We start from the raw sequence: 56,583 nt of genomic DNA on the forward strand, positions 1-56,583 counted from the left end.
CCGCTGCGGACCACGATCCTCGGTCTCCTGCACGAGCGCGCCGCGACCGTGACGGAGCTGGCCACCGCGGTCAAGCGCCCCAAAGGCACGGTGGCGCATCACGTCAACGTCCTGGCCGAGGCCGGGCTGCTGCGCGTGGTGCGGACCCGGCGAGTGCGGGCGATCGATGAGCGCTACTACGGCCGCACGGCCCGGATGTTCTATGTCGGCGTCGGCCGGTCTCCCGGCAGCGGCCCGCTCCCACTGGACTTCAACGACTTCGAGGTCGCGGCCGAGGAGTCCGCCGCCGCCTATCAGGCTCACCAGTTGTGGGCGTTCATCCGGCACGCCCGGATCTCGCCGGAGCGGGCCGCGGAGTTCTGGCACCGGATCAAGGACCTGGTCCAGGAGTTCGATCAGGTTCCCCGGTCCGGCGAGACGACCTACGGATTCGCCGTCGGCCTGTATCCCATGACCGGCTACCCGAGTCTTCCGGCCGAGAAGAGCTGACGCATGCGGTCTGGCGGCGTCAGCCGGAGACGCGCAGGACGGCGGCGCCGGTGACGCGGTCGGCCGCGAGGTCGGTCAGGGCCCGGTCGGCGTCGGCGAAGTCGTACGGGGCCGTGGTCACGCTCAGGGGCTCGCGGGTGGCCAGCTTGAGGAACGCGCGGCCGTCCTCGCGGGTGTTGGCGGTGACGCTGCGCAGCGTGCGCTCGTAGAACAGGTGCTCCTCGTAGTTCAGCGAGGGGATGTCGGTGAGGTGGATGCCGGCCACGGCGAGGGTGCCGCCCTTGTCGAGCGCCTTGAGGGCCACCGGAACCAGGTCTCCGACCGGCGCGAACAGGATCGCGGCGTCCAGCGGCTCGGGCGGGGGGTCGTACGCCTCGCCGGCCGAGGCCGCTCCGAGCTCCAGCGCCAGCCGCCGGGCCTGCCGTGAGCGGGTCAGCACGTGCACCGCCGCGCCCTGCGCGATCGCCACCTGGGCGACGAGGTGGGCGGAGGCGCCGAAGCCGTAGACGCCGAGGCGCCCGCCCGGCGGCAGGCCGGCGCGGGCGAGGGCGCGGTAGCCGATGATGCCGGCGCACAGCAGGGGGGCGAGCTGCTCGGCGGGCATGTCGCCGGGCAGCTCGTAGACGTAGTCCTCCAGCGCGGTGACGTACTCGGCGTACCCGCCGTTGACGTCCCAGCCGGTGTAGGCGGCGTTCGGGCACAGGTTCTCCGAGCCGCGCAGGCAGTAGCGGCACTCGCCGCAGGTGGAGTGCAGCCAGGCGACGCCGACCCGGGCGCCGATCGGGACGCGTTCGGCGCCGGCGCCCTGGGCGACGACCCGGCCGACGACCTCGTGGCCCGGCACCGTGTCCGGCCGCTTCGGCGGGAGGTCGCCTTCTGCGAGGTGCAGGTCGGTGCGGCAGACGGCGCAGACCTCGACCTTGACCAGCACCTCGCCCGGAGCCGGCGCGGGGACGGGCAGCCGCACGCGTTCGAGCGGCTCGCCGTGCATGGGCCCGGGGCGGCGCACCACCCAGGCGGTCATCGTCTCGGCCATGCCTCCATGGTCACACGCCGTCCCCGCTCTGACGGGCGCGGGCCGTTCCGGTCTCCGGCCTGGCGGGCGCGGGCGGGCCGGGCCCCGCGGTCGTCCTTCGCCTGGTGCTCTGGTCTGCGGGTTTAAAACTCTCACACGAGGAAGCGAGGTACCAAGGACCACATCAGCCAGAGGGGGAAGGCCACCGATGGACGCCATCGTGCTTCTGAAGGACGACCACAAGACCGTCGAGAAGCTGTTCAAGCAGTTCGAGAAGGCGGGAGAGAAGGCATACCAGGAGAAGCGGAAGATCGTCGAGCAGGTCGTCCACGAGCTCACCGCGCACGCCTACATCGAAGAGACGATCTTCTACCCGGTGGCCCGCCAGGACGTCCCCGACACCGAGGATCACGTCCTCGAGAGCGTCGAGGAGCACCACGTCGTGGTGTGGATGCTGTCGGAGCTCAAGAACCTCGACCCGCAGGACGAGCGGTACGACGCCAAGATGACCGTCCTGATGGAGAACGTCCGCCACCACGTCGAGGAGGAGGAGCAGGAGTGGTTCCCGAAGGTGCGGGAGGCCCTGGGCCGCAAGAAGCTCCAGGAGCTCGCCGAGCAGATGGAGAAGGCCAAGGCCGACGCCCCGGACAACCCGCTCGACCTGATCAGCGCCCGGCAGTAGCGTGAAGCGGCTCGGATCGCCCGCGAGCGGTCCGGGCGCCCGCGAGCGGCTTCGAGCACGCGGCTCCGGGGGGACGCCGATGGCCGCCGGCGACGCGGCGGCCTCGGCCGTGTCCCACCTGGTTCGGTGTCGTCAGTGCCGCTGGAACGGGGTGATGCCCCAGCGGTGGGCGACGCTCTCGCCGGGGGCGAGGCGGATGAGGTCCTCGCCGGTGCCGAAGGCGTTGGGCGGACAGCTCATCGGCTCCACGGCGAGGCCGCCGCGCCGGTGGTCCCCGGCCAGGGTGTCGCCGGTGAAGAGCTGGAGCCACTCGACGCCCTCGCCTCCCCACAGCTCCACGCCCCGCGTGCCGTCCGCGGTGGCGAGCCGCACCCGGACCAGCCCGTCGGCGTCGCGGCCGAGCCCGGTGAACGCGGTGTCCAAGGAGACCTCGCCGATCGGGCGTGCGGCGCGGAAGTCGTACTGGGTGCCCTCCACAGGGCGCCTGCCGACCGGGATCTTGCGCTCGTTCACGGCGACCCACTCGGCGGCGGGCACCTGGAGCACGGTCTCGTCGAGCGGCTCGCCGACGGTGAGGTACGGGTGGGCGCCGAAACCGTACGGCGCGACGTTGTCCCCGCGGTTCCGCGCCGCGATCTCGACCGTGAGGCCGGAGCCGTCCAGGGTGTAGGAGACCGACAGGTCGAGAATGTGCGGGTAGCCGGTCTGCGGGAACAGCCGCAGGCCAAGGACGATCGACCCCTGGTCGCGCGAGACGACACGCCAGGGCAGGGTGCGGGTGAAGCCGTGCGCCGCGTTGCCCCACTTGGGCTCGGTCAGCGCGAGCTGCCGCTCTTGGCCGTCGAAGGTGTAGCGCCCGTCCTCGACGCGGTTGGGCCAGGGGAGTAGGGGCACCCCTGCCGACCCGGGAGGGGTCTCGTGCTCGGAGTAGCCGGTGATGAGCGCGCGGCCGTCGTGCGTGAGGCCGCGCAGCCCCGCCCCGACCTCGGTGACGACGGCACGGAAGCCGTCGGCCTCGATGGTGTGCTGCTCTCCGGTGGGCGCGATGGTCGTCACCCGCCAATTCAACACCATCCTCCCCACCAGCGGCCGGTGGCCCCGGTACGGCGGCCGGCGCCGTCCGCCGCCACCGCGGCGCCTTCATCGCGCCATCGCGCCGCCGTCGTCGCGGCGCCTTCATCGCGCCATCGCGCCGCCGTCGTCGCGGCGCCTCCATGGCCGCCACCAGGCGGTCTGTCGCCGCCATCCCGGCGCTATCGCTGCGGGCGCCTTCTCTAGGGGGATGCTGCGCTGTTAGTGAGGGGGCTCGATGGGGTCTTGTAGCGAGAGATGCGGTGTTTGTCTTGAATCAGGCATCTCGGTGCGGCGACCGGCCTTCCAGCACCACAGGGCCGGCCCCACACCGGCCGTCCGAGGGCGCACAGTCCCGGCACTGCGGGGTGTGGAAGGACACGGCATGGACGCGATCAGCGTGCGGGAGGCGACAGGCGGCACGACCCCGGAGGTCCGCGACGAAGGGGCCAAACTGCTGCGGTTGCACGGTTCTCTGGCGGACCTGGGCCTACGGGCCGAGCTGCGGGAGCACATGCCCGCGCTGCTCGTGCACCGCCCCGACGTGGGGCTGCCGCTGTGGGTCTTCGTCGGGTACGGCGGCGCCTACTTCTCCTGGCAGTCCGCCGAGAAGCGCCACCCGGTCTGCGACGTCCCGGGCGCCGCGCTGGCCCTGGCCGACTACATCACCGGCAGGATCTTCTGACCGATCCCGCTCCCGTGCCGCCGGGCGCGGGAGCGGAGCCCCCGGCGAGGGCGGGAGCGTCCTCGCCGGGGCGGAGATCAGAACAGGTCGCGCGAGGGCCTGGGCAGCACGACCTCCTTCGGCCCGCGCCACTGTCCCTCGGCCGGAGCGGGGGCGAAGTCCATGGTCGTCGCCGGCGCGGAGTCCTGGGCCGCCGCGGGCGCGGCCAGCGGCAGCCGGATCCGGCTGCTCGACAGATCGACGGTGACCGTCGCCGAGGACGACTGGTCGGTGATGGTGGCGTCCGCGTCGCTCCCGGCCAGGACGACCGCGAGCCGGTGGCCAGGCTTGACGAGGTGGTCGGCCGGCAGCGTGTCCCAGGTCAGGCGGTACTCCTTGCCGGGCGTCAGGTCCTCCGAGGTGGTGAGGGAGCGGCGGTTGCGGGCGTCGAGCCAGCCGCGGGCCACGATGTCCACCGGCCGGCGCGTGGTGACGGTCTCGGTCCGCCGGTAGCAGGCGTCGTCGTCGGTCGTGCTCTCGCCGTGACAGCTCTCGCCGGTCAGGGTCCTGACGCCGCCGGCGGAGTCGTAGAAGTCCAGCCGCTCGTCCTCGCCGTAGTCGACCACCAGGGCGGTCAGGCTCACCCCCGGCCGGTCCACCTTGGCGCGAATGCCCACCTCCGGGGTGCCGGAGAGCCGCACGGCCCGCTTCAGCGGCGGGGTGAGGAACACCAGCCGGTTCGGTGAGGCGGCCGTCGGGTCGGAGACCATGTGGTCCTCGGTCTGGCCCGGGTCGTCGGTGAAGCTCAGGGTCGTGCCCGCGCGCGCGGGCAGCAGCCCGAGGCTGCCCTGCCCGTCCTGGCCGGGGCGCAGCCACAGCGGCAGGTTCAGCGAGCGGGACGGCCAGTCGGCCTGCTTCACCCACTGTGCGGGCGCCACCTGCAGGTCCACCTTGGGCTGCCGCAGGACGCCGGTGTCGATGCCGTGGAGCCACTGGTCGAACCAGGCGTGCAGCGTGTCGACCCATTCCTCGCGCCGGTAGTCGAACGGGTCGACGTGCCCGTACTGCGACAGCCACAGTTTGCGCGGCACACCGCGCTCGGCGAGGGCCTCCCAGTAGGTGCTGAAGTGGTCGGCCCTGACGTTCGTGTCGCCGAGCCCGTGCACGGCGAACACGCTGGCCCGCACCTTGCTCACGTCGGCCAGGGTGCCCTTGAGATAGTCGCGCTCGGCCCAGAAGGCGTTGTAGTCGCCCGTGGCGTCCTCCTGGCCTTCGTGCAGGCGTTGCCGCATGGAGGCGCACTTGGCCGGCGGGTCGGTGTCGATGTCCTCCGCGAGCCACGGCATGTAGTCCTCGGTGTAGAGCACCCCGTTCATGCGGGTGTAGCGGTACCAGCTGCTGATCGCCGAGATGGGGACGATGGTCGAGAGCCCCCGGACGCCGGTGCCCGCCACCGCGATGGGCAGCGTCCCGTCGTAGGACTTGCCGACCATGCCCACCTTGCCGGTGGCCCAGCTCGCCGTGGCCGGGCTGCCGTCGGGGTTGTAGCCCTTGGCCCGGCCGTTCAGCCAGTCGATCACGGCCTTGCCCGCCGCGATGTCGGCGGCGGCGCCCACGTCCGGGCAGCCGTCGGACTTACTGGTGCCGAGCATGTCCACCAGCAGGACGGCGTACCCGCGCGGCACGAAGTAGTTGTCGTAGAACAGCGGGAACTTGGCCGGCAGGCCGGAGGCGTCGTACCGCTTGCGCTCGGCCTCGTTGCCACGCCCGACGGTGTCGTAGTACGGGCTCTCGTCCATGATGACCGGGACCTTCAGGCCTCGCTCGGTCTCCCTGGGCCGGACGACGTCCACGGCGGCCAGGTCCTTCCTGCCGTCCCCGTCACTGTCGACCGGGGTCTCCACGCTGATGTGCTCGCGGACGGCGTCGGCATAGGAGAAGACGGCCTGGGTCCGGCCGTCGACGACGCTGATGCGGGGCGCGGCCCGGGCGGCGGCCGCGACGCCGCCGGTCGAGGCGGTCAGCGCCAGGGAGATGCCGATGGCGCCGAGCAATCTGGACGATCGCCGCAAGGTGTACCTCCGGGGGGTGCGCGCCGATCATGTTCAGATCACTGTTATCCCAGTTGACAAAATATGTAAATAATGTCTTATGTCTGGATCGATGGCCGGTAGGGGGCGCCGGTAGGCCGCCCGCCGCTGACGGGCCGGGCGCTCATCCTCAGGGGCGGGCTCGGGTCAGGACGGTCGTCCACAGGGGCAGGCCGGGGTCGGGGCGCCCGCGAGGACGGGCTCGGCTGGTCGTCCACAGGGAAGGCCGTTCGACTTCGGAGGGGTGCGGGCGGCTCATAGAATGACGCGATGACCTCCATCGACGATGGCCTCCGAGCATCCGACGCATTGCGGGTCCTCGGCCGCGTGTTCGGCTACGGGTCGTTTCGCGAGGGCCAGCAGGAGATCATCGACCACGTCGTCGACGGCAACGACGCGCTGGTGCTCATGCCGACCGGCGGCGGCAAGTCGCTGTGCTACCAGATTCCCGCGCTCGTGCGGCAGGGCACCGGCATCGTCGTCTCGCCGCTGATCGCCCTCATGCAAGACCAGGTCCACGCCCTGACGGCGCTCGGCGTGCGGGCGGGGTTCCTCAACTCCACCCAAGACCCCGACGAACGCCGGCAGGTCGAAGGCGCCTTTCTCGCAGGCGAGCTCGACCTGCTCTACCTGGCCCCCGAGCGGTTGCGGGTCGACGCCACGCTGCGGCTGCTCGACCGGGGCTCCATCTCGCTGTTCGCCATCGACGAGGCCCACTGCGTCGCCCAGTGGGGGCACGATTTCCGGCCCGACTACCTCGCGCTGTCCATGCTGCACGAGCGCTGGCCCGACGTGCCGCGCATCGCCCTCACCGCGACCGCCACCCCGGCCACCCACGCCGAGATCGCCGCGCGGCTCAACCTGGGCGACGCCCGCCACTTCGTGGCCAGTTTCGACCGGCCGAACATCCAATACCGCATCGTCCCCAAGAGCGACCCCAAGCGGCAGCTCCTCTCGTTCCTGCGCACCGAGCACCCCGGCGACGCCGGCATCGTCTACTGCCTGTCGCGGGCCTCGGTCGACAAGACCGCCGAGTTCCTGGTCGCCAACGGCATCGCCGCCCTGCCCTACCACGCGGGGCTCGACGCGCGCACCCGCGCCGGCAACCAGTCGCGCTTCCTGCGCGAGGACGGCCTGGTCATGGTCGCCACCATCGCGTTCGGCATGGGCATCGACAAGCCGGACGTGCGTTTCGTCGCCCATCTCGACCTGCCCAAGTCCGTTGAGGGCTACTACCAGGAGACCGGCCGCGCCGGGCGCGACGGCCTGCCCTCCACCGCCTGGCTCGCCTACGGCCTGCAGGACGTCGTCCAGCAGCGCAAGATGATCGACACCTCCGAGGGGGACGACGCCCACCGCCGCCGCCTCGCCTCGCATCTCGACGCCATGCTCGCGCTGTGCGAGACGGTGGAGTGCCGCCGCACGCGCCTGCTGGAGTATTTCGGGCAGCAGGGCACCGCCTGCGGCAACTGCGACACCTGCCTGACTCCGCCGGAGTCCTGGGACGGCACCATCGCCGCCCAGAAGCTGCTGTCCACCGTGGTGCGCCTCGCGCGCGAGCGGCGCCAGAAGTTCGGCGCCGGTCAGATCATCGACATCCTCCTCGGGCGCATGACCCCCAAGGTCACCCAGCACGGGCACGACTCGCTCACCGTGTTCGGCATCGGCACCGAGCTGGGCGAGGCCGAGTGGCGCGCGGTGGTGCGCCAGCTGCTGGCCCAGGGGCTCCTGGCGGTCGAGGGCGACTACGGCACCCTCGTGCTGACCGAGGAGAGCGGTGAGGTGCTGGGCCGCCGCCGCCAGGTGCCGATGCGCCGCGATCCCGAGCGCCCCGCCCGTGCCGCCGCCAAGGCGGCCAAGACCGCCAAAGGCGCCCCCTCCGCCGACCTCCCCGAGGAGGCCGTGCCCGTCTTCGAGCGGCTGCGCGCCTGGCGGGCGGCCACCGCGAAAGAACAGGGCGTCCCCGCCTACGTCATCTTCCACGACGCGACGCTGCGCGAGATCGCGACCCTGATGCCGTCCTCCCTGGACGAGCTGGGCAAGGTGAGCGGCGTCGGCGAGAACAAGCTCGCCAAGTACGGCCAGCACATCCTTGACACGCTCGCCGCCTAGACCATCCCCAAGCTCCCTGGGCTCCAGAGACCGCACAGGCGGTGCGTCATCGCTGGAATGACCGCGCCGGCCTGTGCGATCTCTCGCTCTTCCGTCACGGTCTTCACATCGCCTTGGCGGCCGTCACCCAGTCAATGTGATGTAAATCACACTATTGACGTAGGTGGGTTGTCTGATCACTTAAGGTAGCGGTGGACGTGTTCCGGTAGCCCATCAATCTCTTGAATCTCAGACATCACTTTGGACATAAGAGTGCTTGAAGACATCAATTGCATTGATGATCTCAGTGAGTCTCCCGCAGGAATACGGGTCATGACTACGGTTCGTCGTCGTTGACGCAGGTCGGCTCTTGTGCGGAATCCGGCGCGAACTCGTATCGTCATCTGCTAGATGCAAGATCTCCTCGCGGCTGAGGTGTCACGCTGTTTCTCTTCGCGAGCGAGCGAGCGAAAGGACTGATGTGGCAGGTCAACGCCGTAAGAGTCCTAAAGGGTCCGGGCAGCATGCTGCCGTCCCGAGACATCGTCAGTTGCTCCGCTCAGGCACCTGGTTGATCACCGCCTCGGCGGCCGGTGGAGCAGCGACATGGGCCGCGAAGGCACCTGGAATCTTCGCGGCCTTGCTGCGCGTGTCCCTCGGTATCGCCATGTTCTCGGCGGCGATCGTGATCATCGTGGTCGTCGCCGCCTTGTTCGGTGCCGAGCGAAGGGCCTATGGCCGGCTTCTGTACCTGATTCAGACTGTGGCCTCGATCTTCACCGGTCGTGTGCGCCCCAACCTCAAACTGATCGAGGAATTCGACACCCCCGAAGTGAAGATCAGACCGTCTGCCTACGTCGCGGGGAATCCGTACGACGGCATACTTGAGGACCTTCAAAGTGCCCTCACGGAACTCGAAGCGGCCAATCAGAGACACAAGACAGCTCTTACGGCCCTTCAGATGGTCCTCATTCAGGGGGGTGCCACCAAGGAGCACGCCGACATGCTGGCCGAGTTGCTGTCCACCAGCGAGACCCGGCGGGAACCGGCCGAGCCCGAACTTTCCGACCGGGGCGATGCCGAGAGTCCGCACGTGGGCTGACACCCTGCTCTGTGAGCCTGATGTCCTCCCTGTCTGATCGAAACCCCCGCCGCGTTGCGCGGCGGGGGCTCGGCGTGCGGGCCGGGAAGGTTAGGCGATCTTGGTCCAGCTGTGGCCGATGAGGTTCTCCCTCGTCACCTCGTCGAGGTAGTCGCGCACGCTGCCGCCGCCGATGCTCACCGGAGCCCAGTAGTGCCCCGCCCGGAACTTGCCGCGGTAGCTCGTCCTGATCCAGACGTTGAACGACATAGTGATCTTGCTGTGGTTGAGCGAGCGCACCACGCAGTAGATGCTGAAATTGCCGGCCGCGTTCCGCTTCTGCGTGCCGCAGGAGGCGCCGCGCGGCTTTGTTACGAAACGCACCTTGGACACGATGCCACGCGGCAGATCGGTCGCGAGAACGAGCCTTTCGTCATCTATTTCATTCGGATTTGTAACCTTGTAGGTATACCGAACGGGCCATCCCCTTCGTATCGCTTTAGGGTACGACACCGTGACCCGGGACCTGAGCTGCGTGACCGTCTCCGTGGCCGAGGAAGTCGCGGCGGAGGAGGCGGAGGTGGTGGTGGCGGCCTGGGCGCTTTGCGGCGCGAGCAGGGAAAGGCCGGCGGCAAAGGCGATGGGCACGAGAAGTCTGCGCATGAATGGTGCTCCTGGGGGGACGCCGAAACGCTATGCATCGTGTATAACGAGCATAAGTTCCGGAGGTTCCCCGAAGCAGCGCATTTTTTCCCGCTCTATGTTCGGCCTGGTGGAGGCCGCCGAACCGCCGGCAGGCCCGCGGCGGCCGGAGCGCTCACGGGCCGTCGGAGCGCTCACGGGCCGTCGGCCGACGACCGCCCCGCCTCGACCGGCGAGGCGGCGCTCCGCGTCCAGGGCAACGCGGGCAGGCCGTGCCGGGTGCGCAGGAACATCCAGAACACCGGCGAGGCGAGCAGGACGCCGATGAGCACCCAGACGGTGGCCAGGGTGCCGACGCCGAACATCTTCAGCGCCGAGGCGAGCAGGACGAACGCCAGCGCCCGGCGGATCAGCCCGCCGGGGGCGCGGGAGGAGATGCGCGAGCCGATGTACACCCCCGGGATCGACCCTGCCAGCAGCGCGACGGTGACCGAGAGCTTGAAGTCTCCGAAGAGCAGGTGCCCGAGCGCCGCGGACATGACCAGCGGCACGGCCTGCACCAGGTCGGTGCCGACGAGCTGGTTGGCCTTCAGCATCGGGTAGACCGCCAGCAGCGCCACGATGATCAGGGAGCCGGAGCCGACCGAGGTCATGCCGACCACCAGCCCTCCGATGATCCCGATCACGACGGTGGGCAGGGGACGCACCGTGACGGAGGAGGGCAGCGCGGTCGCGGCGGGTTCGCCCGGCTCGGCGGTGCGCCTGCCCGTGGCCGCGGTGCGGCGCTCGGCCCGGTCCCTCATCGCGAGGTAGCCCCGGATGGCGAGGCCGCCCGCCGCGATCAGCAGCGCGACGCCCAGCGCCTTCTGGATCACGTCCTGGACGTCCTTGCCGTCGCCGAGCGCCTTGGCGATCAGCACCCCGCAGAACGCCGCCGGGACCGACCCCGCGCACAGCCAGGCCACCAGCCTGAGGTGGACGGTGCCCCTGCGGAGATGGACCAGGCTGCCGACGGGCTTCATCACCGCCGCCGCCACCAGGTCGCTGGAGACGGCGGCCAGCGGCGGGACGCCGAAGAACGTCACGAGCATGGGCGTCATGAGGGCGCCGCCGCCCATGCCGGTGAGGCCGACGACGATGGCGACGAGGAACGAGCCGATCGCCATGGTGTAGTCGAAATCCACCCGCATACCCTACCAAAACCATCGGAATATGGCCTTATATCCGATGGCAACGCGCCCGGCCCGTCGCGGGGCCGGGCGCGCACTACGGCGCTAGCGGACGCAGCCGGCGAGTTCGGGCCGGTCGGGCGTGGTACTGCTCGCGCCGAAGAACAGCCGGGCGCAGTCGCCGAGGAAGCGCGCGTTCTCCTCGGGGATGTAGTGCCCGGACTCCGGCGCCACGACCGGCCGGACGTCGTCGGCGACCAGGCGGAAGGAGTCGGCGACGCCCGGCCCGAACGAGTACTGCCCGCCCATCGCCAGCACCGGCATGGACAGCCGCCTGCTCGCGTTCGCCTTGTTGTTCTCGGCGTCCGCGGGGAACGCGCGGTAGTACTCGTACCCGGCCGTGCGCCGGGCGGGGTCGGCGTAGGCGGCGTAGTAGACCTCGCGGTCGATGTTCTCCGGGCGGTGGCTGAACTGGAACATCATGCCGAGATAGGTCGGGACGTCGTCGTTGTCCATGATCGTCTCGGGGATGGGCGCGGGCGACATGTTGAAGCGGAAGTGCCAGCTGATCCCGTAGAGCTCCTCCAGGCCGAAGCCGGCCAGCGGCGTCTCAAGGACGGCGAGGCGGGTCACCTCGCCGGGGAAGTCGCGCGCGTACGGGTAGGCGATCAGGGCGCCGAAGTCGTGCCCCACGAGCTGCACCTGGGTGAAACCGAGCCGGTTGACGGCCTGCCGCACCCGCCGCGCGGTGGTCGCCTTGTCGTAGCCGCCGGCCGGGATGCCGGAGGCCCCGAGGCCCGGCAGGTCGATGGCGATGACCGTGTGGTCGCGGGCCAGCTCGGGCATGACCTTGCGCCACATCCACCAGGTCTCCGGCCAGCCGTGCAGGAACACCAGCGCCGGACCCGACCCGCCGCGCACGTAGTGGACGAAGCCGCCGTCGACGGCCACCCGGCCGTGGACGAAGCCCGGCGCGAAGCGGGCCGGGCCCTCGGTCGGCTCGACGGAGCCGCGGTCGGCGCCCGCGGCCGTCGTGAACAGCGCCATGACCAGGACGAGAAGGGAGCCGACCGCGCCCACCCGTAACCTCTTGAGTCCTCGGCGCCGTGCCGGGGTATATGCGGTGCTTTCCTGCGGCGACATGATGATGCCCTTCCATCAGGGGAACCGCGGACCGTTCCATGCGTCTCGAAGGCAGGGGTGGCGCGGGCCGCGGCGGGTCGAATCATCGATCAGCGTACGGCCGCCCCGGCTTCCGTGCCCTGCCCTTGTGGACGGCCGTGCGCGCTGCTCGTTCGAATGGACGGATGAAGCCTTCACGACCGGGACCGCCCTGTCTTCTTCCATCGTGCTCGACCCGCTGGTGAACGCGCCGCAAGGCGCCCTGTGAACCCCGGAAGGCCCGTGCGGCCGGTCAGGCGCCGACGGTGCCGTCGATGCCCTCGCGCAGGAAGTCGGCGTGCCCGTTGTGCCGGGCGTACTCGTGGAGCATGTGCAGCATGACCAGGCGCAGCGAAACGTCCTGGCCCCACCTGACCTGGTGGCCGGTCACCTCCAGCGACGCGGCCTCCTTCTCGATGCGGCGCGCGTGCTCGACCTCGTCCTGCCAGGCGGCGAAGGACTCAGGCCAGCCGGCGGCGCTCGCGTCATAGGCCACCTGGTAGTCGCCCTCGTCGGACCAGACCAGCGGGACGTCCTCGCCGTTGATCACCCGGCGGAACCACGCGCGCTCCACCTCGGCCATGTGCCGCACCAGGCCCATCAGGGACAGCGTGGACGGCGGCATCGAACGGCGGCGCAGCTCCTCCTCCGACAGGCCGTCGCATTTCATGGCGAGGGTCGCGCGCTGGTAGTCGAGGAAACCGCGCAACATCTCGCGCTCTTCCGCGATCACGGGCGGGGGGATCCGTTCGGTGGCCACTCGCGTTCATTCCTTCCGATGTCAGAGCGCGAGAATACGCCGCGACACCGTCCCTCTCCGAACCGGTCCCGGCGTCGGTGGTCATTCGCCGCGCCGGGCGCGGGCGCGGCGTTTGCCCTCGTGCATGGCCTGGACGCGGGCGACCGGGATGGTGTGCCCCTGCTCGACGAGGTCGTCGGGCAGCCGCTGCGGCGGTGGCATCAGCTCGGCCCACGGGTCGCCGTCACCGAGAAGCCCTATCGCGGTGTGGACGGTGAAGTCGGCCGGCGATACCCGCGGCAGGTCCTCCCACGGCACGGGGAACGAGACCGGCACGCCCGGCCGCACGCGCGGGCTGTAGGCCGCCACCACCGTCGCCCCGCCGGCCCGGGTGGAGTCGACGAAGACCTTGCCCTCGCGGTCCTCGCGGATGAACGCCGTCGTGGCCAGCCCGGGGTCGACGCGCTCGGCGCGCGCGGCCAGGGCGCGGGTGGCGGCGGCCAGGTCCTCCATCGCGACGCCCTCGACCACCGGGACGAAGATGTGCAGGCCCTTGGCCCCGCTCGTCTTGACCGCACCGGAAAGCCCGGCGTCGTCCAAGGCCTGCCTGACCAGGTGGGCGGCCCGCACGGCCAGCGGGAACGCGTTCTCCTCCGGCGGGTCCAGGTCGAGGACGAGGTGGGTGGCGTGGTCGCCGCGCACCAGCGCGGGGTGGTACTCCACCGCCCGCTGGTTGGCGAACCACAGCAGCGTCCGGCGGTCGTCGCACAGCGCGTAGGACACCTGCCGGTGCGACGCCTCCGCCCACACCGAGACCGTGCGCACGAAGGACGGGGTGTACTTGGGGACGTTCTTCTGCATGAACGGCGGCTGCCCCGGCCGCACGCGGATCACCGACAGCGGGCGGTCGCGCAGCACCGGAAGGATGCGGTCGCGGACCCCGTCGAGATAGTCGACCAGGTCGCGCTTGGTCGCGTCGGCGCCGTCGAACAGCGGCCGATCGAGGTTGGTCAGCGAGACCCCGTCACGCGTCGTCTCATCGCCGGTCATCCGATCAACGATGCCGCCGCGGGTGCGCCGGGTCAACAAGGACCGCGGCCCGGCGCGCGCATCGCGCGACGGGCGTCGCCTTCGGCGGCGTCACGACTCGTCGCGCGAGGCGAACCACTCCACCCATCGGCGTTGCCAGGGCGTCTCGACGGCCCGGGGGTGGTGGTGCTCGCGCGTCCACGCGACGGCCTCGGCGGGAGACAGCCCCGCGAGCGTGCCGAGACACGCGATGACGGTGCCGGTGCGGCCGACGCCTCCGCCGCAGGCGACCTCCACGGGCGAGCCCGAAAGGGCGTGGGCGTGCAGGCGGATGACGGCACGGGCGGCCGCGTGCCGGTCCACCGGCAGCAGGAAGTCCGGCCAGCGGATCCACTCGTGCGGCCAGAAGAGGGCGTCCTCGTGGCGGCGCCGGAGGCGGGTGGAGCCGAGATACAGGCCATAACCGGGCACCGGCCCGCCGGGGAGCGGGTGGCGCAGGCCGCGTCCGCGAACCCAGACGCCGTCGGGCATTTGGATCGCACCGGAGATCGTGTCCGCCATAAGAAGATTGTCGCGCACCGTCCGCACGCGCATGACCCGGCGGGCTCCGTGGACGCGCCGGACCGGCGGCGGAGGACGTCGCGCGTCAGGTGGCGGGGAGGGGCCCGGCGAGGACGAGGCCGGCGGCGGCCACCTCGCCCGCCTGCTCGATGGAGACCCGGACGGGAAGCTCGCCGCCACCGGCCCCCGCGTCCACCTTGGCGCGGACCACGGCTCCGCCCCACAGGTCCACATACCGGGTGAAGGAGGCGTAGATCTTGACGGGGGCGACCGGCAGCGGGTGGGCGAGCGCGAGCGCGGCCTGCCGCATGGCCTCCATGAGCGCCATGCCGGGAACGTGGTCGAGGCTGTGGTCGAAGAGCACCGGGTGCGCGGGGTCCACGCGCAGCGGCCAGACGCCCTCCCGCCCGCCCGCGCGATCGAGGGGGTCGGCCGGCCCGTCATCGCCCCTGATCGCGGAGAGGTGGGCGAGGGGGCGGTCGCCGCCGTTCGTCAGCGAGAGGAGGACGCGCGATCGGTCGGGGTTCTTTCCGAGGACGACGTCGAGGGGGCGGTCGCGGCCGACCAGGCGCGGGTCGACCGGCTCGGGGAGCGGCGGTTCCTGCGCGGGACGCCCGGCCATGCTCGGCGCGCGGAGCCGGTCATGGGCCGCCCTGGACACGCAGTCGAAGCTGCCTTCGCCCATGCCGACGAGCCGGCCGTCCCGGTAGAAGTCGATGTGTCCCCGCAGCCCGGCGAGATGGCGTCCCCGGTGGCGCACCTGGCTGCGGGTGAAGCGGAGCACCAGGTTGGTGGGGCCGGGGCCGACGGCCAGCTCGGCGAGGTTCACCTCGTAGGACAGGTCCCACAGCAGGAAGATCCGGTCGAGCGGGCAGTCCAGCTCGGCGTGGCTCACCACGAGCCCCGCCTGGCGGATGGTCTCGGCGGCCAGCAGGGGATCGTGGCATCCTCCGGCCGGTCCGTAGAATCCGTGCGCGCGTGGCCACTGGGCCGCGACGATGGACGTCTTCTCGTCGAGAGGGCGCCAACCGGTGATCATCACCTCGGAGACCGCGCTGCGGTGGACCAGCCGCCGCGGGACGGTCTGCTCGAAAAGCGCCGGATCGACGGTCATATCCATCAGATCGGGTGTAGCCATGGGGTACCACCTCTCTAGAGCTGCTGCCTTCGAGGGGCTCGAAGGCGTAGAATACCGACCGGGCGGTTTTTTTAGGAGGAACTAGTTCCGCGATGGCGAAGCAGGCACGTGCACAGGCGACCAGGCAGCGCATCCTCGAAGGCGCGGCCGGGGTGTTCGAGGAACACGGCTACGCGGCGACGACGATGGCCGAGATCCTCCAGCGCTGCGGGGTGACCAAAGGGGCGCTGTACTTCCATTTCGCCTCCAAGGAGGAACTGGCCAGGGCGATCCTCGCCGCCGACGAAACCCTCTTGAGCTCGCTGGTCTCCGGCGACGCGGCGGCCCTGCAGGTGCTCATCGACGCCAGCCACGGCTTCGCCCGCGAACTGCTGGCGAACGTCATCTCGCGAGCGAGCGTGCGGCTGGCCATCGAGTACGGCACGTTCTCCGGCGGAGACTTCACCACGCACGTGCTGTGGCATGACGGCGCGCGCGACCTGCTGCTGAAGGCCCGTGAGGAGGGCGATCTGCGGCCGGAGATCGACGTGGACGCCGCGGCCGGCACCGTGGTCGCCGCCTTCACCGGCGCCCAGATCGTTTCGCAGGCGGTGACGCGCCGTCGCGACCTTCACGAGCGGCTCACCAACTTCTGGAGCCTGGTCCTGCCCGGCATCGTGCCGTCCGACCGGCTCTGCCGGTTCGATCCCGCCGGGGCCGCCTCCACCGGCCCCGTGCCGGCGGACTACACCAGGGTGTAGCCGCCGTCCACCGGGAGGGTCGCACCGGTCACGAAGGACGCCCGGTCGCTGGCGAGCCAGGCGGCCGCCTCGGCCACCTCCTCCGGTTCCGCCGTCCTTCCTTGCGGGGTCGCCGCCCGCAGTCGCTCCTCCATCTCCGGCCGCAGGGCGAACCAGGCGTCGATCATCTCCGACCTGGTCGTCCCCGGCGCGATCGCGTTGACCCTGATGTTGTGTCCCGCGTACTCCGCGGCGGCGGCCTTGGTGAGCCCGATGACCGCGTGCTTGGAGACGACGTACGGCGCCCCGACCGGGGTCGCCACGAGGCCTCCGACGCTGCTGGTGTTCACGATCGAGCCGCCGCCGCCGGCCAGCATCTGGGCGATCTGCCGACGCATGCAGTGCCACACCCCACGGAGGTTGACGTCGATGACCGCGTCGAACACCGTGTCGTCGAGCAGGTGCATCGGGGAGCGTTCCACCCCGAGCCCCGCGTTGTTGAATCCGACGTCGAGCCGCCCGTACTCGCGGACGGCCGTGGAGACGGCCCTGTCGACGTCCTCGGGACGGGTCACGTCGGCCACCGAATAGACGGCCTCGAAACCCTTTCCCCGTAATTCGTCGACCAGGTCGCCCAATTCGCGTTCTCGCCGCGCCGTGAGCACGACGGCTGCGCCCTCACGGGCGAATACCCGCGCCGCCGCCGCGCCGATTCCACTGCTGGCCCCGGTTATCAGGGCCACCTTTCCCGATAAAATACCCGACATGTACACATTGTGGCGACGGGTTCTCTGGCTGACAATATGCGCCGCGTTTAAATTATGTGAATTCTCGAAGATCGAAAAGCGATTGTGATACGGCTTTTCCGGCTTCAGGTGCCGGCGCGATAGCGGTGCATCAGAGCGACCGCCATCGCGCCCTCGCCGACGCCCGAGGCGACCCGCTTGACCGAGCGGGCGCGCACGTCGCCGGCCGCGAAGACACCCGGCACGCTGGTCTCCAGCGGATACGGCTCGCGTTCCAGGCCCCACGCGGCGGCGGGCACGTCCGAGCCGGTCGGCAGGAAGCCGTGGTCGTCGCGCTCCACCACGCCGTCGAGCCACGCGGTGCGCGGCTTGGCCCCGATGAAGGTGAAGACGAAGCGGGCCGCCTCCTCGGCCTGCTCTCCGGTGGCCGAGTCGGCCAGCGTGATGCGTTCGAGGTGCTCCTCTCCGGCCAGGCCCACCACCCGTGTGCCCAGCCGGACCTCGATCGCGGGCGTCCGGCGGATCTCGTCCACCAGATATTGGGACATCCCCGCCTCCAGCGAGGATGCTCGGATCAGCATGGTGACCTTGCGCGCGTACTTCGCGAAGTGCAGCGCCGCCTGCCCGGCGGAGTTCGCGCCCCCGATCACGTGGACGTGCTCGGACGTGCACGACTGGCTCTCGGTGGTGGCCGCGCCGTAGTACAGGCCCGCGCCGGCGAACCGGTCGGCGCCGGGGATGTCCAGCCGGTTGTAGGACACGCCCATGGACAGCAGCACGGTCTCGGCGCTGATCTCGGTGCCGTCGGCCAGCGTGATGACGCGCGCGGGGTCCGCCCGGCGCAGGGCCGTCACCTCCACCGGGTACAGCAGCTCGGCCCCGAACCTGCGCACCTGCGAGACCGCCCTGCGGGCCAGGTCGCTGCCGGCCAGCCCGGTCGGGAAGCCGAGATAGTTCTCGATCAGGCTGGACGTCCCCGCCTGCCCGCCCGGCACGTCGGAGTCGACCATCAGGGTCGACAGCCCCTCGGAGGCGGCGTACACCCCGGCGGCCAGCCCGGCCGGGCCGGCCCCGATGATGACCGTCTCGTAGTGCGGGCGTGCCGCCGCCATGGGCAGCCCGAGGCGCTCGGCGAGCTGGGCGCTGGTCGGCGCGGCCAGGTGGTCGCCCTCGGCGAACACCACCAGCGGCAGCGCGTCCCGCCGGCCGTCCGCCAGCCGCCGCGCCTCGGGGTCGGCGTCGACGTCCAGGAACCGGAAGGGCTGCTCGTTGCGCGTCAGGAAGTCCCGCACCGCGTGGGTCGCCGGCGAGACCGGGATGCCGACCACCTTGATGCCCTGGTAGGCGGGCCGGTGCGCGGCGAGCCAGTCGGACAGCAGGTCGTCGAGCACGGGGAACAGCCGCTCCTGCGGCGGGTCCCAGGGCTTCATCAGGTAGTGGTGCAGCCGTACCCGGTTGATCGCGGTGATGGCCGCGTCGGTGTCGGCGTACGCGGTGAGCAGCACCCGCCGCGCGTCGGGGAACCGCGCCCCCGCCTCCAGCAGGAACTCCACGCCGGCCATCTCGGGCATTCGCTGGTCGACCAGGAACAGCGCCGGGTCGACGCCGCGCTCGTCCAGCGCGTCGAGGATGCCGAGGCCCTCCTTGCCCGAGGTCGCGCCGAGGATCCGGTAGCTGCCGGAGTAGGTCGCGCGCAGGTCCCGCCGCACGGCCCTGAGCACCTGCGGATCGTCGTCCACGGCCAGGATCACCGGCTTGCCCGTCTCGTCGCTCACGTCTGTCCGTCCTCCTCGTCCACATGTGAACACCGGGCCATGGCGGCCTCCAGAATCGGGACGTGCTCCAATCGAGAGCTTCAGCGTAGATACGCACTCCGATCAGCTCTCGTGAACCTGATTTAGTCCGGCGAATCGGAGCCGGCGGCCGGTCGCGTGGCGCCCGTATCCGACAAAGTGCGCGCGGATGCTTTGACCCCCCGGCGGGCCGGTGCGAGGCTCCGTCACACCCGGCCCGGGGAAGTCTCGCGGGCCGGTGGTCGCATCCGGCCCCGGGGAGTCTCGTGGGCCGGCGGTCGCATCCGGTCAGGGGAAGACCCCCGGCCGGTGGTCGCATCCGGCCTGGGAGCCGCCCTGGCCGGCGGTCGCACCTGGCCCCGAAAGGAGCCCGTCCATGGGCGCACCAGATCTCCTTCCGGACGAACTCCGCGCGCACCCGCTGTTCGACGGGCTGACCGAGGAGCAGTACGAATGGCTCGCCGAGACCGGCCGGTCCCGCGAGCTCGCCGACGGCGAGGTGGTCTTCGCCGAGGGCGCGCCCGCGCGATTCTTCGTGGTGCTGCTCGACGGCGAACTGCTCATCTCCAAGGTGGTCGACGACAGGGACGAGGTGCTCGCCCGCCACTCCACCAGGGACGGCGCGGAGGAGCGCGCCATGCTCGCCCACACCTTCACCGGCGAGCTGTGCGTCCTGGCCGGCGATGCCTACCTGGCCACGGCCACCTCGGTCGGCCGCAGCCGCGTCGCCCTCTACGACAGGACCACGTTCCTGCAGATGCTGGTGCGCGCCCCGCGCGTGTCGGAGATGGTGGTGCCCGTCCTGGCGCTGCGCGCCCAGGACATGATCGTCAGCGGCGGCCGTCGCTCGACGCTAGCCTCGCTCGGCACCCTCGCCGCGGGCATCGCCCACGAGCTGAACAACCCCGCCTCCGCCGTGATCCGCGCGATCGGCGAGCTGGACGGCGCCGTGGAGGAGCTGGAGGCGGCGGCGGAGACCTGGGGCGAGACGGCGAGCAAGGCCGAACGCGAGGCGCTCGGGGTCGCCCGGCGCGACTGGATGACCCGCGCGCGCGGCAGCGGTCCCGGCGACGCGCTCGCCATGAGCCTGCTGGAGGAGGAGCTCCAGGACTGGCTGGAGGACCACGGGCTCGACGACGGGTCCTCCCTTTCGCCCCTGCTGGCCGAGCGCGGTCTGGACACGAGCTGGCTGGACACCTTCGCGGGGCTCTTCGACGCCGCCCGCCTCCCCGCCGCCCTGCGCTACCTGTCGGAGAGCCTGCGCATCCGCTCGTGCGTCGTGGACGTGCGCGACGCCGGCACGCGGGTCTCCGCCATCGTCAAGAACACCAAGGAGTACACCAACCTGGACCGGGCGCCGGAGTCCGACGTCGACGTGCGCGAGGGTCTCGAGTCGACGCTGGCGATGCTGCGCCCGAAGCTCGCGGGCATCACGGTCGTGCGCGACTACGCCCGGCCGCTGCCCCGCGTCCCCGGCTACCCGACCGAGCTGAACCAGGTGTGGACGAACCTCGTCGACAACGCGGCGGGCGCGCTGGGAGGGCGCGGGGAACTGCGCGTCAGCGTGCGCGGCGAGGGCGGGTGCATCCTGGTCGAGGTGGCCGACAACGGCCCCGGCATCGACCCCGACGTGCTGCCGCGGGTGTTCGAGCCGTTCTTCACCACCAAGGACATCGGCGCGGGCACCGGCCTCGGCCTCCACCTGTCCCACCGGATCGTCACCCGGCGGCACCGGGGGTCCATCACCGTGCGGTCGCGTCCCGGCGACACGCGTTTCCAGGTGCGGCTGCCCGGACGGGCCGCGTCCGGGGCCCCGCTGGACGGCGACGCCGCGTGCCGGGCCGTGCTGGACGACCACGACGTGCCGGAGGCGGTCCTGAACGACCACAGCGTGCCCCAGGCGGTGTGAACGGCGCCGGAGGTCTCCGAGAGGGCGTGGCGGACGTTGGCGAGAGGCCTCCGGGGCGCGGCCGACCAGAGCGAGGCGGACGGCGGCGAGGTCTTAGAGCGTGGCGTCCGGGGACGTGGGGGTGGCCACGGGGTCAGGGCCGTTCCGGCGGTGCCTGACCTCGGCCCAGGTGAGCAGGGCGAGCAGGCCGGCCAGCGCCGCCGTCTCCGCGAGCGGCGAGAAACCCGCGGACGTGAGGCCGAGCAGCAGGGCGCCCAGCGCGGTGGCGACGCGGGCGGCGACCAGCCTGCGCGCCAGCGGCCGGCGGATCGCCAGGTGCGCCCCGGTCGTGGCCAGCAGGAACACCGCGGCTCCGCCGGTCAGCGCGAGGCCCGCGTTCGCCGGCATGTGCGACTCGCCGGCGTGCTCGATGAGGGCTTCGGACCCGACGGCCGTTGCGGCCAGTCCGGCGAAGATCAGCAGGTGGCCGTAACCGTAGGCGAACCCGCGCACCAGCGACGAGCGTCCGCTGGTCAGCGCGTTGATGATCACGCGGTGGTCGACGTGTTCGAAGTACACCCACCACAGGCACGCCGCGATGACGAAGGCGAAGAACGCGACGGGAAGCGCGCCGGTGGTCGACGAGGCACCCCGGGCGCCCCATGCCACCGCGACCACCGACTCGCCGAGCACTATCAGGGTGAACAGGCCGAGCCGCTCGGGCAGGTGCGAGGCGTGCGCCGGCGGCGAGGCCACCGTCAGGTACGCCATGAACGGGGTGGCGATCTCCACGAGCAGCGCGAGCGCCCACAGGAACAGGTGCCAGGGCGCCGGCACGGCGATGGAGGCCAGCCAGAGGACCCCGCCGCAGCCGAACCCCACGACGTAGATGCCGCACAGCTGGCGCAGCGCGGCGTTCTGCGCGGCGCCGGGGTGGGAGTGCGGGTGCCGGGCCGCGTCCGGGGTGGCCCTCGCCTCCCGGGCGGAGGCGGCGCCGGCCGAGGTGGCGCGGGCGGAGGAGGCGGCGCGGGCGGAGGTGGCGTGGCGCGCGTAGCCGTACAGGCCGACCAGGATGGCCTGGAGGACGGCGTTGGCCAGCGCGAAGCCGTGCGCACCGTCCAGCGTGCCGCCCGCGGGGGCGATGGCGACGCCGATCGTGCTGGCCAGCACCAGCGAGCCGAACATGCCCGCCAGCAGGGCGATGCGGAAGTGCGTCGCGTCCGTCTCGAAGAGGTCGGCGTAGTAGGCGAAGCTCATCCACACCCACCACACCGGGACGAAGAGCGCGCAGAACACCACGAGCCCATGGAGCGTCAGATCCGCGTGCAGCAGGCGCGCCAGCTCTGACACGGCGGCCACGAAGACCAGGTCGAAGAACAGCTCCAGCCACGAGGCGTGCGTCGCCTCGGTGGAGCCGGCCAGATAGCGCAACGTGGGAGAACGTGTGGTGCTCACGAGCCTCCTAGGTGAAGCGCCTCCCGCGCGAAGCGGCACGAGACGAGTACGACGAGCGTCCTACGCGAAGCCCTGCGAACACAACCAGCGACGCGCACGAACAGCCTGGCCGCTTGCCCGCCGTACGGGGGCGCCGGTCCCGCCGCACCACTCCTCGCCGCCGCGGCGCCCAACCGACGAGCACGGCCCCGGCGGGGACGGCCGGGGCCGTGCTCGGGAGGGAGGTGCGGAGGAGGTGCTCGTCGGTGGGGAGCGCCGGTTGTGGTCGTGGAGCTGGTAGGTGGGGGCGCTTCGCCGGGAAACGCTGGTGGTGGGGGTGTTCAGGAGAGGATGAGTTCGGGGGGGATCTGTCCGGGGGGGAGGTCGAGGAGGCGTATGACGGCGCCGGCGATGTCCTCGGGGCGGAGCATCGACGAGGGGGGCGCCCAGGAGCGCGCCCAGTCGGCCATCGGCGTGTCGACCAGTCCGGGGCAGATCGCGCAGGCGCCGACGCCCTCGCCGGACAGCTCCTGGTGAAGGGCGGCGGTGAAACCGACCACGCCGAACTTGGCCGCGCAGTACAGCGAGAAACCGGGGTCGGCGCGCTTGCCGGAGATGGAGGCGATGTTGACGATCAGCGGGCTCGCCTCCCGCGCCACCTTGCGCAGGTAGGGCAGGGCCGCCTGGCAGAACAGGATGGTGGCGCGCAGGTCCACGTCCAGCACCTCGGTCACGGTGGCCGTGCTGTAGGACTCGAAGGGGCCGGTGGCGAGCAGGCCCGCGCTGTTCACCAGCACGTCGAGCCGTCCCCAGCGCTCGATGTGCGCGGCCACCGCGGCGTGCGCGGCCTGCGGCTCGGCGACGTCGGCCACCACCGTGTGCACCGCCCCGCCGCCGGTCGCGGAGCCTCCGCGACCGGCGGCGCCGAGCCGTTCGGCGGCGCGGCGGAGCCTGCTCTCGTCCCTGCCGAGCACGGTGACCGCGTGTCCGCGGGTCACCAGCGCATCGGCCACGGCCAGGCCGATGCCGCTCGAACCGCCGGTCACCAGTGCCGCGTGCCTGGGGCTGCTCATCGGTTTCTATTCCTCCACGATGTCGGGGACGATGGCGGCGAGCGCCCGCTCGGCGAGCGCGCCGATGGTCAGGGCGGGGTTGGTGCACGCGGCGCTGCCGCCCGGCAGCAGCGCGCCGTCGACCACGTACAGGCCCGTGTAGCCGTTGACGCGGCCGTACTCGTCGGTCGCCAGGCCGAGGGGGACCCCGCCGCAGGGGTGGCCGGTGAGGCCGGCGTCGATGGCCTCGATCTTCCCGGTGCCGAGCCGCTCGAACGCCGAGCGCGCCCCGTCGGCGATGACGGTGGCCTCGGGGTCGTCCGCGGGCCAGGTCAGGCCGACCGTGTCGGTGCGCTTGTCGTAGGCGAACGCGCCCTTCGCCGGGCCGAGGCCCATGCCGATGAGGCCCATGAAGCCCTCGGGCATCCCGGCCTGGGGGATGGGCATGGCGGCCATGGCGATGGGCGCGACCGGGTTGTCCAGGTCTTCGAGGACCACGCCCGCCGGGCCGCCCTCGCTCGGCCCGGTGGGCGGCAGGCCGCTCCTGATGATCACCAGGTCGCCGTTGGCGCCCCAGCGCGTGCCGACCGCGTCGTCGAGCTTGGGCAGCGCGCCGGTGTCGCGGGCGCGGACGAGCAGCCGCGTCGTCGCGACCGAGCCGGCGGCCAGGAACAGGTGCCGGGTGTGGATGTCCCTGCGGGCGATGACGCGGCCGTTGTCGTCGAGCTCGTCGACCGTGACCAGGTACCCCGTGCCGTTCTCCCGCACGTCGGTGACCTGGTGCAGCGGCAGCACCTCGACGTTGCCGGTGGCCTCGGCCATGGGCAGGTAGGTGCGGTCGAGGCTGCGCTTGGCGCCGCTGTTGGCGCCGTACCAGACCTGGCCGGCGATCTGCGAGGCGGGGACGGCGCCGGCCAGCTCGGCGCGGATGACGTCCCAGTCGAGGCCGAGCTCGAACAGGCGGGCCGTCATCCCGGCCGCGGCGGCCTCCTCCAGCAGCACCCGCTGGCCGCGGTAGTGCTCGTGGGCGAGCACGTCGGCGGGCATGGTGGACACGCCGACGGCCTCGCGGACCTTCGGGTACCACACGTCGTCCATCTCGTCGTAGCTCAGCCAGTTCGGGAACACCCGGCCGAACAGGTCGCGTCTCGGCTGGTACAGCACGGTGTTGTAGACCAGGGAGCCGCCGCCGACGCCCGCGCCGACCAGGACGTCGATGCCGTTGCCTTTGACCCGCTCGAGCACCCCGGTGTACACGTCGATGGGCAGGCCCTCCTGCGCGGGCGCGACGGTGACCGGGCTGAGCCAGGCGGCGCGGCCGTCGGGGGCGTCGTAGGTGGCGAAGGTGTCGTGCGCGTCGGTGACCGGCCAGCGGCGTCCGCGTTCGAGCACGAGCGTCTGGACGCCCGCCTCGCCCAGGCGCAGCGCGGCGATCGCGCCGCCGAACCCGCTGCCGACGACCAGTGCCTCAGTGTCCCGCATTGCCGCCTCCCGCTATGAGCACGGTGACCTCGTGATCGGCCCCGAGGACCTCGCGCGCGAGGTCGAGCGGGGTCTTGCCGTCGTGACCGGTGAGGCCGAGCGGCGCGCCGGCCTCGACCATGACCTGGGCGCACTCGGCGTAGCCGTGCCAGAGCGCGTCGTGCAGAGGGCTGTAGCCGTTGGTCGCGCCCTGGAAGCCGAGATCGACCTCAGGGTGGGCGACCAGCAGGCGGGTGATGTCCGCGTGACCGTTGTAGACGGCCTTGTGCAGCGGGACGGCCCCGAACGTCGGCTCGACGGCGTTGACGTCGGCTCCGGCGGCCAGCAGTTCGGCGGCGATCTCGGTGTGCCCGTCGCGGCAGGCCACCAGCAGGGCGGTGTGCGCGTCGTTGAAGCCGTTGACGATCGGCCAGCGCGCGTCGGCGGGGAATCCCGCGGCGAGCAGTTCGCGCACCTTGGCGAGGTCGCCGCCGGTCACGGCGTTCATGAGGGCGTGGCCGGCGGCCGCCTCGTCGTCGGCCTCCTGCCGGGCGCGCAGGAGCTTGTCGGACTCGATGAGGCGTTCCTTGCCGAAGGTGTTGACGTTCAGCTCGTACTGGAAGTGCTCTTTCATCGAGAAGCCGTAGTGGGTGGACAGGTTGAGTCCGGCGCCGTGGTCGAGGAGCACCTCGACGATGCCCGGCCACTTGAACCACAGGGCGTCCATGAGGGGCGTGTGGCCGGTGGTCGCGGCGACGGCGTCGACGAAGGCGCCGGCGCCGAGCAGGTCGCGCACGACCTGCGTGCTGCCGCCCTGGCAGGCCTTGTGCAGGGCGGTGGCCCCGGCCTTGGCGTCGGTGGTGAAGACGTCGGCCCCCGCGTCGAGCAGCGCCCGCACGGCGGGGGCGTCCGCGCGGCCGGAAGCGATCATGAGGACGTTCAGCCCGGTTTCGGAATCGCGCTCGTCGGGATCGGCGCCGGCGCTCAGCAGGTCGCGGATCTCTCCGACGGCGCCGCGGCGTACCGCCGCGGTCAGCTCGCCTTTCATGTGCCACCTTTCGGTAAGGCATCCGTTGAGCTGGACAGTAGGCCCGGCCGCCCGCGGTGGCCATAACCGGCGGCTTTTCGCCTGGCACTTTGTCAGTTGGCGTCCTGCGGCGCAAGCCGACCGAGGATAAACCGATATTTCTGGAATGCCATGTGACTTGACTTAAATGCTCGATTCAATCCGCTATGTCGAGAAGTAATGGCTTCTGCTTTGACGGTGGCGGAACGGCGCTGCGATCGTCCCAGTGAAGATCCCTGGCGAAAAGGAGATCGCATGATCCACCAGTTCATCCTGGCCGCCCCGAAGCCAGGCATGACCGCACAGGAGTTCCAGGATTACTGGGTCAACGTCCACGCGGTGAAGTTCGCCGCCAAGATCCCGCAGATCCGGCGCTACCTGATCGACTCGCGCGTCCCGTCCACCGCGGACCGCGGGACCCCGGCGCTGCCCCACCAGGGGATCGCGGAGATCTGGCTGGCCAACGAGCAGGAGCAGCTCGCCTCGCTGCAGACCGAGGAGTTCCTCCACGGGGCGCGGCTCGACGAGCCCAACTGGGCGGCCTTCTGGATGACCATCGTCGTGGACACCGACGCCCACGAGATCGTCCCCGGCCCGCCGCTCACCGAGGCCGCCCCGTCCTGGGTCAAGGTGACCACGCTGATCAAGCGCAGGCCCGGCATGACCCTCGGCGACCACCGCGAGCGGACGCTTTCCGAGTACGCCCCGCTCGTCAGCGGCCTGCCCGGGCTCCGCCGCCACCTGCACGCGCACACCAAGGACGGCTACTACACCTTCGGAGAGGCGTCCTTCGACAGCGTCGAGCAGATCTGGTTCGACGACGTCGCCGCCGCTGAGGAGGCGCTGGCCTCCCCCTACTACACCGAGAAGGTCGCGCCGGCGCTCGACGCCGTCGCCGACCCCGCGCACGTGTTCTCCCTCACCACCCGGGAGAACTGGATCATCGGCCCCCAGGAGGAGCGATGAGCAGGAAGGTCCTGGTGCTCCTGTCCGAGCACGGCTACTGGGGAGAGGAGCTGCTCGGACCTCTCACCCACTTCGACCAGCGCGGATACGAGGTCGTCTTCGCCACGCCCACCGGCGGGCGCGCGCACGCGCTGCCGCCGAGCATGGACCCCGACTACGTCGACCCGCCGCTCGGCCGCTCGGTCACCACGCCCGAGGTGGCCAAGCTGGTGAGCGAACTGGACGAGTCGGACCGGCTGGACAACCCCCTCGACATCTCCGCCGTGGTGCCCGACCGCCCGTACGTCAGCGACGACGACTACCTGCACGCCCTTGAGGCGTACAACAGGGCGCTGGACCGGCTGGCGGAGCACATCGACGCGTTCGACACCATGCTCATCGTCGGCGGCAGCGGCCCCATCGTCGACCTGGCCAACAACGGCCGCGTCCACGCGCTGATCCTCGGCTTCCTCAAGGCCGGCAAGCCGGTGGCCGCCGAGTGCTACGGCGTCGCCTGCCTGGCGTTCGCCCGCGACTGGGAGGACCGCAAGAGCATCATCTGGGGCAAGCACGTCACCGGCCACTGCAAGGAGTACGACTACAAGGACGGCACCGGCTTCCTCGGCACCGACTTCACCATGGGCCCGCCGCCGTACCCGCTGGAGTACATCCTGCGCGACGCCACCGGACCCGACGGCCGCTACCACGGCAACTTCGGCAAGGAGACCTCGGTCATCGTCGACTACCCGTTCATCACCGGCCGCTCGACGCCCGACTCCTTCCTCACCGGGCAGAAGATCGTCGAGACGCTGGAAGACGGTCTGCGCCGGTTCGGCTGGTGAGCCCGATGGACGCCAGAAGCGGCAACGAGGCGATCATCGAGCAGTTCCTCGCCGACGGCATGCGGTACATGTTCGGCAACCCCGGCACGGTCGAGCAGGGTTTCCTGGACGCGCTGGAGAAGTACGACGACTTCCACTACATCCTCACGCTGCAGGAGACCGTGGCGGTGGGCATCGCCGACGGCTACGCCCGCGCGACCGGCGGCCCCGCCCTGGTGCAGCTGCACAGCGGCGTCGGCCTCGGCAACGGCATCGGCATGATGTACCAGGCCAAGCGCGGGCACACCCCGCTCGTCGTGGTCGCCGGCGAGTCCGGCGTGCGCTACGAGGCGATGGACGCGCAGATGGCCGCCGACCTGGTCGCCATGGCGAGGCCCGTCACCAAGCACGCCACCCGGGTGACCGACCCGTCGTCGGTGCTGCGGGTGCTCCGGCGCGCCGTCAAGATCGCCATGACCCCGCCCCGGGGCCCGGTGTTCGTGGCGCTGCCCCTCGACGTGCTCGACCGGCCCAATGACGAGCCGGTCGTGCCGTCGGTGATCCCGCACACCGTGTCGGCCCCCGACGCAGGGACGATCCGGACGGCGGCGGCGCTGCTGTCGGGCGCCACGGCGCCGCTCGTGCTGTTCGGCGACGGCGTCGCCGCCTCCGGCGCCCAGGCGGAGCTGACCCGCGTGGCCGAGCTGCTCGGCGCGGACGCGTGGGGGGTGGAGATGTCGGAGGTCTCCATCGACGCCCGCCACCCGCTGTTCCGCGGCCAGGTCGGTCACATGTTCGGCGAGGTCAGCCGGGCCGTGGTCGGCGAGGCCGACGCCGTGCTCGTCGTCGGCACCTACCTGTTCCCCGAGGTCTTCCCCGACCTCTCCTCGCCCTTCCGGCCCGACGCCCGCATCGTGCACGTCGACCTGGACGCCTATGAGATCGCCAAGAACCACCCGGTGACGCTCGGCCTGGTCGCCGACCCCAAGGCCACCCTGGCCGCGCTCGCCGCGGAGCTCACGGCCTCGATGGCGCCGGACGAGCGCGAGGCCGCCGCCCAGCGCATGCTGCGCGCCACCGAGCGGGCGCGGCCGGCCCCGCCCGGCGAGGAGTCGCTGCTCGGCGCCTTCGCCCAGAAGCTCGCCGAGCGCGCGCCGGCCGACCTGATGGTCTTCGACGAGAGCCTGACCGCCTCCGGCGTGCTCGGCGCCCATCTGCCGCCGAGGCTGCCCGGGCACTGGTTCCAGACCCGCGGCGGCTCGCTCGGCGTGGGCATCCCCGGCGCGATCGGGATGAAGATCGCCCATCCCGGCAAGACGGTCGTCGGCTTCACCGGCGACGGCGGGAGCATGTACACCATCCAGGCGCTGGCCACCGCGGTCCGCGAGGGCGTCGGCGCCAAGTTCGTCATCTGCAACAACCGCGGGTACCGGCTGCTCGACCTCAACATCGAGCAGTACTGGCGCGAGCGGGACATCGCCCCGCACGCCTTCCCGCGCTCCTTCGACCTGGCCTACCCCGACCTCGGCTTCACCGACATCGCCCGAGGCATGGGCGTCGCGGCGATGCGCGTGGAGAAGCTCGACCAGGTGGAGGAGGCCGTCGAGCGGATGCTGCTCGACGACCGGCCGTTCCTCATCGACCTCATCACGGAGTGACCGTGGCCGATTCCCGCGTCGCCATCCTGATGGAGAGCGACTACTACGAACCCGAGATCTTCTACTACCAGCGCAGGTTCGCCGAGGAAGGCATCTCGGTCGACTTCATCACCCGCCTGTGGGGACAGACGTCCATCACCTTCACCGGACACGAGTACCGCGCGCCCTTCCCGGTCTCGCTGAGCCTGGAGGATGTCGACCCGTCGGACTACGGGGCGCTCATCGTGCCCTCGGGCATGGTGTCCGACCGGCTGCGCTACACCGAGGACGTCGACCGGCTCGCGCCGGCCACCGAACTGCTCCGCCGGGCCTTCGAGGACACCCGCGTCATCAAGGGGATCATCTGCCACGGCATGTGGCTGGCGTCCTCCATCCCCTACGTCGTGCGCGGACGCAAGATCGTCTGCCACAACAACCTGGTCGGCGACGTGCGGAACATGGGCGCGGAGTACGTCGACAAGGACGTGGTGATCGACGGTGACCTCGTCACCGGACGCTCGGGACAGCACTGCCACCTGTTCGCGAGGACCCTCGTCGACCTGCTCACCCAGAAGGACGAAACCCTATGAACTTCACCTTCTCCGACACGATCGCCGGCCAGGTCACCGCATACGACCGGCCCACCAGCACCGCCACGGTGGTCACCGCCGACGGGCGCGAGTTCGCGGTCTCGATGGACGGCGGGCCGAGCGCCGAGCTGATGCGCAACCTCGGCGAGCCCTACACCGACGCCTCGGGCCAGCTGGACGCGATGCTGGTGCCCGGCCGCTTCCTGTTCGCCTACGGCGTCTTCTACCCGCACGGCGACGGCCACATCTTCGACGCCAAGCGCGTCGTCTTCCTCGGCCGGCGCCCCGGCGAGTACCGCTTCGAGGAGCAGAACTGGTGGATCCACCAGCTCGAGGAGATCGCCGCCTTCTACCGCAAGGCGCAGTTCGGCGACGGGCCGGTGGACTTCGCGGACTACCGCACGAACATCAGGCTGGGCGGGGAGAAGACCGACAGCCACGTGCAGGAGACCGACACGATCTCGCGCCTGGTCTACGGCATGGCCTCGGCGTACATGCTCACCGGGAACGACGCCTACCTCGAGGTCGCCGAGCGGGGCACCGAGTATCTCAGGGCGAACCTGCGCTTCGTCGACGCCGACGAGGACATCGTCTACTGGTACCACGGGCTGAAGATCGAGGGTGACGTGCAGCGCAAGCTGTTCACATCAGAGTTCTCCGACGACTACGACGCCATCCCGATGTACGAGCAGATCTACGCGCTCGCCGGCCCCGTCCAGACCTACCGGATCACCGGCGACCCGCGCATCAAGAGCGACGCCGAGGCGACGCTGCGGCTGTTCGACCGGTTCTACCTGGACCGCGAGAGCGGCGGCTACTTCTCGCACATCGACCCGATTCTGCTGAGCGCCGACCACGAGTCGCTCGGCGAGAACCGCGCCAGGAAGAACTGGAACTCGGTCGGCGACCACGCCCCCGCCTACCTCATCAACCTGTACCTGGCCACCGGCGACCCCAAGTACGCCAAGTTCCTCGAGTACACCTTCGACACCATCGTCGAGCACTTCCCCGACGACAAGAACAGCCCGTTCGTCCAGGAGCGCTTCCACCGGGACTGGTCGCACGACACCGCGCACGGCTGGCAGCTCAACCGCGCGGTCGTCGGCCACAACCTGAAGATCGCCTGGAACCTCATGCGGATGAACTCGCTGAAGCCCAAGGCCGAGTACGCGGAGCTCGCCACGCACATCGGCGACATCATGCCGCCCATCGGCGGCGACCGGCAGCGCGGCGGCTGGTACGACGTGGTCGAGCGGATGCGCAGGGAGGGCGAGGAGCACTACCGCTTCGTCTGGCACGACCGCAAGGCGTGGTGGCAGCAGGAGCAGGCCGTGCTGGCCTACCTCATCCTGTTCGGCGCCACCGGCCAGGACCGCTTCCAGGACGAGGCCCGCGGCGCCGAGTCGTTCTACAACGCCTTCTTCCTCGACCACGACGAGGGCGCGGTCTACTTCAACGTGCTCGCCAACGGCCTGCCGTACCTGCTCGGCACCGAGCGGCTCAAGGGCAGCCACTCGATGAGCATGTACCACTCCTCCGAGCTGTGCTTCCTCGCCGCCGTCTACAACAACCTGCTCATCAGCGGCAAGGCCATGGACCTGCACTTCAAGCCCGACCTCGACGGGTTCGACGACCGCGTCCTGCGCGTCGCCCCCGACCTGCTGCCGGCCGGTTCGATCAGGATCGGCGCGGTCGAGATCGAGGGCGAGCCCTACGACGACTACGACGCCGACGCGCTCACCGTCCGGCTCCCCGAGACCCCCGGGCGCGTGAAGGTCAAGGTCACCGTGGAGGCCGTCCGATGACGGCCGGCGTCAGCCTCAGCACGGCGGGCGGCGTCACCGTCGCCCGCGTCGAGGGAGAGATCACCAGCGCCACCGCCCCCGGGGTCCAGGACCGGCTGCTGCCGCTCGTCGGACGCTCCGGCACGCTGCTCATCGACTTCTCCGGCGTGTCGTACGTGTCCAGCGCGGGCCTGCGCATGCTGCTGATCCTCTACCGGCGGGCCCAGCAGGCCGAGACGCGGGTCGTCCTCGGCGGCCTGTCGGAGGAGGTGCGGTTCGTCATGTCGGCCACCGGCTTCCTCGGCTTCTTCGAGGTCGCCGACGACCTGGAGAGCGAGATGACGCGCCTGGCCACCGAGATGGGACCGGTGCGGCCGTGACCGCCGAGCGCGTCGACCTGCCGCGGATCGACGACTTCCCGACCCGGCGCATCGGCGCCTACCGCGCGCGGCAGGGCCGGCCCTACCCGCACGGCGCCACCCTGGTGCCGGGCGGGGTGAACTTCTCGGTCTTCTCCGACGGCGCCACCGCCATGACGCTGGTGCTGTTCCGGCGCGGCGCCGCCGAGCCGATGGAGGAGCTGCCGTTCCCGCCCGAGTACCGCATCGGCAGCGTCTTCACCATGACCGTCTTCGGGCTGGACCTGGAGGACCTCGAATACGGCTACCGCGCGGAGGGCCCGTTCGACCCGGCGCGCGGCGACCGGTTCGACCCGCGCGCCATCCTCGCCGACCCGCACGCGCTGCTGCTGTCCGGGCGGGACGTCTGGGGCGTCCCGCCCGACTGGAGCAGGCCCTTCCAGTACCGGTCCATGATCGCCCTGGAGGACTTCGACTGGGAGGACGACGTGCCGCTGCGCACGCCCAGCGAGGACCTGGTCATCTACGAGACGCACGTGCGCGGCTTCACCCGCCACCCCTCCTCGGGGGTGGCGGCGCCGGGCACCTACGCCGGCCTGCGCGAGAAGATCCCCTACCTGCGGGAGCTGGGCGTCAACTGCGTCGAGCTGATGCCGATCTTCGAGTTCGACGAGTTCGACAACGCGCGCGTCAACCCCGCGAGCGGCGAGCGGCTGCACAACTACTGGGGCTACAACACCATCGGCTTCTTCGCCCCGAAGGCCGGCTACGCCGCGACCGGCGCGTACGGCATGCAGGCCGACGAGTTCAAGGCGCTGGTCAAGGCCCTGCACAAGGCCGGCATCGAGGTGCTGCTCGACGTGGTGTTCAACCACACCGCCGAGGGCAACGAGCAGGGCCCGACGATCTCGTTCAAGGGCCTGGACAACGCGACCTACTACATGCTCACCCCCGAGGGGTACTACTACAACTTCAGCGGCACCGGGAACACCGTCAACTGCAACCACCCCGTGGTGCGCGACTTCGTGCTCACCTGCCTGCGCCACTGGGTGTCGGAGTACCACGTCGACGGCTTCCGCTTCGACCTGGCGGCGATCCTGGACCGCGGCCCGGACGGCAGCCCGCTGCCCAACCCGCCCCTGCTGGAGCAGCTCGCCTACGACCCGATCCTGCGGCACACCAAGCTCATCGCCGAGGCGTGGGACGCCGGAGGGCTCTACCAGGTCGGGCACTTCCCGAACTACGGCCGCTGGTCGGAGTGGAACGGCAAGTACCGCGACGTCCTGCGCAGGTTCCTCAAGGGCGACGAGGGCACCGTCGGAGAGCTGGCGGCACGCGTCGCCGGCTCGCCCGACCTGTACGGCGGGCGCGGGCCCGCCGCCTCGGTGAACTTCATCACCGCGCACGACGGCTTCACCCTCAACGACCTGGTCTCCTACAACGACAAGCACAACGAGGCCAACGGCGAGGGCAACGGCGACGGCGCCAACGACAACAACAGCTGGAACCACGGCGCCGAGGGCCCTACCGACGACCCCGCGATCAACGCGCTGCGCATGCGGCAGATGAAGAACGCGCTCGCGATATTGCTGGCCAGCCAGGGCGTCCCCATGCTGCTGGCGGGCGACGAGGTGGGCCGCACCCAGCTCGGCAACAACAACACCTACTGCCAGGACAACGAGCTGTCGTGGTTCGACTGGACGCAGGTCGACGCCAACGCCGAGCTGCTGCGGTTCGCCCAGCGGATGATCGCCTTCAGGCACGCCCACCCCATCCTGCGCGAGGGCAGGCACCCGCTCGGCGTCGACACCACCGGGGTCGGTCAGCCGGACGTGAGCTGGCACGGGGTGAGCGCCTGGCGGCCCGACTGGTCGCCCGGCAGCAGGCTGCTGGCCGTGATGCGCTGCGGGCGCGACGCGGACGGGGCGACCGACCAGGTCTACATGGCGATGAACTCCCACTGGGAGGGGCACGACCTCGAACTGCCCGAGCCCGCCGGCGGCGTCTGGCGCGTCTTCGCCGACACCGGCGCCCCGGCGCCGCACGACGTCCACGAGCCCGGCGCCGAGCCGCCGGCCGGCGACTCCGGGCGCCTGTACATCGCACCTCGCTCGGTGGTCATCCTGACCCGCTCCGACGACTAGGAGAACGCACGTGGCATTCATCGCAACTCTCAGCACCGGCGCGGGCACCGCGACCATCCGCCTGGCCGGCGAGCTCGACGCCTCGACGGCGCCGGAGTTCCACGACGCCATCGACGACGCCGTGGCCACCGGAGCCCCCAGCCTGGTGATCGACGCCTCCGAGCTCACCTACATCGCCAGCGCCGGGCTGCGCGCCCTGGTGTTCGCCCGGCAGAAGGTCGCCGAGGACGTCGTGATCTCCCTCACCGGCGTGACCGAGCCCGTCCTGAAGGTCATCCGCATGGCCGGGCTGGACCACGGCTTCGCCATCACCGGCTCGTGAGCCCGTCGTGCCGCGCATACCGGCGTCCCTTTCGTCCCTCGACCAGGTGGCGGACTACGTACTGGCCCTAGCCGAGCGCGCGGGCCTGTCCTCCGGCCTCGCCGAACGGCTGCGCCTCGCGGCCGACGAGCTGGCGACCAACATCGTGGTCCACGGCTACGGCGAGGCGGGAGGCGCCTTCGCGGTCGAGGGCGGGATGGACGGAGAGTCGGTCTGGATCAGGTTCGAGGACGACGCACGGCCGTTCGACCCCAGGGCCGGATACCGGCGCCCGGAGTACGGGCTGCCTTTCGCACAGCGCCGCATCGGCGGCCTCGGGGTGTATCTGGCCCTGACCGCCGTGGACGGCTTCACCTACCGGCGAGTCGCGGGGCGCAACATCAGCACGCTGCGGATCCTGCGGGATGGAGCACATCACAATGACCAGCGTTCTCGTGCTGGATGACGATTCGCCGCCCCCCGGCCTGCGGCGGGCCCTCGCCGAGGCGGGGGCCCGGGTACGGGTCCACTCACCGGCCGACGTGCTCACCACCGAGCGGATGCCCGACGTGGACGTGCTCCTGGCCTCCGCGGCGGTGCCGCCCAACATCGTCCGCGCCGTCGCCAGGCGGATGGACGAGGAGGGCAGGCAGCCCACGATGCTCGCCTACACCGAGCATGACTTCGGCGCGCTGGAGGGCCACGTCCACGCCGGAGCCGACTACCTGATGCCCCCGTTCCTGACCTCGCTCGTCCGCGCGCGGCTCGGAACCTGCCGCGAGCAGGCCGAACTGGGCCGCGCGCTGCGCCTGGCGGGAGGCGAGGCCGACCTGCACCGGTACGAGCGCGAGCTGGAGATCGGCAGGGAGATCCAGCTCGGCTTCCTGCCCGACTCCCTGCCGACGCCGGCCGGCTGGGACATCGACGTGCGCTACCGCCCGGCGCGGACCGTCGCCGGGGACTTCTACGACGTGTTCGAGCTGGTCAACCGCCGCCGGCTCGGCCTGGTCGTCGCCGACGTGTGCGACAAGGGCGTGGGCGCCGCGCTGTTCATGGCGCTCATCCGCAGCCTGCTGCGCCACACCGCCGAGAACGGCGGCGTCCACGGCCTGAAGAACGTCGACCTGCCGGGCGACGCGCGGTCCATGCCCGTGGCCGGCGCCGCCACCCTGCTGAACGCCGTCGAGGCCACCAACGACTACCTCACCCGCAACCACGTCCACCAGGGCTACTTCGCGACCATGTTCTTCGCGGTGCTGGACCCGGTCACCGGCGGGCTGGTCTACATCAACGGGGGCCACAACCCGCCCGTGCTGATCCGCGGCCAGGGCGGGCCCCCGCTGATCCTCGACCCGACCGGGCCGGCCGTGGGCGTGCTGCGCGACTCGACCTTCACCCTCGGCCACGCCCACCTGGACCCGGGCGACGTGCTGTTCATCTACACCGACGGGGTGACCGAGGCGCGCGGCCCCGAGCGGGACTTCTTCGGGGAGGACAGGATGCTCGACGTGCTGAGCGATGGCGCGGGCTCGGGAGACGACCTGCTGCGGCGCGTCGACGGCGCCCTGACCGGGTTCGTCGGCGCGGCCGAGCAGTCCGACGACATCACGATGCTGGCCCTGCACCGGACCGGCGTCTGATGGCCCGCGTCATCACCATGCACTCCTACCGGGGAGGCACCGGCAAGTCGAGCACGGCGGCCAACATGGCGCTGCTGTTCGCCGCCGGCGGCCTGCGGGTGGGCGTGCTGGACACCGACATCCAGTCCCCGGCCGTGGACACGATCTTCGGGATCGCGCCGGACCCCTCCATGTGCACCTTCGCCGACTACCTGGTGGGCCGCTGCGAGATCGAGGACGCCGCCCGGCCCGTGGCGGGAAAGGACCTGTTCGTCGTCCCGAGCCGGGCCGGGTTCACCGCCATCAACGAGATCATGACGAGCGGTTACGACCTCGGGCTGCTGAACGAGGCCGTCACCCGGCTCGTCGCCTCCCTGTCCCTGGACGTGCTCATCATGGACACGCACACGGGCATCAACACCGAGACCGTCACCGCGGTGGCCGGCTCGGACGCGATGGTCATCGTCACCCGCGCCCACCGGCTGGACCTCGCCGGGGCGGCCGAGAGCGTCGCCCTGGCCGACCGGCTCGGCTGCAGGCAGCGGGTCGTGGTGGTCAACATGGTCCCCGCGGGGACGGAGGACGGCGAGCTGGTGCCGCAGGTCGAGCAGGCCTACGGCCTGCCGGTCGCCGCGGTCCTGCCCTACGTCCCGGCGATGGCGGGGCCGGCGGGCGACCAGATCTTCGTCACCGCCGACCCCGGGCACGCCCTCGCCGCGGGCTACCACGACATCAACGCCGTGGTGATGTCCGACACCGTCTGCCGGCTCCCATCCTGAGGGGGCCGGCGGCCGTTTTCGGGGAGGGGCGAAGCCGCGTGGTCTGACAGCCGACCTGACGCAGTAGCCGCGCGTGAGTGTCGATCACCGGCCCGCCACGGGTACCGTTACGTGCAGTGAACGTTTAATCGCTCCCTGGTTGAAGGCGGGAGAGACGAAACCGTGAGCTTCGTTGTCAGGCGTGACGGTCACCGGCTCGAGGGCATCCCCTTCCCTTTCCGGCGGCTCGGTGAGTCCGATCTGCGGCGCATCCACGCGGGCCGGCACCAGCGGCTCTGGCAGGTGCTCGGCGCGCACACCGCCGCCTCGGGCACGACCTTCGCGGTGTGGGCGCCGAGCGCCCGCGAGGTCCGGGTGGCGGGCGACTTCGACGGCTGGCGGGGCGAGGCGCACCGCATGCGCCCGCTCGGCGCGTCCGGCGTCTGGGAGCTGCACGTCCCCGGCGTCGGCGACGGCTGCCGCTACATGTACGACATCCTGGGAGCCGACGGTCAGTGGCGGCGCAAGGCCGACCCGCTCGCCTCGGCGTCCGAGCGCTCCCCGTCCACCGCGTCGGTCGTCTTCACCGCGAGGCACCGCTGGCGCGACGCCGCGTGGCTGGAACGCCGGGCCAGGGCGGTGGCGCAGGAAGAGCCGATGAGCCTCTACGAACTGCATCTCGGCTCATGGCGCCCCGGGCTGACCTACCGCGAGCTGGCCGAGGTGCTGCCGGGGTACGTGGCCGGCCTGGGCTTCACGCACGTCGAGATCATGCCGGTGGCCGAGCACACCTCCGACGAGCGGCTGCCCACGGCGTTCTACGCGCCGACCGCCAGGTACGGGGATCCCGACGACTTCCGGCGCCTGGTGGACGGGCTCCACCAGGCGGGCGTCGGCGTCATCCTCGACTGGACGCCGCTGTGCTTCGCCGCCGACGATGAGGCGCTCGGCCGCTTCGACGGGACCCCCCTGTACGAGGCCGTCGACGCGGGCGACGAGAGCCTGCGCGAGCGCGGAGGCGGTTTCCGCGAGGCTCCCGCCTCCTACGCCTTCGACCACCGCAGTCCTTGGGTGCGCAACTTCCTGCTGGCCAACGCGCTGCACTGGTGCTCGGAGTTCCACATCGACGGGCTTCGCACCGCCGGATACCCCGGTGTCCGCGATCCCGAGGCCGTCGCCTCCTTCTTCCGCGAGGTCAACTCGGTCCTGCACTGGCAGAGTCCCGGGGCGGTGACGATCGCCGAGGGGCCGAGCGCGGCCGAGAGCGTCGAGTCGCTCACCGGCGTCGCCGGGCCGGGCTTCGACTTCCGCTGGAACACCGGCTGGACGCAGGACTGCCTCGGCTACCTGGCCAGGGACCCCGGTTCGCGCAGGTACCACCACGGAGAGATCACCTTCCCCTTGGTGTACGCCTACTCCGAGCGCTACATCCTGCCGATCTCGCACATGCTGGGGTCGCTGTCGTCCGCACTGCCCGGCGACGCGCGGTGGCGGCGGGCCGGCCTTCGCGGCTTCCTCGCCTACATGTGGGCCCACCCGGGCAAGCAGTTGCTGTTCATGGGCCAGGAGTTCGCGCACGAGGGCGAGTGGCGCGGTGCCGTCGGACTGCCGTGGGAGGACGCCGACGAAGGCGTCCGCGCCCTGGTGCGCGACCTGAACGCCGCCTACCGCCGGCTGCCCGCCCTGTGGCGGCTGGACTCCTCTCCCGAGGGGTTCCGCTGGATCGCCCCGGACACCGCGGGCGACAGCGTTCTCGCCTTCCTGCGCTATGACCTCGACGGCACGCCGCTGGCGTGCGTGTGCAACTTCTCCCCGGTCGCCCGCGAGGGCTTCAAGGTCGGGCTTCCGTTCCCGGGCCGGTGGACCGAGGTGATCAACACCGACGCCGCGCCGTACGGGGGGAGCGGGGTCGGCAACCTCGGCGGCGTGGAGGCGGCGGCCGTCCCGTGGCACCGCGGCGAGGCGAGCGCGTCGGTGGTCCTGCCGCCGTTGTCGACCGTGTGGCTCCGCCCGGTTTCTGACAAAGTCAGCTTTCCCTAGCGCAAAAAAACCGCACGGGCGGTATTGTTTTCCTCGGCACCTCTTTACGGGTGTTCGCCTTTCGAAAACTCTCTGGGCGCGGACGCGGACTGAGGGGGTCGCCCGTGAGTGTCAGTTCCTTCACCTCTGAACAAGAGAACGTCGCCTCGGAGTTCTTCGCAAGGTTCTGTGGCATCGTGTTCTCATCGCTCAAGCGGCGCGACCAGCGTCGATGGGCACGGCTGTACATCCGGGGGCTGCTGTCCATCGAGGGGCGCAAGACCATGCGCAGCATCGCCTCCCTGGAGACCGAGCCCGCCGTCGAACAGAGCCTGCAGCAGTTCATCAGCCAGTCGCCATGGGGCTGGATCTCCGTGCGGCGCGCCCTGGCCGGCTACCTGGAGCAGGCCGTCCGCCCGATCGCGCTCGTCGCCGAGCCGCTCGTGATCCCCAAGTCGGGGGACCACTCGGTCGGCGTCGAGCGCCGGTTCGTCCAGAAGCTCGGCCGCCTGGCGAACTGCCAGCAGGTCGTGGGCGTGTGGCTGGCCTCCGAGCAGGCGGCCTTCCCCATCGACTGGCGTCTCATCCTGCCGGAGAGCTGGACCGACGACGAGGTGCGCCGCCGGCGGGCGGGCATCCCGGACGACGAGGTGAGCCTCACGGTCGAAGAGTGCGCCGCCGAGGTGGTCACGAGCATCGTCCACCAGTGGGGCCTGAAGCCGCGCCCGGTCGTGATGGACGCCAGGGAGATCGACCTCGGACGGCTGATCTACGAGCTGTCCGCCAGGGAGATCCCCTTCGTGCTGCGGGTGCACGACTCGGTGCCGGTCAGCCCGTCCGACCCGCGCATCCCCATGGGCATGGGCCGGCGCATCGAGGCCGGCCGGCTCATCGACGCGCTGCGCGACGTCAACCGCATCGTGGAGTCCCGCAGGTCCGCGTCCAGGGCGACCCCGGCGCCGCAGTCGGTGGTCGTGGCGGCGCGGGTGCACACGCCGTTCCACTCGGCGACGGCCCAGGACGAGCCGCCGACGCTCACCCTGCTCGGCGCGTGCGCCGGCCCCGAGCAACGCACGGTCGCGGTGTGGCTGTCCAACATCACCAAGCTGCCGCCGGCGACGTTGCTGCGCCTGGCCGAGACGGCCGAGCGGGTGGCCTGGGACCGCGCCGGGGTGACCCACCGCCTCGGCCTGCGCGACTTCGAGGGCCGGTCGTTCCGCGGGTGGCACCACCATGTGACGCTGGTGTCGGCGGCGCACGCCTTCTGGATGCTGTTGTCAGGCACCCCGTTGTGACCGTCGCCCGTCCGCGTCCGCGCCCCCTTCCCCGGGGGCCTTTGCCGGGGCGGTCAGCAGGGTGCCGAAGACGAGTGCGAAGAACGAGCCGAAGGCGTCCGCCGAGCGGGTGGCGCGGGCGTCGATGAGCGTGCCCTCCCAGGCGTTGACGACGAAGCGGGCCGTCGTGGCCGGGTCGAGGTCGCCGCGCACCTCGCCGCCCCGCTGGGCCTCGCCGATCACGTCCGCGACCAGGGTGGTCCAGACCACGAGGTTCTGCTCGACGCCGACGCGGAGGACCTCGCTGTGGTCGCCGATCTCGGTGCCGAAGTTGCCGAACATGCAGCCGCGCTTGTAGCCGTGGCCGACGGTCTCGTCCCGCAGGAACTCGAAGTGCGCCCTGAGGCGGGCCACGGGCGCGACGGAGGCGTCGGCGAGGTCGCGCATGCGGAGGGTCTCGCCGTAGCGTTCGAGGGCCGTGAGGGCCAGCGCCTCTTTGCTGTCGAAGTGGTTGTAGAACGACCCCTTCGGCGCGCCGGCCGTGGCGGTGATGTCCTTCACCCCTGCCGCGTTGTAGCCGCGGGAGTGGAACTGGTCGAGTGCGGCCTCGACGATCTCTTCGCGCATGCTCTGCCTGGCCACGGTCATCACCGCCTTCGCCATCAATATGGTCGGTCGTCTTCCGCGTGTCAACCCAGGTGGGAGGCCCGCCCTCTGGGGCGGGCGGCCCGGGCGTGATCACGACCGCGGGGTCATGGGTCCGCTTGACGCGGTCAAGACGACCGACCATATTAAGACGACCGGTCATTTTGAAGACGGGTGGCGCGCACGAACGGCGCCTTCACCATGCGAAAGGAAACGACAATGTCCACCTACCGCGCGTTCCAGGTGTCCGGGCAGGGCACGGGGGACTGGGCCCTGGTCGAGCGCGAGCTGACCGCCCCCCTCCCCGGCCAGGTGCGGCTGCGGGTCGAGGCCTGCGGCATCTGCCACTCCGACGCGCTCGCGTTCATGGGGATCATCCGCCCGGACGCGTCCGCGCCCATCGTGCCGGGCCACGAGGTCGTCGGCGTCATCGACGCCGTCGGCGCCGGCGTGAACACCTGGAACGTCGGCGACCGGGTCGGCGTCGGCTTCCTGAACGGCCACTGCGGCGAGTGCGACTTCTGCCGGCGCGGTGACTTCGTCAGCTGCGCGAGCCAGCCCCTGACCGGGACCACCGTCGACGGAGGCTACGCCGAGGTCGCCTACGCCAGGGCGAGCGGGCTCGTGCGCATCCCCGACGGAATGGCCGCGACAGACGCGGCGCCGCTGCTCTGCGCGGGCCTCACCGTCTACCAGGGCCTCCAGCGGGCCGGCGCCCGACCCGGCGCGCTGGTCGCCGTCCTCGGCATCGGCGGCCTCGGCCACCTCGGCGTCCAGTACGCGAACAAGCTCGGCTTCCGCACCGTCGCCGTCGCGCGGGGCACGGAGAAGGCCGAACTGGCGAAGCGGCTGGGCGCCCGGCACTACATCGACAGCCTCGCCGAAGACCCCGCCGAGGCGCTGCGCGCGCTCGGCGGCGCGGCCGCGGTCATCGCCACCGCGACCGACAGCCGGGCGATGGCGTCACTGGTCACGGGGCTGGCGCCGCACGGACGGCTGGTGGTCCTGGGCGCCGGGCTCGACCCGATGCCCGTGCTGCCGGGCGACCTGCTCTTCGCCCAGCGGGCGATCGTCGGAAGCCTCGTCGGCACCCCCGTCGAGAACGAGGACAACCTGGCCTTCACCAGGGACCAGGGCATTCATTCGATGAACGAGGTCCTGCCGCTTTCGGAGGCCCCCAAGGCGTTCGAGCGCATGATGTCGGGCAAGGCCCGCTTCCGCGTCGTGCTCGACGCGCACGCCTGACAGGCGGCGCGCCCCGCCCACGCGCGACCAACAGGCGCCATGGTCCGGCCGCGCCCGCCTGACAGGCGGCATGGTCCGGCCGCGCGCACCCCGTACAGGACGGCGCGTACGCTTGGCCCGCGAACCCCGGAAGGGGCGTGGCCGGGGGAGACGCCGTGCGTGGCGCTCGTTGACCCTGACACCGTGTGAGGCCGTAGACCAGAGGCATCATGTTCACCATCGGAGAATTCGCCCGTCTCGGCCGGGTGTCGGTACGGATGCTGCGGCACTACGACGTGCTCGGACTGCTGCGCCCCGCGCGGGTCGACCGGTTCACCGGTTACCGCTACTACGAGGCGGAGCAGTTGCCGCGGCTCAACCGGCTGATCGCGCTAAAAGATCTCGGCCTCAGCCTCCGGCAGGTGGGGGAGGTCCTCGAGGAGAAGGTCGGCCCCGAGCACCTGCACGGCATGTTGCGGCTGCGCCGCGCGCAGTTGGAGGCGCAGGTCGCCGACGACATGGCGCGGCTCGCCCGAGTCGAGGCGAGACTCCGACTGATCGAAACGGAGGGCGCCATGCCCGCTGACGTAGTGATCAAGAGTGTGCCCGCGGTCCGTCTCGCCGAGCTGAGCGCCACGGCCGACGGCTTCGAGTCCGACAAGATCGGCTCAGTGATCCAGCCGCTGTACAAGGACCTGTGCGAGCGGGTCGAGGCGGCCGGGCTCGTCTTCACCGGCCCCGCGATCGCCTACTACGAGCCGGTCGCCGAGGGCGTGCGCGTGCACGCCGGAGTGCAGGTCAACCTGGAGAAGGGCAGGACCTACGACTTCGAGGTCGTCGACCTGCCCGCGGTGGAGCAGGCCGCCACCGTCATCCACCAGGGGAACATGGACCACGTGGACGTCTCCTACCAGCATCTCGCCCGCTGGATCGAGGACAGCGGCCACCGCGGCTCCGGCGTCGCCCGCGAGGTCTACCTGCAGTACGGCGAGGGCGACCCGGCCACCTGGATCACCGAGATCCAGGAGGCCGTCACGCGCGCCGTCTGAGCTCCGGCGCGCGGCGCGGGCGTCAGCGCTTGGCCTCGGCCAGTGTCGTGCGGAGCGTCGCGACGTCGCACGGAACCCCGGGGGACTCCCAGAAGTTCTCGCCTTCCCCTGAGTAGATCAAGCCGTACGCGGGGGTGCCGGGCTGGAAGCGCCACCCGTCGGCCAGCGCGCCCGCGTCGACGGCGTCGTAGCCGATGCGGTCGAGGAAGGCCGTCACCTCGCTCTTCGCGCCGGCGTCGTCGCCCGCGATCGCCATGGCGCTGCGGTCGGCCGCGCCGGCGGGCCGGGGCAGCGCCCGCAGGTGCTGGAAGTAGATGTTGTTGAACGCCTTGACGACCTTGGACGCCGGAAGGTGCTCCTGCAGCAGTTCGCTGGAGGTGGTGGACTCGTCGTCGAGCTCGGCGAAGACCCCGTCCCGCTGCGTGTAGTAGTTGTTGGTGTCGATGACGGCCTTGCCGGCGAGCGGCTCGGCCGGAACCTCACGGTAGGCACGCAGCGGGATACTGACGACGACCAGGTCGCCCGCGGCCGCGGCCTCGGCGGAGGTCGCGGCCCGGGCCTTCGGCCCGAGCTCCTCCACCAGCTCCTGCAACGTCTGCGGCCCGCGCGAGTTGCTCAGCACCACGTCGTAGCCGGCCGCGACCGCCAGCCGGGCGAGGGTGCCGCCGATGTTCCCGCTGCCGATGAATCCGATAGTCGTCATGACCCTCTGTAACCCCCGCCTCCCGCCGGGCATTCCTCACCGCCTGGGCGACGAATGGGATCAGCCGCATAGGACGCGCGGGACGCGCGGGCCGCGGGGGCGGCGGAGAAGGCCGGCGGCGGTCGCCGCCGGCCTTCCGGTGCCGAGGGAGGGTCAGGCGCGGGTCCACTTCTGGTTGGACCCGCCGGTGCAGTCCCAGAGCTGGAGTCGTGCGCCGTTGGCGGTGTTGCGCTCCACGATGTCCACGCAGCGGTTGGAGGCCGGGTTGACCAGGTCGCCGGCCGAGGTGAGCGTGAAGCGCTGGGCCCCGGTGCCGTTGCACGTGTAGAGCTGGATCGGCGTGCCGTTGGCGGTCCCGGCCGCCGCGGCGTCCATGCACTTGCCCATCGCGCGGACCGTGCCGTCGCCGTTGACGGACCATTGCTGGGCGGCGGTGCCGTTGCAGTCGTACATCTGCAGGGCGGCGCCGTCGACCGGGTTGGCGCTGGGGATGTCGACGCAGCGGCCGTTCAGGTTGGACCTCAGCGCGTTGCCGGTCCCGGGGTTGTCGCTGGTCCACGCGGAGACGCGGACGTAGTCGATCAGCATCGTCTGCGGGAACGCGGTGCTGGAGTTCGGGCTGCCCGGCCAGTTGCCGCCGACCGCCACATTGAGGATCATGAAGAACGGGTGGTCGAACACCCACTGGTTGCCGCGGATGCCGGCCGGCGTGACGCGGAAGAACTCGGAGCCGTCGAGGTACCAGACGATCAGGTTGGGCGACCAGTCGACCCGGTAGTCGTGGAAGGCGTCGCCGAGCGCCGCGCCGATCGTGCGGCTGCCGCCGACTCCCGCGCCGCCGGAGTAGCCGGGGCCGTGCACGGTGCCGTAGACGGTGTTCGGCGTGCTGCCGACGTTCTCCATGATGTCGATCTCGCCGGTGTTCGGCCAGTTGCCGCCGCCGAGCATCCAGAACGCGGGCCAGATGCCCTGCCCCTTGGGGATCTTGATGCCGGCCTCGAAGCGGCCGTACGCCTGACTGAACTTGTCCGCCGTCAGGATGCGGCCGGAGGTGTACTGGCAGGTGCCGTAGTGGCACTGCAGGTTGGACGGGTTCTCCTTGCGGGCGGTGATGGCGAGGTGGCCCTGCCCGTCCTGGTACACGTTGCGCGTCGAGTTGGTGTAGTACTGCAGCTCGTTGTTGCCCCAGCCGCCGCCACCGGTGTCGAACTTCCACTTGGAGCCGTCGATGGGCGCTCCTGAGGCGCCGTTGAACTCGTCGGACCAGGTGACAGGGCCGATGGCGGCCTCGGCCCTGTCGTTGCTCGTGGCGGTGACCAGGCCGCCTGTCAGGGTGAGGATCACGGCCGCGGCCGTGAGGAGGAGCCGGGGTTCGCGCATGGAGGCCTCCGGTCGGTGTTCGTCGCCAGGCACGGCTTCCGGCCTGCGCCCTCATGGCGTGCGGGGGCGCACGCAGGCGTGTCCAGTGCTGCCGGAAGTCCGTTCACTGTCCGAATTAAGCGGATCCAACACCGGCGTCAGGGGCCTTGTCAATAGGAAGGTTTCTTTTTGATTGGGGTTCGTGACCCGTTCGCGCACCGGTGCCGAGATCGATGACTTCCTCAAGGCCGGGCCGGGGGAGCGCTCCGCTCGTCGACGGCTGCATCGCCGGCGTGTGGCGGCGCGGTCGAGGGGGGCGTCGAAGGCCACGGCTTCGCACCGCGCGGACGGCGAGGCGCGGGAGGGGGCTCCAGGCGGCGGCCGGTGCGCTGACGGCGTTCACGGCGCGGCGCGGGACCATGGCCCATCGGCGCTACGCCCGCTGGTGGGCGAAGCGCATGCCGGGCGCCGAAGTGCGTCTGCTCCCGAGTCGAGTGCGGCCCCGGGAGAGGGCGCGAGGCGGTCTCAGAGTTTGTACAGCTTGTTGAACGGTGTGGTGATCCGTTCCTGCCGGGATCCGAAGTCGACGATCACGGCGACCTCGTCCTCCACGGCGATGACGACGCCAAGCCCATAACGATCATGGGTCACCCGGTCGTCCACGCTGAATCGCTCAGCGGGCGGGGTGGGAGGCGGGGGCTTGAATGGACTTGTGGGCAGGTGACGACGGGACGCGCCGCTGGGTTGGTTCATCCACCCCAGTATGGGCCAGGAGCATGTCACTTAGGCAAGCGAGGCCGCCCCGAGTCGGGGTCGGTTTCCGGTCGCCCGGCGGAGGACCCGGAGGGGTGTTCGACCTCGGCGCGGGAATCGGATGGGTGTTCGACCTCGGCACGGAGAAAGGCCCGTGAAGGTCCACGCCGGGGCGGTGGACCGGCCGCCGGCGTGGATGCGCTCGCGCTGTGTGCTTCCCCGCGGTGCGGCGGTCTCAGAGCTTGTACAGCTTGTTGAACGGTGTGGTGATCCGTTCCTGCCGGGATCCGAAGTCGACGATGACGGCGACCTCGTCTTCCACGGTGATGACGACGCCGAGCCCATAACGATCATGGGTCACCCGGTCGTCCACGCTGAATCGCTCAGCGGGCGGGGTGGGAGGCGGGGGCTTGAAGGGACTTGTGGGCAGGTGACGACGGGACGCGCCGCTAGCTCGGTTCATCCCCTCCAGTATGTGCCGCCTGCGGGAACGCTCGCGACAGAAGGTCGGCAAACTACCCAAATTGATCAAATCGCCACCATGATCCGGGTCCCGGCAGCCCCTCGTGAGCGACGCTCCGCCCGGCATGTGCGACATCACGCCGGGACCGGTAGCACATTGGGACTAGACAAGGCGGAACCCGCGGCGGGGCGGGGGGATCCAGGGGAACCGCTGAGCGCCTCCGGTCGTGGGGGAGACGCCGTCTCCCCCACGACCGGAGGTCCCTTCGCCCATCGAGCACCGGCCTCGGCCGGCGATGGGCACGCCGCTCACTTGATTCCGTAGGCCCTGATGACGGTCTCGTCGAAGGCGTTGCCACCGGTGTCGGCGGCCTTGACGCGCAGCGAGGCGAACCTGCCGCGCGTGCCGGACGGGTGCGAGGTCTCGGCGGTCCAGGCGCCCTTGCCCGAGGGGTGCACGAGCGTGGGCAGCCAGGTGCGGCCGTCGTCGTAGGAGATCTCCACGGTGAGCTTGCACACCTTCAGGTCAGGTGAGCCGTTCTGCCGCTCGACCCGCAGCGGGATGCTCATGCGGCCCGTGGCGGCCCGGTTGCGGTCGTCCAGCTCCGGCTTGAGCGCGACGGTCATCAGCGGCAGCACCTGCCGCCTGCCCGGCTCGGGCGTCGTGGACCGGAACCGCCACTCGGCGCTGACGCGGGTGGACACCCTGGTCATGGCCGGGTCGCGGTCGGCGGTCATGGTGAGCCGGTAGTCGGCGGGCCTGCGGTCGGCGGGCGCGTCGACGTTGCCGCCCAGGTAGTCGGCCGCCCAGATCTCCTTGCCGTCGCGGTAGAGCTTGGACCGCGGGGAGCGGTAGTCGCCGTAGGAGTGGCGTCCGGGCACGCCGTCCTCGAACATCCCGGTGGCGAACTGCAGCAGGTTGTCCTCGCGCCAGTTGTAGTCGCCGCCGGGGTTGAGCGCGGGCGCGAAGACGCCGGTGTTCCAGCGGTCGGTGGTCTTCTGGCCGGCGCGGTAGACGGTGGTCTGGCCGAAGAAGAACTGGTCGATGTTGTCCCAGGCGTCGATCGCCTTGTACTGGATGAAGGAGGGGTACCAGCCGGTGTCGCCGGGCGTGTAGTACTCGGTCCGCCGGAACGGGAGCGAGAACTTCGACACCTCGCCGTACGGCATCCAGGCCATCTCCTTGCCGTACAGCACGGGCAGGGCGAAGTGCTCGCCGAACTTCGCGTCCTGCTGGGTGGCGTAGGTGGAGGTGACCTCGGCGAGGTCGCGGCGGCGCGGACGGTAGCCGGGGTCGGCGGGGATGCGCGGCTCGGCCTTCATCAGGTGGTAGAAGTACGGGCTGTCGTCATAGCCGCCGTCGCCCTTCGGCTTGGCCCACTGCGTCCACCGGTAGAAGGCGAACTTCTTGCTCGCCGTGCGGGTCGTGGGGATGGCCTTGACGCCCTCGACGCGGTCGGCTCCCCACCTGTCGAACAGCTCGACGTCCACGCCGAGCGGCTGCTGCCCCTCGACGAGCTGGAGCATGCCCAGCATGCCGATCGCCAGCCGCGCGGTCGGCTCCTCGGTGCGCACGTCCACCGGCCGGGCCTTGCGGGCGTCGGCGGCGAAGACGCGGTCGGCGTCGAGCGTGAACTCCGGGTCCGACGCCATCACCGTGGCGCCGTCCTGGTCGAGCATGAGCGCGACGACCGTGTAGCGGTGGCCCTTCTCCAGCCGCAGGTCCAGCGCGCCATCGGCGATGTCGTAGTTGTCCTGGCTCTTGGCGTCGAGGTCGATCACCCCGGCGAACGCGGCCTGGGCGGGCTTGCCGTCCGAGCCGGTGAAGGTCAGCTTGAGGCCGCGCCTCTCCGGCTCGACCTGCATGCCGATGCCGGTGCGCACGGAGACCTCGCCGCCGGTGGCGATGACCGTGCCGCTGAAGATGCCGGTCGCGGACGGCTCGGCGGTCACCTCGACCTGCGCGGCGCCGCGCGCGGGCACCTCCACCGTGGTGGCGCCGAGCTTGAACGGCGTCACGGTCGCGCCGTGGCCGTCCTTGGCCGTCACGCTCAGGTCGAGCCGGACGGCGGCGTCGCCGTCGTTGCGGTAGGTGAGCGTGCGCTTGACGGGCGAGGGGCTGGGCAGTTCGAGGTAGCCCATGCTCAGCGAGGCGGGCTCGGCCGTGACGTGCTGGGCGACGGCGCGGGCGACGTCCACGCGGCCGGAGCCCTGGTAGTAGGCGCCGAGCTCGTCGCCGGGCGCGGTGGAGGCCATCAGCGCCGACTTGATCTGGTCGGCCTTCCAGTCGGGATGCTCGCCGGCGATGATCGCCGCCGCTCCCGTCACGTGCGGGGTGGCCATGGACGTCCCGCTCATCGACGTGTAGGCGTCGTTCTCCTCCGGGGCGCCGGTGCCGGCGGCCCTGGCCGCGATGATGCCGGCGCCGGGCGCGATGAGGTCGGGCTTGACCGCGCCGTCGCCGGGGCGGGGGCCGGTGCTGCTGAAGCCGACGAGCGTGTCGTCGTCCTTGAAGGAGGCGCCGACCGACAGCGCGCGGTCGGCGCTGCTCGGCGTGCCGAGGGTCTGGGGGCCGTCGTTGCCGGCCGCGATGACGAACAGCGTGCCGTACTGCTCCGACAGCGTGTTGACGGCCTGCTCCACCGGGTCGACGCCGGGGGTGTCGGGTTCGCCGAGGCTGAGGTTGGCGACGCGGGCGCCGTTCTCCGCCGCCCAGGTCATGCCCTCGATGATGTCCGAGTCGAGGCAGTTGCCGGTCTGGTCGCAGATCTTGCCGATCAGGAGCTTCGCGCCGGGAGCGACGCCCTTGTACGCGCCGCCCGAGGCGGCGCCGGATCCGGCGACCGTGCTGGCGACGTGCGTGCCGTGGCCGTGGAGGTCGGTGACGTCGGGCTCGTCGGTGAAGTTCTGGGTCTTGGTCACCAGGCCCTGCAGGTCGGGGTGGCCGGCGTCGTAGCCGGTGTCCAGCACCGCGACGGGCACGTCCTTGCCGTTGTAGCCGGCCGCCCATGCCTGGGGCGCGCCGATGTGCGGGACGCTGACGTCCAGGGAGACCTTGGCCTTGCCGTCCAGCCAGACCTTCTCGGGCGCGGACGCCACCTTGGCCTGCGCGGTCAGGGACTTCCAGAGCGTGCCCGCGCCGGCGTGCGGCTCGCTCTGCGCGATCCCGTTGATCGCGGGCAGCGGGCGCCCGCCCGCGACGCGCAGGGTGGCGGCGGCGCCGGCGGAGTACGTCACGATCAGCGGGAGCGCCGAGCTGGCGGCGTCGTCGTAGCCGAGCGCGGCGAGCCGGGTGACGTCGAACAGCCGGGGGTCCAGCCGGCCCGCGGCCAGCAGGGGCATCGCGTCCACGGGGACGATGCTGAGCCCGTCCTCGGTCCGGCGATGAATGAAGTTCATCTTCTCGCGGCCCGGGCCCGGCTTGACGCTGAGCTGGGACCGCTTGTCGGGCAGCGGGCGAAGGGTGACCTGGTCGCCGGTGATGAGGGTGACCGTCTTGGGAGCGCCGGCCTTCGCGGCGGCCTGCGGCGTTTGCGGGGAGGGGGAGGGGGTGGGGGTCGCCTGGGCCGGCGTGGCGGCGGCTACCAGGGCCGCTATCACAGCGCCGACAAGGGCGGTTCTCTCTAGCACGACCCGATTTCTAACGGTATGCGAATTTTGCTGACAAGAGAGGTCAGGTGGCCTATTGCGGCAGCCGCCGGAAGTGGCCAAGATCTCGGGCATGCTAGACGACGTGCCGACGCTGGAAGCCGTGGGCATCAGCGCTTTCGACGAGGGCATCTACCGCGCGGTGCTGGCCTCTCCCGGCATCACGGCGCAGGAGCTCGTCGCGAGAAGCGAGGAGAGCCCGGGCCGCGTCCAGTCCTCGCTGAGCAGGCTCCGTGCCAAGGGCATGGTCAGCCGCCTGTGGGGGCGGTCGCCCCGCTGGACGGCGACGAACCCGGGGACCGCGATCCGCTCGCTGGTCCGCGGCATGCAGACCGAGCTGGACCGGCTCACCGACACGGCCGACGCGCTGGAGGCGGCGTTCCGCGCCGTCGGCCAGGATCCGGCGGAGGGCGGCCAGTTCGAGATCCTGGCCGGGCCCGAGGAGACCGCCCGGTGGTACGTCCGGCTGCAGCAGGAGGCCAGGGAGGAAGTGCTGACCTTCGACCGGCCGCCGTACGTGCTGGACTACCGCAACACTCTGGAGGCCGAACGCCTCCGCGAGGGTGTCCGCTACCGGGCGATCTACGCGCGGGAGGCGTTCCTGCACACGGGAGCGCTCGACGAGCTGGACAACCAGCTCAGGGCGGGCGAGGACGCGCGGGTTCTGGCCGAACTGCCGTTCAAGATGGTGCTCGTGGACCGGCGGCTGGCGATCATGCCGCTGAGCATGGACCAGCCGCTGGCCGGCAGCGTGCTGATCAAGGGGTCGACCATGGTGGTGGCCCTGGCCGAGTTGTTCGGCCGCATGTGGCGGGAGGCGGTCCCGGTCTACCCGCGTCCCGCGGCCCGTGACGGCGCGCCCGAGCCGGCGGGGGGCGAGGCCGGCCGGGACGGCGAGGGCGACGAGGACCGTGAGGTGACGGAGCCCGGACTGGAGGACCGCCGGCTGCTGGCGCTGCTCTCGGCCGGGCTCAAGGACGACGCCATCGCCCGCCAGCTCGGCACCAGCCCGCGCAGCCTCCGCCGCCGCCTGCGCCACCTCTTCGACGAGCTGAACGCCGAGACCCGTTTCCAGGCGGGCGCCCAGGCCGGCCGCCGCGGCCTCGTCTGACCCGCTCACGGGGCGCGGCGGGGGGCCGGGGGTGGGCGAAGAACGCTGAAATTTCGCTCCCGGAAGGAAACGATGATGAAACAATCCTCCGCCCATCGTTGACACGCGATCTTCGTATGGTGTGCCTTCGTCTACACGGAGCAACCCCCCCGCCGGAAGGTGAGGCGCACGATGAGGAAATGGTTCACACGCCTGGCTGTGCTATGTGTGACCCTGTTAGTCGCCGGTCAGGGCCACGCCGCGCTGGCCCAGGCCCCCGAGGCGGGGAAGAAGGTCCTCCGGGTGGGCGCCACGCAGGCGGTGGATTCGATGAACCCGTTCCTGGCCGTCCGGCTCGTCTCGACCTCGATCCACCGGTGGATGTACGGGTACCTGACGGTGCCCGACTCGAAGACCCTGCAGCCCAGCCCCGACCTGGCCGAGTCGTGGACCACCTCGGACGACGGGCTGACCTGGACGTTCAAGATCCGCCAGGCGAAGTGGTCGGACGGCAAGCCGGTCACGGCCGAGGACGCCGCCTGGACGTTCAACAAGATCATGACCGACGACGCGGCCAAGACCGCCAACGGCCCGGCCGTCGAGAACTTCGAGAGCGTCACGGCCAGCGGACAGGACCTGGTCATCAAGCTCAAGGCCCCGCAGGCGTCGATGCTGGAGAACCCGATCCCGATCATGCCCAAGCACGTCTGGGAGGGGATCACCGGCCTCGCCGACTACGACGGTGACGCCTACCCGTCGGTGAGCAGCGGGCCGTTCGTCGCCACGGAACACAAGAAGGACCAGTACGTCAAGCTCAAGGCGAATCCCGGCTACTGGCGCGGCGCGCCGAAGATCGACGAGCTGCAGGTCATCTTCTACGACAACCCGCAGGCCGCCATCGCCGGCCTGAAGAAGGGCGACATCGACCTGATCGGCCGTCTCAGCCCGCCGGAGTTCGAGGCCGTCAAGGGCGACCCGAACATCCAGCAGTGGGACAACCAGGGCCGCCGCTCGGCGTACCTGCAGATCAACCACGGCGCCACGACCACCGACGACAAGCCCGTCGGCGACGGGCACCCCGCGCTGAAGGACCCGAAGGTGCGCCAGGCGCTGCACTACGCCATCGACAAGCAGAAGCTGGTCGACCAGGTGCAGAACGGCCTGGCCAAGGTCGCCGACGGGTCCATCGTGCCGCCCATGTACAAGGACTTCTTCTGGGAGGCGACCGGCGAGGACAAGGTGGGCCACGACGTCGCCAAGGCCAACCAGATCCTCGACGACGCCGGGTACAAGAAGGGCGCCGACGGCGTCCGCACCATGCCCGGCGGCGGCAGGAAGCTCGAGTTCCGGTTCAGCATCCACACCGAGACGCCGATCGAGGACAAGCTCGCCGAGTACCTGACCGGATTCTTCAAGGAGATCGGCGTCACGCTGACCACCAAGAAGCTGGACAGCAGCAAGTTCACCGAGGAGACCGGCGTCACCGGCCTGTTCGACATCGCGATCAGCGGCTGGTCGGTCAACCCCGACCCCGAAGAGGTGCTCGCCACGCACCTGTGCAGCCGCCGGCCCACCCCGACCGGCGAGGGCGGCGGCACCGAGTCGTTCTACTGCGACGAGACGTTCGAGAAGCTCTACCAGGAGCAGCTCAAGGAGCTCGACCGCGGCAAGCGCGCCGAGATCATCAAGCGGATGCTGGGGCGCCTCTACACCGACGCCCCCGTCATCGCCCTCTACTACAACAACGACCTTGAGGCCTACCGCAAGGACCGCGTCACGAGCATCACCCCGATACCCGAGGACGACGGGGTGCTCTACGGCGGCAGCGGCTACTGGCCCTTCTACACCGTCGACGTCGCCGCGACCCGCGCCGCCACAGGCGGAGCGGGCGGGGGCGGAGGTGTCGGCCTGATCGCCGGCGTGGCCGGCGGCGTGCTGGTGCTGGGCCTGGCGGCGTTCCTGTTGACCCGGCGACGTAAGAGCACAGCGGACGACCGGGAATGACGGCTCCGCTCGAAGCGGCCGAGCCTGTCGCCGCCCAGGCGGCGGGCTCGGGCGGCGACGGCCGTCCCGCCCGCGGCGGCACGCTGCGTTACGCGGCGTCCAAGGCGGGCGGGGCGCTGCTCAGCATCGCCATGGTGATCGTCGGCACGTTCTTCGTGTTCCGGCTGCTGCCCGGCGACCCGGTGCGCAACCTGGCCCAGGGCCGCAGGATGACGCCGGAACAGCTCGACCTGGAGCGGCACCGGCTCGGCCTGGACAAGCCGACCGTCGACCAGTTCTTCGACTTCGCCGGCCAGATCCTCCGTTTCGACCTGGGCACCTCCTACGAGTACAAGCGGCCGGTCCTCGACCTGATCGGGGAGCGGTTCGGCGCGACGCTCCTGCTCACCGGCACGGGCCTGGTCATCGCGGTCAGCCTGGGCATCTGGCAGGGCGCCCGGGCGGGCTGGCGGCACGGCTCCCGGTTCGACCGCGTCTCCACCGGCGTCTCGCTGGTGCTGTGGTCGGTGCCGACGTTCTGGCTGGGGCTGCTGCTGATGATGGCGTTCGGCGTCGGCATCGGGCCGATCCCCGGCATCCTGCCGTTCCGCGGCATCGAGAGCGTGGACGCGCCCGATGGATTCGGCTACGTCTTCGACGTGGCCTCGCACATGGTGCTGCCCTGCCTGACCCTGGTGGCGGTCGTCTACGCCCAATATCTGCTGGTCATGCGCTCCTCGCTGCTGGAGGAGGTCGGCCAGGACTATGTGAACGTGGCGCGGGCCAAGGGCCTGCGCGACGACGAGGTGCGGCGGCGCCACGCGGTGCCCAACGCGCTGCTGCCCACGGTGACGCTGGTCTTCATGCGCGTCGGCTTCATCGTCGGCGGCGCGGTCACCGTCGAGTACATCTACACCTGGCCAGGACTGGGTCAGCTGTTCTACGAGGCCATAAAGGTGCCCGACTTCACGCTCATGCAGGGCACGTTCCTGCTCATCACGGTGTCTGTGATCATCATGAACACGCTGGCCGACGTCGTCTACCATCTGCTCGACCCGAGGGTGAGGTCGGCATGACGAGCGTCGCCTGGACGCGCCGGCGCCAGGCGCTCGGCGGCTTCTGGGACGGCTTCCGCCGCGAGCGCGCCGGCGTCGCCGGACTGGCCACGCTCCTCGCGGCCGTGGCGCTCGCCCTGGTGGCGCCGCTGTTCATCGACGAGACCGTGACGAGCGTGATCTCCGGCACGGGCGCGCGATGGGCCCCTCCCGGTGCCGAGCACCCGTTCGGCACCGACGAGTCCGGCAGGTCGATCCTGCTGATGGTCTGGTGGGGTTCGCGCACCTCGCTGCTCATCGGGTTCCTCGCCGCGCTGGTCAGCATCGTCATCGGCATGGTGGTCGGCATCGCCGCCGGTCACCTGCGCGGCTGGACCGGCGTGGTGCTGATGCGGATCACCGACTGGTTCCTCGTGCTGCCTTCGCTGATCACGGCCATGGTGCTGGCGGCCGTCCTCGGCGGCAGCACCTTCACCATCATCATGGCGATCGGCGTCACCACCTGGCCGGTGACGGCCCGCCTGATCAGGGCGCAGACCCTGTCGGTGGAGGCCCGGCCCTACATCGAGCGCGCAAGGGCGCTCGGCGGCGGGCACTGGCACATCACCACCCGGCACGTGCTGCCGAACGTGGCGCCGCTGCTGCTGGCCAGCACCACGCTGGAGGTGGCCAGCGCGATCGTCACCGAGTCCACGCTGGCGTTCCTCGGCGTCAGCGCGAACAAGACCTCCTGGGGGACCATGCTGCGCGGCTCCTACGACTACGGCGCGGCGACGCACGGCGCCTGGTGGTACATCCTCATCCCCGGCCTGTGCATCCTGGCGGTGGTGATGGCGTTCACGCTGTGCGGCAGGGCGCTGGAGACCGTGCTCAACCCGCGGCTGAGGAGGGCGGCATGAGCCTCCTCGAACTGGACGACCTCTCGGTGACCTACACGATCGAGGCGGGCGAGGTTCCCGCCGTACGCGGGGTGTCGCTCACGCTGGAGGCGGGAGCGGCGCTCGGAATCGCCGGCGAGTCGGGATCCGGCAAGTCGACGCTGGCCATGGCGCTGTTGCGGCTGCTGCCGCGCGGCGCCCGCGTCGGCGGCCGGATCCTGCTCGACGGTGAGGACGTCCTCACCATGAAGTGGGGGAGACTGCGGGCCGTCCGCTGGGCGCAGGCCTCCATCGTGTTCCAGGGCGCGCAGCACGGGCTCAACCCCGTGCACCGCATCGGCGATCAGATCGCCGAGCCGCTTCTGACGCACGGGCTGGCCGGGCCCGAGGCGGCCAGGGGGCGGGTGGCCGAACTGCTCCGGCAGGTCGGCCTGCCCGACTGGCGGGCGCGCAGCTACCCGCACGAACTGTCCGGCGGCCAGCGGCAACGCGTCATGATCGCGATGGCCCTGGCCTGCTCGCCCCGGCTGATCGTCGCCGACGAGCCGACCACCGCGCTCGACGTGATGGTCCAGGCGCAGGTGCTGACGCTGATCAAGCGACTCGTCGCCGAGCGGGGCATCTCGCTCGTCATGATCTCGCACGACCTGTCGGTGCTGGCCGACGTGTGCGACCGGCTCGCGGTCATGTACGCGGGGCGGGTCGTCGAACACGGGCCGTCGCGCGAGGTGTACCACGCGGCCGCGCACCCCTACAGCCGGGCGCTGGCGGCGGCGTTCCCCACGGTGGGCGACCCGGCCTCCCGGCTCGCCCCGAAAGGGCTCGGCGGCGACCCGCCCGACCCGATGCGGCTGCCGGGCGGCTGCGCGTTCCACCCGCGCTGCCCGGTGGCGCTGGAGGAGTGCTCGACCCTGGACGTCGAGCCGCGTCCCGCGGGCGAGGGCCGCGAGGCCGCCTGCGTGCACGTCCGCGAGAAGGAACAGGAGGCCTCATGACCGGGGCGCAGACGTCGGCCGGGCCGGTGACCACCGGACGCGCACCCCTGCTGGAGTCGCGCGGACTGCACGTGGAGTTCGCCTCCCGGGGGCGGCGCGCCCGCGCCGTCGACGGCGTCGACCTGGCCATCGGGCAGGGCGAGATCGTGGCACTGGTCGGCGAGTCCGGCTGCGGCAAGACGACGCTCGCCCGTACGCTGCTCGGCCTCGAACGCCCCACCTCCGGCTCCGTCGTGTACGGCGGGACGCCGCTGAGCCACCGTCCAAGGGCGCTCAAGGCCTACCGCAGGCAGGTGCAGCTCGTCCTGCAGGACCCGATGGGGTCGCTCAATCCGCGGCAGACCGTCTACGAGGCGGTGGCCGAGGGGCCGCGCATCCACGGCCTGGCCGGCGAGCGGGAGATCGTGGCCTCAGCGCTGGCCCGTGCCGGGCTGCGCCCGCCGGAGACGTTCTTCCGCCGCTACCCGCACGAGCTGTCCGGCGGCCAGCGCCAGCGCGTGGTGATCGCCGGGGCGCTCGCGCTGGACCCGAAGGTCCTGGTCGCGGACGAGCCGGTGGCCTCGCTCGACGCCTCGGTACGAGGCGAGATCCTCGCGCTCCTGCTCAAGCTGCGCGACGAGCTGGGGCTGTCGGCGCTGGTCGTCACGCACGACCTGGGGCTGGCCTGGAACATCGCCGACCGGCTGGCGGTCATGTACCTGGGGCGG

At 71.1% G+C, this 56,583-nt stretch carries 49 protein-coding genes and 1 pseudogene (2 of these 50 only partly in view); 28 read left to right on the forward strand and 22 right to left on the reverse strand.

The features are described from left to right. Positions 1-489: the 3' portion of an ArsR/SmtB family transcription factor gene (locus ACFO60_RS05055; RefSeq protein ID WP_380837543.1), read on the forward strand. Its footprint begins 87 nt before the window's first position; only the last 489 of its 576 coding nucleotides appear in the window; its start codon lies beyond the left edge, outside the window; the stop codon is at positions 487-489. Between the two features lie 19 nt (positions 490-508). Here ACFO60_RS05055 and ACFO60_RS05060 read toward each other — a convergent pair whose 3' ends face one another. After that, positions 509-1,525 (reverse strand): zinc-dependent alcohol dehydrogenase family protein, encoded by a 1,017-nt coding sequence (locus tag ACFO60_RS05060; protein ID WP_380837546.1) that lies wholly within the window; start codon positions 1,523-1,525, stop codon positions 509-511. A 187-nt stretch (positions 1,526-1,712) separates the two neighbouring features. Here ACFO60_RS05060 and ACFO60_RS05065 point away from each other — a divergent pair, with 187 nt between their 5' ends. Next, positions 1,713-2,186 carry a hemerythrin domain-containing protein gene (locus ACFO60_RS05065; RefSeq protein ID WP_380837549.1) on the forward strand — a complete coding sequence of 158 codons (474 nt, stop codon included), beginning with the start codon at positions 1,713-1,715 and terminating at the stop codon, positions 2,184-2,186. 132 nt (positions 2,187-2,318) lie between these two features. Here ACFO60_RS05065 and ACFO60_RS05070 read toward each other — a convergent pair whose 3' ends face one another. Continuing rightward, the gene (locus ACFO60_RS05070; protein ID WP_380837552.1) at positions 2,319-3,242 is read right to left on the reverse strand and encodes an aldose 1-epimerase family protein; all 924 of its coding nucleotides are present in this window, start codon (positions 3,240-3,242) and stop codon (positions 2,319-2,321) included. 400 nt (positions 3,243-3,642) lie between these two features. Here ACFO60_RS05070 and ACFO60_RS05075 point away from each other — a divergent pair, with 400 nt between their 5' ends. After that, the gene (locus ACFO60_RS05075; RefSeq protein ID WP_380837554.1) at positions 3,643-3,942 is read left to right on the forward strand and encodes a hypothetical protein; all 300 of its coding nucleotides are present in this window, start codon (positions 3,643-3,645) and stop codon (positions 3,940-3,942) included. A 77-nt stretch (positions 3,943-4,019) separates the two neighbouring features. On the opposite strand, the gene ACFO60_RS05080 is transcribed toward ACFO60_RS05075, so the two are convergent. Continuing rightward, entirely contained in the window at positions 4,020-5,993 is a 1,974-nt protein-coding gene (locus tag ACFO60_RS05080; RefSeq protein ID WP_380837557.1) for a Xaa-Pro dipeptidyl-peptidase, read from the reverse strand. 288 nt (positions 5,994-6,281) lie between these two features. Between ACFO60_RS05080 and recQ the strand changes: the two genes are divergently transcribed. Both recQ and ACFO60_RS05090 read left to right on the forward strand, forming a co-directional pair. Then, complete coding sequence (gene recQ, locus ACFO60_RS05085) at positions 6,282-8,123, forward strand: DNA helicase RecQ (protein ID WP_380837560.1); 1,842 nt, start codon at positions 6,282-6,284, stop codon at positions 8,121-8,123. 550 nt (positions 8,124-8,673) lie between these two features. Then, entirely contained in the window at positions 8,674-9,204 is a 531-nt protein-coding gene (locus ACFO60_RS05090) for a hypothetical protein (RefSeq protein WP_380837563.1), read from the forward strand. Positions 9,205-9,294: 90 nt separating this feature from the next. Here the strand turns inward: ACFO60_RS05090 and ACFO60_RS05095 are convergent, their stop codons facing one another. From ACFO60_RS05095 to ACFO60_RS05125, 7 genes are all read right to left on the reverse strand, one after another. Continuing rightward, a complete protein-coding gene (locus ACFO60_RS05095) occupies positions 9,295-9,846 on the reverse strand; it encodes a hypothetical protein (RefSeq protein WP_380837565.1) in 552 nt (183 codons plus the stop codon). A gap of 173 nt (positions 9,847-10,019) precedes the next feature. Next, the gene (locus ACFO60_RS05100; protein WP_380837568.1) at positions 10,020-11,015 is read right to left on the reverse strand and encodes a sulfite exporter TauE/SafE family protein; all 996 of its coding nucleotides are present in this window, start codon (positions 11,013-11,015) and stop codon (positions 10,020-10,022) included. 84 nt (positions 11,016-11,099) lie between these two features. Continuing rightward, positions 11,100-12,137, reverse strand: a complete 1,038-nt coding sequence (locus ACFO60_RS05105; RefSeq protein ID WP_380837570.1) for an alpha/beta fold hydrolase — start codon at positions 12,135-12,137, stop codon at positions 11,100-11,102. A gap of 271 nt (positions 12,138-12,408) precedes the next feature. Continuing rightward, on the reverse strand, positions 12,409-12,915 hold the full coding sequence (locus tag ACFO60_RS05110; protein ID WP_380837572.1) for a DinB family protein: 507 nt from the start codon (positions 12,913-12,915) through the stop codon (positions 12,409-12,411). Positions 12,916-12,996: 81 nt separating this feature from the next. Beyond that, on the reverse strand, positions 12,997-13,944 hold the full coding sequence (locus ACFO60_RS05115; RefSeq protein ID WP_380837575.1) for a DNA polymerase domain-containing protein: 948 nt from the start codon (positions 13,942-13,944) through the stop codon (positions 12,997-12,999). 90 nt (positions 13,945-14,034) lie between these two features. Next, positions 14,035-14,484 (reverse strand): phosphatase domain-containing protein, encoded by a 450-nt coding sequence (locus ACFO60_RS05120; RefSeq protein ID WP_380837578.1) that lies wholly within the window; start codon positions 14,482-14,484, stop codon positions 14,035-14,037. 85 nt (positions 14,485-14,569) lie between these two features. Then, the gene (locus tag ACFO60_RS05125; protein ID WP_380837581.1) at positions 14,570-15,622 is read right to left on the reverse strand and encodes a ScbA/BarX family gamma-butyrolactone biosynthesis protein; all 1,053 of its coding nucleotides are present in this window, start codon (positions 15,620-15,622) and stop codon (positions 14,570-14,572) included. A 92-nt stretch (positions 15,623-15,714) separates the two neighbouring features. Here ACFO60_RS05125 and ACFO60_RS05130 point away from each other — a divergent pair, with 92 nt between their 5' ends. Beyond that, entirely contained in the window at positions 15,715-16,362 is a 648-nt protein-coding gene (locus ACFO60_RS05130) for a ScbR family autoregulator-binding transcription factor (protein WP_380837583.1), read from the forward strand. Here the strand turns inward: ACFO60_RS05130 and ACFO60_RS05135 are convergent. Further along, a complete protein-coding gene (locus ACFO60_RS05135; protein ID WP_380837586.1) occupies positions 16,347-17,108 on the reverse strand; it encodes an SDR family NAD(P)-dependent oxidoreductase in 762 nt (253 codons plus the stop codon). The genes ACFO60_RS05130 and ACFO60_RS05135 overlap by 16 nt on opposite strands. Before the next feature lie 104 nt (positions 17,109-17,212). Next, positions 17,213-18,862: an FAD-dependent oxidoreductase gene (locus ACFO60_RS05140; protein ID WP_380837588.1), complete on the reverse strand. Its 1,650-nt coding sequence runs from the start codon at positions 18,860-18,862 to the stop codon at positions 17,213-17,215. Between the two features lie 394 nt (positions 18,863-19,256). Here ACFO60_RS05140 and ACFO60_RS05145 point away from each other — a divergent pair, with 394 nt between their 5' ends. Further along, positions 19,257-20,789 (forward strand): sensor histidine kinase, encoded by a 1,533-nt coding sequence (locus tag ACFO60_RS05145; RefSeq protein WP_380837591.1) that lies wholly within the window; start codon positions 19,257-19,259, stop codon positions 20,787-20,789. A 93-nt stretch (positions 20,790-20,882) separates the two neighbouring features. Here the strand turns inward: ACFO60_RS05145 and ACFO60_RS05150 are convergent, their stop codons facing one another. The 4 genes from ACFO60_RS05150 to ACFO60_RS05165 all read right to left on the reverse strand — a co-directional run bounded on the left by ACFO60_RS05150 (position 20,883) and on the right by ACFO60_RS05165 (position 25,763). Next, the gene (locus tag ACFO60_RS05150; RefSeq protein WP_380837594.1) at positions 20,883-22,223 is read right to left on the reverse strand and encodes a low temperature requirement protein A; all 1,341 of its coding nucleotides are present in this window, start codon (positions 22,221-22,223) and stop codon (positions 20,883-20,885) included. 320 nt (positions 22,224-22,543) lie between these two features. After that, the gene (locus ACFO60_RS05155) at positions 22,544-23,275 is read right to left on the reverse strand and encodes an SDR family oxidoreductase (protein WP_380837598.1); all 732 of its coding nucleotides are present in this window, start codon (positions 23,273-23,275) and stop codon (positions 22,544-22,546) included. 6 nt (positions 23,276-23,281) lie between these two features. Continuing rightward, positions 23,282-24,736 carry a GMC family oxidoreductase N-terminal domain-containing protein gene (locus tag ACFO60_RS05160; RefSeq protein WP_380837600.1) on the reverse strand — a complete coding sequence of 485 codons (1,455 nt, stop codon included), beginning with the start codon at positions 24,734-24,736 and terminating at the stop codon, positions 23,282-23,284. Further along, positions 24,723-25,763 carry an ankyrin repeat domain-containing protein gene (locus ACFO60_RS05165; protein ID WP_380837603.1) on the reverse strand — a complete coding sequence of 347 codons (1,041 nt, stop codon included), beginning with the start codon at positions 25,761-25,763 and terminating at the stop codon, positions 24,723-24,725. Before ACFO60_RS05165 ends, ACFO60_RS05160 begins: the two co-directional genes overlap by 14 nt. 273 nt (positions 25,764-26,036) lie before the next feature. Here ACFO60_RS05165 and ACFO60_RS05170 point away from each other — a divergent pair, with 273 nt between their 5' ends. From ACFO60_RS05170 to ACFO60_RS05230, 13 genes and pseudogenes are all read left to right on the forward strand, one after another. Beyond that, complete coding sequence (locus tag ACFO60_RS05170; RefSeq protein ID WP_380837606.1) at positions 26,037-26,747, forward strand: EthD domain-containing protein; 711 nt, start codon at positions 26,037-26,039, stop codon at positions 26,745-26,747. Continuing rightward, positions 26,744-27,568, forward strand: a complete 825-nt coding sequence (locus ACFO60_RS05175) for a type 1 glutamine amidotransferase domain-containing protein (RefSeq protein WP_380837609.1) — start codon at positions 26,744-26,746, stop codon at positions 27,566-27,568. The genes ACFO60_RS05170 and ACFO60_RS05175 overlap by 4 nt, the downstream gene beginning before the upstream one ends. Before the next feature lie 5 nt (positions 27,569-27,573). Further along, positions 27,574-29,205 (forward strand): thiamine pyrophosphate-binding protein, encoded by a 1,632-nt coding sequence (locus tag ACFO60_RS05180; RefSeq protein WP_380837611.1) that lies wholly within the window; start codon positions 27,574-27,576, stop codon positions 29,203-29,205. 2 nt (positions 29,206-29,207) lie between these two features. Next, entirely contained in the window at positions 29,208-29,774 is a 567-nt protein-coding gene (locus tag ACFO60_RS05185) for a DJ-1/PfpI family protein (protein ID WP_380837614.1), read from the forward strand. Beyond that, a complete protein-coding gene (locus ACFO60_RS05190; protein WP_380837616.1) occupies positions 29,771-31,579 on the forward strand; it encodes an AGE family epimerase/isomerase in 1,809 nt (602 codons plus the stop codon). Before ACFO60_RS05185 ends, ACFO60_RS05190 begins: the two co-directional genes overlap by 4 nt. Beyond that, positions 31,576-31,938: an STAS domain-containing protein gene (locus ACFO60_RS05195; protein WP_380837619.1), complete on the forward strand. Its 363-nt coding sequence runs from the start codon at positions 31,576-31,578 to the stop codon at positions 31,936-31,938. Before ACFO60_RS05190 ends, ACFO60_RS05195 begins: the two co-directional genes overlap by 4 nt. Beyond that, the gene (glgX, locus tag ACFO60_RS05200) at positions 31,935-34,061 is read left to right on the forward strand and encodes a glycogen debranching protein GlgX (RefSeq protein WP_380837621.1); all 2,127 of its coding nucleotides are present in this window, start codon (positions 31,935-31,937) and stop codon (positions 34,059-34,061) included. The genes ACFO60_RS05195 and glgX overlap by 4 nt, the downstream gene beginning before the upstream one ends. Positions 34,062-34,071: 10 nt before the next feature. Continuing rightward, on the forward strand, positions 34,072-34,383 hold the full coding sequence (locus ACFO60_RS05205) for an STAS domain-containing protein (RefSeq protein ID WP_380837623.1): 312 nt from the start codon (positions 34,072-34,074) through the stop codon (positions 34,381-34,383). A gap of 7 nt (positions 34,384-34,390) precedes the next feature. Beyond that, on the forward strand, positions 34,391-34,828 hold the full coding sequence (locus ACFO60_RS05210) for an ATP-binding protein (RefSeq protein ID WP_380837626.1): 438 nt from the start codon (positions 34,391-34,393) through the stop codon (positions 34,826-34,828). Next, positions 34,803-36,002, forward strand: a complete 1,200-nt coding sequence (locus tag ACFO60_RS05215) for a PP2C family protein-serine/threonine phosphatase (RefSeq protein WP_380837628.1) — start codon at positions 34,803-34,805, stop codon at positions 36,000-36,002. Before ACFO60_RS05210 ends, ACFO60_RS05215 begins: the two co-directional genes overlap by 26 nt. Further along, positions 36,002-36,760 carry a MinD/ParA family ATP-binding protein gene (locus ACFO60_RS05220; protein WP_380837631.1) on the forward strand — a complete coding sequence of 253 codons (759 nt, stop codon included), beginning with the start codon at positions 36,002-36,004 and terminating at the stop codon, positions 36,758-36,760. Before ACFO60_RS05215 ends, ACFO60_RS05220 begins: the two co-directional genes overlap by 1 nt. Before the next feature lie 162 nt (positions 36,761-36,922). Further along, positions 36,923-38,779 carry an alpha amylase C-terminal domain-containing protein gene (locus tag ACFO60_RS05225; protein ID WP_380837634.1) on the forward strand — a complete coding sequence of 619 codons (1,857 nt, stop codon included), beginning with the start codon at positions 36,923-36,925 and terminating at the stop codon, positions 38,777-38,779. A gap of 104 nt (positions 38,780-38,883) precedes the next feature. Next, a pseudogene (locus ACFO60_RS05230) lies at positions 38,884-40,041 on the forward strand (IS701 family transposase); the annotation flags it as partial. On the opposite strand, the gene ACFO60_RS05235 reads toward ACFO60_RS05230, so the two are convergent. Then, positions 40,036-40,695, reverse strand: a complete 660-nt coding sequence (locus ACFO60_RS05235; protein ID WP_380837639.1) for a TetR/AcrR family transcriptional regulator — start codon at positions 40,693-40,695, stop codon at positions 40,036-40,038. The pseudogene ACFO60_RS05230 and the gene ACFO60_RS05235 sit on opposite strands and share 6 nt — an antisense overlap. A 201-nt stretch (positions 40,696-40,896) precedes the next feature. Here ACFO60_RS05235 and ACFO60_RS05240 point away from each other — a divergent pair, with 201 nt between their 5' ends. Both ACFO60_RS05240 and ACFO60_RS05245 read left to right on the forward strand, forming a co-directional pair. Then, a complete protein-coding gene (locus tag ACFO60_RS05240) occupies positions 40,897-41,922 on the forward strand; it encodes an alcohol dehydrogenase catalytic domain-containing protein (protein ID WP_380837642.1) in 1,026 nt (341 codons plus the stop codon). Between the two features lie 209 nt (positions 41,923-42,131). Next, a complete protein-coding gene (locus ACFO60_RS05245; protein WP_380837645.1) occupies positions 42,132-42,950 on the forward strand; it encodes a MerR family transcriptional regulator in 819 nt (272 codons plus the stop codon). A gap of 22 nt (positions 42,951-42,972) precedes the next feature. Here ACFO60_RS05245 and ACFO60_RS05250 read toward each other — a convergent pair whose 3' ends face one another. The 5 genes from ACFO60_RS05250 to ACFO60_RS05270 form a co-directional block, all read right to left on the reverse strand. Continuing rightward, positions 42,973-43,653 (reverse strand): NADPH-dependent F420 reductase, encoded by a 681-nt coding sequence (locus tag ACFO60_RS05250; protein ID WP_380837648.1) that lies wholly within the window; start codon positions 43,651-43,653, stop codon positions 42,973-42,975. A gap of 153 nt (positions 43,654-43,806) precedes the next feature. After that, complete coding sequence (locus ACFO60_RS05255; protein ID WP_380837650.1) at positions 43,807-45,033, reverse strand: ricin-type beta-trefoil lectin domain protein; 1,227 nt, start codon at positions 45,031-45,033, stop codon at positions 43,807-43,809. A 504-nt stretch (positions 45,034-45,537) separates the two neighbouring features. Then, complete coding sequence (locus ACFO60_RS05260) at positions 45,538-45,765, reverse strand: hypothetical protein (protein WP_380837652.1); 228 nt, start codon at positions 45,763-45,765, stop codon at positions 45,538-45,540. Positions 45,766-46,000: 235 nt separating this feature from the next. Further along, the gene (locus tag ACFO60_RS05265) at positions 46,001-46,228 is read right to left on the reverse strand and encodes a hypothetical protein (RefSeq protein WP_380837655.1); all 228 of its coding nucleotides are present in this window, start codon (positions 46,226-46,228) and stop codon (positions 46,001-46,003) included. 308 nt (positions 46,229-46,536) lie between these two features. Further along, entirely contained in the window at positions 46,537-49,857 is a 3,321-nt protein-coding gene (locus ACFO60_RS05270; protein ID WP_380837658.1) for a S8 family serine peptidase, read from the reverse strand. Positions 49,858-49,948: 91 nt separating this feature from the next. Between ACFO60_RS05270 and ACFO60_RS05275 the strand changes: the two genes are divergently transcribed. From ACFO60_RS05275 to ACFO60_RS05300, 6 genes are all read left to right on the forward strand, one after another. After that, positions 49,949-50,986 (forward strand): TrmB family transcriptional regulator, encoded by a 1,038-nt coding sequence (locus ACFO60_RS05275; RefSeq protein ID WP_380837661.1) that lies wholly within the window; start codon positions 49,949-49,951, stop codon positions 50,984-50,986. Positions 50,987-51,193: 207 nt separating this feature from the next. Continuing rightward, on the forward strand, positions 51,194-52,969 hold the full coding sequence (locus ACFO60_RS05280; protein WP_380837664.1) for an ABC transporter substrate-binding protein: 1,776 nt from the start codon (positions 51,194-51,196) through the stop codon (positions 52,967-52,969). Next, the gene (locus ACFO60_RS05285; protein ID WP_380837667.1) at positions 52,966-54,024 is read left to right on the forward strand and encodes an ABC transporter permease; all 1,059 of its coding nucleotides are present in this window, start codon (positions 52,966-52,968) and stop codon (positions 54,022-54,024) included. Before ACFO60_RS05280 ends, ACFO60_RS05285 begins: the two co-directional genes overlap by 4 nt. After that, positions 54,021-54,902: an ABC transporter permease gene (locus tag ACFO60_RS05290; protein WP_380837670.1), complete on the forward strand. Its 882-nt coding sequence runs from the start codon at positions 54,021-54,023 to the stop codon at positions 54,900-54,902. The genes ACFO60_RS05285 and ACFO60_RS05290 overlap by 4 nt, the downstream gene beginning before the upstream one ends. After that, complete coding sequence (locus tag ACFO60_RS05295; protein ID WP_380837672.1) at positions 54,899-55,876, forward strand: ABC transporter ATP-binding protein; 978 nt, start codon at positions 54,899-54,901, stop codon at positions 55,874-55,876. The genes ACFO60_RS05290 and ACFO60_RS05295 overlap by 4 nt, the downstream gene beginning before the upstream one ends. Beyond that, on the forward strand, positions 55,873-56,583 hold the 5' portion of the coding sequence (locus ACFO60_RS05300) for an ABC transporter ATP-binding protein (RefSeq protein ID WP_380837675.1). 321 nt of this gene lie beyond the right edge of the window; the window shows 711 of its 1,032 coding nt (coding positions 1-711); its start codon is at positions 55,873-55,875; its stop codon lies beyond the right edge, outside the window. Before ACFO60_RS05295 ends, ACFO60_RS05300 begins: the two co-directional genes overlap by 4 nt.

This window comes from Sphaerisporangium dianthi, from assembly GCF_042654065.1.
GTDB classification, from domain to species: domain Bacteria; phylum Actinomycetota; class Actinomycetes; order Streptosporangiales; family Streptosporangiaceae; genus Sphaerisporangium; species Sphaerisporangium dianthi.

Excerpts from the sequence above, each read along its gene's own strand:
- ACFO60_RS05130 (WP_380837583.1), top strand. The coding sequence starts at position 15,715 with ATGGCGAAGCAGGCACGTGCACAGGCGACCAGGCAGCGCATCCTCGAA.
- ACFO60_RS05170 (WP_380837606.1), top strand. The coding sequence starts at position 26,037 with ATGATCCACCAGTTCATCCTGGCCGCCCCGAAGCCAGGCATGACCGCA.
- ACFO60_RS05265 (WP_380837655.1), bottom strand. The coding sequence starts at position 46,228 with ATGAACCGAGCTAGCGGCGCGTCCCGTCGTCACCTGCCCACAAGTCCC.
- ACFO60_RS05190 (WP_380837616.1), top strand. The coding sequence starts at position 29,771 with ATGAACTTCACCTTCTCCGACACGATCGCCGGCCAGGTCACCGCATAC.
- ACFO60_RS05260 (WP_380837652.1), bottom strand. The coding sequence starts at position 45,765 with ATGAACCAACCCAGCGGCGCGTCCCGTCGTCACCTGCCCACAAGTCCA.
- ACFO60_RS05165 (WP_380837603.1), bottom strand. The coding sequence starts at position 25,763 with ATGAAAGGCGAGCTGACCGCGGCGGTACGCCGCGGCGCCGTCGGAGAG.
- ACFO60_RS05095 (WP_380837565.1), bottom strand. The coding sequence starts at position 9,846 with ATGCGCAGACTTCTCGTGCCCATCGCCTTTGCCGCCGGCCTTTCCCTG.
- ACFO60_RS05155 (WP_380837598.1), bottom strand. The coding sequence starts at position 23,275 with ATGAGCAGCCCCAGGCACGCGGCACTGGTGACCGGCGGTTCGAGCGGC.
- ACFO60_RS05145 (WP_380837591.1), top strand. The coding sequence starts at position 19,257 with ATGGGCGCACCAGATCTCCTTCCGGACGAACTCCGCGCGCACCCGCTG.
- ACFO60_RS05075 (WP_380837554.1), top strand. The coding sequence starts at position 3,643 with ATGGACGCGATCAGCGTGCGGGAGGCGACAGGCGGCACGACCCCGGAG.
- ACFO60_RS05135 (WP_380837586.1), bottom strand. The coding sequence starts at position 17,108 with ATGTCGGGTATTTTATCGGGAAAGGTGGCCCTGATAACCGGGGCCAGC.
- ACFO60_RS05250 (WP_380837648.1), bottom strand. The coding sequence starts at position 43,653 with ATGACGACTATCGGATTCATCGGCAGCGGGAACATCGGCGGCACCCTC.
- ACFO60_RS05295 (WP_380837672.1), top strand. The coding sequence starts at position 54,899 with ATGAGCCTCCTCGAACTGGACGACCTCTCGGTGACCTACACGATCGAG.
- ACFO60_RS05175 (WP_380837609.1), top strand. The coding sequence starts at position 26,744 with ATGAGCAGGAAGGTCCTGGTGCTCCTGTCCGAGCACGGCTACTGGGGA.
- ACFO60_RS05195 (WP_380837619.1), top strand. The coding sequence starts at position 31,576 with ATGACGGCCGGCGTCAGCCTCAGCACGGCGGGCGGCGTCACCGTCGCC.
- ACFO60_RS05220 (WP_380837631.1), top strand. The coding sequence starts at position 36,002 with ATGGCCCGCGTCATCACCATGCACTCCTACCGGGGAGGCACCGGCAAG.
- ACFO60_RS05125 (WP_380837581.1), bottom strand. The coding sequence starts at position 15,622 with ATGGCTACACCCGATCTGATGGATATGACCGTCGATCCGGCGCTTTTC.
- ACFO60_RS05240 (WP_380837642.1), top strand. The coding sequence starts at position 40,897 with ATGTCCACCTACCGCGCGTTCCAGGTGTCCGGGCAGGGCACGGGGGAC.
- ACFO60_RS05115 (WP_380837575.1), bottom strand. The coding sequence starts at position 13,944 with ATGACCGGCGATGAGACGACGCGTGACGGGGTCTCGCTGACCAACCTC.
- ACFO60_RS05105 (WP_380837570.1), bottom strand. The coding sequence starts at position 12,137 with ATGTCGCCGCAGGAAAGCACCGCATATACCCCGGCACGGCGCCGAGGA.
- ACFO60_RS05065 (WP_380837549.1), top strand. The coding sequence starts at position 1,713 with ATGGACGCCATCGTGCTTCTGAAGGACGACCACAAGACCGTCGAGAAG.
- ACFO60_RS05235 (WP_380837639.1), bottom strand. The coding sequence starts at position 40,695 with ATGGCGAAGGCGGTGATGACCGTGGCCAGGCAGAGCATGCGCGAAGAG.
- ACFO60_RS05245 (WP_380837645.1), top strand. The coding sequence starts at position 42,132 with ATGTTCACCATCGGAGAATTCGCCCGTCTCGGCCGGGTGTCGGTACGG.
- ACFO60_RS05160 (WP_380837600.1), bottom strand. The coding sequence starts at position 24,736 with ATGCGGGACACTGAGGCACTGGTCGTCGGCAGCGGGTTCGGCGGCGCG.
- ACFO60_RS05100 (WP_380837568.1), bottom strand. The coding sequence starts at position 11,015 with ATGCGGGTGGATTTCGACTACACCATGGCGATCGGCTCGTTCCTCGTC.
- ACFO60_RS05120 (WP_380837578.1), bottom strand. The coding sequence starts at position 14,484 with ATGGCGGACACGATCTCCGGTGCGATCCAAATGCCCGACGGCGTCTGG.
- ACFO60_RS05275 (WP_380837661.1), top strand. The coding sequence starts at position 49,949 with ATGCTAGACGACGTGCCGACGCTGGAAGCCGTGGGCATCAGCGCTTTC.
- ACFO60_RS05285 (WP_380837667.1), top strand. The coding sequence starts at position 52,966 with ATGACGGCTCCGCTCGAAGCGGCCGAGCCTGTCGCCGCCCAGGCGGCG.
- recQ (WP_380837560.1), top strand. The coding sequence starts at position 6,282 with ATGACCTCCATCGACGATGGCCTCCGAGCATCCGACGCATTGCGGGTC.
- ACFO60_RS05060 (WP_380837546.1), bottom strand. The coding sequence starts at position 1,525 with ATGGCCGAGACGATGACCGCCTGGGTGGTGCGCCGCCCCGGGCCCATG.
- ACFO60_RS05180 (WP_380837611.1), top strand. The coding sequence starts at position 27,574 with ATGGACGCCAGAAGCGGCAACGAGGCGATCATCGAGCAGTTCCTCGCC.
- ACFO60_RS05215 (WP_380837628.1), top strand. The coding sequence starts at position 34,803 with ATGACCAGCGTTCTCGTGCTGGATGACGATTCGCCGCCCCCCGGCCTG.
- ACFO60_RS05290 (WP_380837670.1), top strand. The coding sequence starts at position 54,021 with ATGACGAGCGTCGCCTGGACGCGCCGGCGCCAGGCGCTCGGCGGCTTC.
- ACFO60_RS05255 (WP_380837650.1), bottom strand. The coding sequence starts at position 45,033 with ATGCGCGAACCCCGGCTCCTCCTCACGGCCGCGGCCGTGATCCTCACC.